47 protein-coding genes (2 of these 47 running past the window's edge) are annotated in these 56,759 nt (G+C 72.4%); 21 read left to right on the top strand and 26 right to left on the bottom strand.

Features of this window, described 5'->3' with window-relative positions:
- Positions 1-760, bottom strand: partial view of a hypothetical protein gene (locus ACWDX6_RS12675; protein WP_451484928.1) — the 5' portion only. It extends 35 nt beyond the left edge of the window; only the first 760 of its 795 coding nucleotides appear in the window; the start codon lies at positions 758-760; the stop codon falls past the left edge of the window.
- On the bottom strand, positions 757-1,341 hold the full coding sequence (locus tag ACWDX6_RS12670; protein ID WP_451484927.1) for a papain-like cysteine protease family protein: 585 nt from the start codon (positions 1,339-1,341) through the stop codon (positions 757-759). Before ACWDX6_RS12670 ends, ACWDX6_RS12675 begins: the two co-directional genes overlap by 4 nt.
- A gap of 238 nt (positions 1,342-1,579) precedes the next feature.
- Here ACWDX6_RS12670 and ACWDX6_RS12665 point away from each other — a divergent pair, with 238 nt between their 5' ends.
- Entirely contained in the window at positions 1,580-2,509 is a 930-nt protein-coding gene (locus ACWDX6_RS12665; protein ID WP_451484926.1) for a hypothetical protein, read from the top strand.
- Between the two features lie 102 nt (positions 2,510-2,611).
- Here the strand turns inward: ACWDX6_RS12665 and ACWDX6_RS12660 are convergent, their stop codons facing one another.
- A complete protein-coding gene (locus ACWDX6_RS12660; protein WP_451484925.1) occupies positions 2,612-3,037 on the bottom strand; it encodes a Rieske (2Fe-2S) protein in 426 nt (141 codons plus the stop codon).
- Positions 3,038-3,161: 124 nt separating this feature from the next.
- Here ACWDX6_RS12660 and ACWDX6_RS12655 point away from each other — a divergent pair, with 124 nt between their 5' ends.
- Positions 3,162-4,064: a carbohydrate kinase family protein gene (locus ACWDX6_RS12655; protein WP_451484924.1), complete on the top strand. Its 903-nt coding sequence runs from the start codon at positions 3,162-3,164 to the stop codon at positions 4,062-4,064.
- 146 nt (positions 4,065-4,210) lie between these two features.
- Here ACWDX6_RS12655 and uvrA read toward each other — a convergent pair whose 3' ends face one another.
- Positions 4,211-7,180, bottom strand: coding sequence for an excinuclease ABC subunit UvrA (gene uvrA, locus ACWDX6_RS12650; protein ID WP_451484923.1), 2,970 nt, complete (start codon positions 7,178-7,180; stop codon positions 4,211-4,213).
- A 188-nt stretch (positions 7,181-7,368) separates the two neighbouring features.
- Between uvrA and ACWDX6_RS12645 the strand changes: the two genes are divergently transcribed.
- From ACWDX6_RS12645 to ACWDX6_RS12635, 3 genes are all read left to right on the top strand, one after another.
- Positions 7,369-8,058, top strand: coding sequence for a maleylpyruvate isomerase family mycothiol-dependent enzyme (locus ACWDX6_RS12645; RefSeq protein ID WP_451484922.1), 690 nt, complete (start codon positions 7,369-7,371; stop codon positions 8,056-8,058).
- A gap of 35 nt (positions 8,059-8,093) precedes the next feature.
- Positions 8,094-8,750, top strand: a complete 657-nt coding sequence (locus tag ACWDX6_RS12640; protein ID WP_451484921.1) for an MBL fold metallo-hydrolase — start codon at positions 8,094-8,096, stop codon at positions 8,748-8,750.
- Between the two features lie 147 nt (positions 8,751-8,897).
- The gene (locus tag ACWDX6_RS12635; RefSeq protein ID WP_451484920.1) at positions 8,898-10,190 is read left to right on the top strand and encodes an MFS transporter; all 1,293 of its coding nucleotides are present in this window, start codon (positions 8,898-8,900) and stop codon (positions 10,188-10,190) included.
- 94 nt (positions 10,191-10,284) lie between these two features.
- On the opposite strand, the gene ACWDX6_RS12630 is transcribed toward ACWDX6_RS12635, so the two are convergent.
- The 5 genes from ACWDX6_RS12630 to ACWDX6_RS12610 form a co-directional block, all read right to left on the bottom strand.
- Positions 10,285-11,295 (bottom strand): TerC family protein, encoded by a 1,011-nt coding sequence (locus ACWDX6_RS12630; protein ID WP_451484919.1) that lies wholly within the window; start codon positions 11,293-11,295, stop codon positions 10,285-10,287.
- A gap of 242 nt (positions 11,296-11,537) precedes the next feature.
- Positions 11,538-13,418, bottom strand: a complete 1,881-nt coding sequence (locus ACWDX6_RS12625) for a TerD family protein (protein WP_451484918.1) — start codon at positions 13,416-13,418, stop codon at positions 11,538-11,540.
- A gap of 87 nt (positions 13,419-13,505) precedes the next feature.
- A complete protein-coding gene (locus ACWDX6_RS12620) occupies positions 13,506-14,084 on the bottom strand; it encodes a TerD family protein (protein WP_403289449.1) in 579 nt (192 codons plus the stop codon).
- Between the two features lie 152 nt (positions 14,085-14,236).
- On the bottom strand, positions 14,237-16,390 hold the full coding sequence (gene uvrB, locus ACWDX6_RS12615; RefSeq protein WP_451484917.1) for an excinuclease ABC subunit UvrB: 2,154 nt from the start codon (positions 16,388-16,390) through the stop codon (positions 14,237-14,239).
- Between the two features lie 74 nt (positions 16,391-16,464).
- On the bottom strand, positions 16,465-17,376 hold the full coding sequence (locus ACWDX6_RS12610; protein ID WP_451484916.1) for an MHYT domain-containing protein: 912 nt from the start codon (positions 17,374-17,376) through the stop codon (positions 16,465-16,467).
- A 181-nt stretch (positions 17,377-17,557) separates the two neighbouring features.
- Here ACWDX6_RS12610 and ACWDX6_RS12605 point away from each other — a divergent pair, with 181 nt between their 5' ends.
- Together ACWDX6_RS12605 and ACWDX6_RS12600 are read left to right on the top strand one after the other, a co-directional pair.
- Positions 17,558-18,091 carry a methylated-DNA--[protein]-cysteine S-methyltransferase gene (locus ACWDX6_RS12605; RefSeq protein WP_451484915.1) on the top strand — a complete coding sequence of 178 codons (534 nt, stop codon included), beginning with the start codon at positions 17,558-17,560 and terminating at the stop codon, positions 18,089-18,091.
- Between the two features lie 88 nt (positions 18,092-18,179).
- Positions 18,180-19,481: an MFS transporter gene (locus ACWDX6_RS12600; protein WP_451484914.1), complete on the top strand. Its 1,302-nt coding sequence runs from the start codon at positions 18,180-18,182 to the stop codon at positions 19,479-19,481.
- A gap of 30 nt (positions 19,482-19,511) precedes the next feature.
- Here ACWDX6_RS12600 and ACWDX6_RS12595 read toward each other — a convergent pair whose 3' ends face one another.
- The 4 genes from ACWDX6_RS12595 to ACWDX6_RS12580 all read right to left on the bottom strand — a co-directional run bounded on the left by ACWDX6_RS12595 (position 19,512) and on the right by ACWDX6_RS12580 (position 23,758).
- Positions 19,512-20,501 (bottom strand): TolB family protein, encoded by a 990-nt coding sequence (locus ACWDX6_RS12595; RefSeq protein ID WP_451484913.1) that lies wholly within the window; start codon positions 20,499-20,501, stop codon positions 19,512-19,514.
- Positions 20,498-21,787 (bottom strand): MFS transporter, encoded by a 1,290-nt coding sequence (locus ACWDX6_RS12590; protein WP_451484912.1) that lies wholly within the window; start codon positions 21,785-21,787, stop codon positions 20,498-20,500. The genes ACWDX6_RS12595 and ACWDX6_RS12590 overlap by 4 nt, the downstream gene beginning before the upstream one ends.
- The gene (locus ACWDX6_RS12585; protein ID WP_451484911.1) at positions 21,787-23,145 is read right to left on the bottom strand and encodes a discoidin domain-containing protein; all 1,359 of its coding nucleotides are present in this window, start codon (positions 23,143-23,145) and stop codon (positions 21,787-21,789) included. The genes ACWDX6_RS12590 and ACWDX6_RS12585 overlap by 1 nt, the downstream gene beginning before the upstream one ends.
- A 256-nt stretch (positions 23,146-23,401) precedes the next feature.
- Positions 23,402-23,758, bottom strand: coding sequence for a cupin domain-containing protein (locus ACWDX6_RS12580; RefSeq protein WP_451484910.1), 357 nt, complete (start codon positions 23,756-23,758; stop codon positions 23,402-23,404).
- 223 nt (positions 23,759-23,981) lie between these two features.
- Here ACWDX6_RS12580 and ACWDX6_RS12575 point away from each other — a divergent pair, with 223 nt between their 5' ends.
- From ACWDX6_RS12575 to ACWDX6_RS12560, 4 genes are read left to right on the top strand one after another with little or no spacing between them, the layout of a single operon-like run.
- Positions 23,982-24,827, top strand: a complete 846-nt coding sequence (locus ACWDX6_RS12575; RefSeq protein ID WP_451484909.1) for a hypothetical protein — start codon at positions 23,982-23,984, stop codon at positions 24,825-24,827.
- Positions 24,811-25,956 carry a hypothetical protein gene (locus ACWDX6_RS12570; RefSeq protein WP_451484908.1) on the top strand — a complete coding sequence of 382 codons (1,146 nt, stop codon included), beginning with the start codon at positions 24,811-24,813 and terminating at the stop codon, positions 25,954-25,956. Before ACWDX6_RS12575 ends, ACWDX6_RS12570 begins: the two co-directional genes overlap by 17 nt.
- A 49-nt stretch (positions 25,957-26,005) precedes the next feature.
- Positions 26,006-26,920 carry a pseudouridine-5'-phosphate glycosidase gene (locus ACWDX6_RS12565; RefSeq protein ID WP_451484907.1) on the top strand — a complete coding sequence of 305 codons (915 nt, stop codon included), beginning with the start codon at positions 26,006-26,008 and terminating at the stop codon, positions 26,918-26,920.
- Positions 26,917-27,813, top strand: a complete 897-nt coding sequence (locus ACWDX6_RS12560; protein WP_451484906.1) for a carbohydrate kinase family protein — start codon at positions 26,917-26,919, stop codon at positions 27,811-27,813. The genes ACWDX6_RS12565 and ACWDX6_RS12560 overlap by 4 nt, the downstream gene beginning before the upstream one ends.
- Here ACWDX6_RS12560 and ACWDX6_RS12555 read toward each other — a convergent pair.
- Both ACWDX6_RS12555 and ACWDX6_RS12550 read right to left on the bottom strand, forming a co-directional pair.
- The gene (locus ACWDX6_RS12555) at positions 27,794-28,435 is read right to left on the bottom strand and encodes a uridine kinase (protein WP_451484905.1); all 642 of its coding nucleotides are present in this window, start codon (positions 28,433-28,435) and stop codon (positions 27,794-27,796) included. The two genes, ACWDX6_RS12560 and ACWDX6_RS12555, sit on opposite strands and share 20 nt — an antisense overlap.
- A 97-nt stretch (positions 28,436-28,532) precedes the next feature.
- Positions 28,533-29,144 (bottom strand): winged helix-turn-helix transcriptional regulator, encoded by a 612-nt coding sequence (locus ACWDX6_RS12550; RefSeq protein WP_451484904.1) that lies wholly within the window; start codon positions 29,142-29,144, stop codon positions 28,533-28,535.
- An 84-nt stretch (positions 29,145-29,228) separates the two neighbouring features.
- Here ACWDX6_RS12550 and ACWDX6_RS12545 point away from each other — a divergent pair, with 84 nt between their 5' ends.
- Positions 29,229-30,440, top strand: a complete 1,212-nt coding sequence (locus ACWDX6_RS12545; protein ID WP_451484903.1) for a pyridoxal phosphate-dependent aminotransferase — start codon at positions 29,229-29,231, stop codon at positions 30,438-30,440.
- Positions 30,441-30,809: 369 nt separating this feature from the next.
- Here the strand turns inward: ACWDX6_RS12545 and ACWDX6_RS12540 are convergent, their stop codons facing one another.
- The gene (locus ACWDX6_RS12540; protein WP_451484902.1) at positions 30,810-31,544 is read right to left on the bottom strand and encodes a DUF7873 family protein; all 735 of its coding nucleotides are present in this window, start codon (positions 31,542-31,544) and stop codon (positions 30,810-30,812) included.
- An 80-nt stretch (positions 31,545-31,624) separates the two neighbouring features.
- On the opposite strand from ACWDX6_RS12540, the gene ACWDX6_RS12535 reads away from it, so the two are divergent.
- Positions 31,625-32,083, top strand: coding sequence for a hypothetical protein (locus ACWDX6_RS12535; RefSeq protein ID WP_451484901.1), 459 nt, complete (start codon positions 31,625-31,627; stop codon positions 32,081-32,083).
- Between the two features lie 12 nt (positions 32,084-32,095).
- Positions 32,096-32,755, top strand: coding sequence for a DUF2293 domain-containing protein (locus tag ACWDX6_RS12530; protein WP_451484900.1), 660 nt, complete (start codon positions 32,096-32,098; stop codon positions 32,753-32,755).
- A 15-nt stretch (positions 32,756-32,770) separates the two neighbouring features.
- On the opposite strand, the gene ACWDX6_RS12525 is transcribed toward ACWDX6_RS12530, so the two are convergent.
- The 3 genes from ACWDX6_RS12525 to ACWDX6_RS12515 form a co-directional block, all read right to left on the bottom strand.
- Entirely contained in the window at positions 32,771-33,559 is a 789-nt protein-coding gene (locus tag ACWDX6_RS12525) for a chaplin (protein WP_451484899.1), read from the bottom strand.
- Between the two features lie 179 nt (positions 33,560-33,738).
- A complete protein-coding gene (locus ACWDX6_RS12520; protein ID WP_451484898.1) occupies positions 33,739-35,028 on the bottom strand; it encodes an SWIM zinc finger family protein in 1,290 nt (429 codons plus the stop codon).
- Positions 35,025-37,889 carry a DEAD/DEAH box helicase gene (locus ACWDX6_RS12515; RefSeq protein ID WP_451484897.1) on the bottom strand — a complete coding sequence of 955 codons (2,865 nt, stop codon included), beginning with the start codon at positions 37,887-37,889 and terminating at the stop codon, positions 35,025-35,027. The genes ACWDX6_RS12520 and ACWDX6_RS12515 overlap by 4 nt, the downstream gene beginning before the upstream one ends.
- A gap of 196 nt (positions 37,890-38,085) precedes the next feature.
- Here ACWDX6_RS12515 and ACWDX6_RS12510 point away from each other — a divergent pair, with 196 nt between their 5' ends.
- A complete protein-coding gene (locus ACWDX6_RS12510; RefSeq protein ID WP_451484896.1) occupies positions 38,086-38,421 on the top strand; it encodes a hypothetical protein in 336 nt (111 codons plus the stop codon).
- A 63-nt stretch (positions 38,422-38,484) separates the two neighbouring features.
- Here ACWDX6_RS12510 and ACWDX6_RS12505 read toward each other — a convergent pair whose 3' ends face one another.
- Positions 38,485-39,579 (bottom strand): ADP-ribosylglycohydrolase family protein, encoded by a 1,095-nt coding sequence (locus ACWDX6_RS12505; protein WP_451484895.1) that lies wholly within the window; start codon positions 39,577-39,579, stop codon positions 38,485-38,487.
- A gap of 94 nt (positions 39,580-39,673) precedes the next feature.
- Here ACWDX6_RS12505 and ACWDX6_RS12500 point away from each other — a divergent pair, with 94 nt between their 5' ends.
- A complete protein-coding gene (locus tag ACWDX6_RS12500; RefSeq protein ID WP_451484894.1) occupies positions 39,674-39,943 on the top strand; it encodes a DUF6343 family protein in 270 nt (89 codons plus the stop codon).
- 66 nt (positions 39,944-40,009) lie between these two features.
- Here ACWDX6_RS12500 and ACWDX6_RS12495 read toward each other — a convergent pair whose 3' ends face one another.
- The 3 genes from ACWDX6_RS12495 to ACWDX6_RS12485 all read right to left on the bottom strand — a co-directional run bounded on the left by ACWDX6_RS12495 (position 40,010) and on the right by ACWDX6_RS12485 (position 42,221).
- Positions 40,010-40,378, bottom strand: coding sequence for a tetratricopeptide repeat protein (locus ACWDX6_RS12495; RefSeq protein WP_451484893.1), 369 nt, complete (start codon positions 40,376-40,378; stop codon positions 40,010-40,012).
- Between the two features lie 203 nt (positions 40,379-40,581).
- Positions 40,582-41,199: a dephospho-CoA kinase gene (gene coaE, locus ACWDX6_RS12490; protein ID WP_451484892.1), complete on the bottom strand. Its 618-nt coding sequence runs from the start codon at positions 41,197-41,199 to the stop codon at positions 40,582-40,584.
- A gap of 83 nt (positions 41,200-41,282) precedes the next feature.
- Positions 41,283-42,221, bottom strand: coding sequence for a PAC2 family protein (locus ACWDX6_RS12485; RefSeq protein ID WP_451484891.1), 939 nt, complete (start codon positions 42,219-42,221; stop codon positions 41,283-41,285).
- A 202-nt stretch (positions 42,222-42,423) separates the two neighbouring features.
- Here ACWDX6_RS12485 and ACWDX6_RS12480 point away from each other — a divergent pair, with 202 nt between their 5' ends.
- The gene (locus tag ACWDX6_RS12480; protein WP_451484890.1) at positions 42,424-43,377 is read left to right on the top strand and encodes a right-handed parallel beta-helix repeat-containing protein; all 954 of its coding nucleotides are present in this window, start codon (positions 42,424-42,426) and stop codon (positions 43,375-43,377) included.
- A 117-nt stretch (positions 43,378-43,494) separates the two neighbouring features.
- Here the strand turns inward: ACWDX6_RS12480 and rpsA are convergent, their stop codons facing one another.
- Positions 43,495-44,997, bottom strand: a complete 1,503-nt coding sequence (gene rpsA / locus ACWDX6_RS12475) for a 30S ribosomal protein S1 (protein ID WP_401431883.1) — start codon at positions 44,995-44,997, stop codon at positions 43,495-43,497.
- A 346-nt stretch (positions 44,998-45,343) separates the two neighbouring features.
- Between rpsA and ACWDX6_RS12470 the strand changes: the two genes are divergently transcribed.
- Entirely contained in the window at positions 45,344-46,171 is an 828-nt protein-coding gene (locus ACWDX6_RS12470; RefSeq protein ID WP_451484889.1) for a class I SAM-dependent methyltransferase, read from the top strand.
- Between the two features lie 148 nt (positions 46,172-46,319).
- Complete coding sequence (gene hrpB / locus ACWDX6_RS12465) at positions 46,320-48,887, top strand: ATP-dependent helicase HrpB (RefSeq protein WP_451484888.1); 2,568 nt, start codon at positions 46,320-46,322, stop codon at positions 48,885-48,887.
- Positions 48,888-49,116: 229 nt separating this feature from the next.
- Here hrpB and ACWDX6_RS12460 read toward each other — a convergent pair whose 3' ends face one another.
- On the bottom strand, positions 49,117-50,853 hold the full coding sequence (locus ACWDX6_RS12460; RefSeq protein ID WP_451484887.1) for a lytic transglycosylase domain-containing protein: 1,737 nt from the start codon (positions 50,851-50,853) through the stop codon (positions 49,117-49,119).
- 190 nt (positions 50,854-51,043) lie between these two features.
- On the opposite strand from ACWDX6_RS12460, the gene ACWDX6_RS12455 reads away from it, so the two are divergent.
- Positions 51,044-51,907 carry a DUF4184 family protein gene (locus tag ACWDX6_RS12455; protein ID WP_451484886.1) on the top strand — a complete coding sequence of 288 codons (864 nt, stop codon included), beginning with the start codon at positions 51,044-51,046 and terminating at the stop codon, positions 51,905-51,907.
- Between the two features lie 84 nt (positions 51,908-51,991).
- Here the strand turns inward: ACWDX6_RS12455 and polA are convergent, their stop codons facing one another.
- Positions 51,992-54,646, bottom strand: coding sequence for a DNA polymerase I (polA, locus tag ACWDX6_RS12450; protein ID WP_451484950.1), 2,655 nt, complete (start codon positions 54,644-54,646; stop codon positions 51,992-51,994).
- Positions 54,647-54,822: 176 nt separating this feature from the next.
- On the opposite strand from polA, the gene ACWDX6_RS12445 reads away from it, so the two are divergent.
- Positions 54,823-56,759: the 5' portion of an FdhF/YdeP family oxidoreductase gene (locus ACWDX6_RS12445; RefSeq protein ID WP_451484885.1), read on the top strand. 346 nt of this gene lie beyond the right edge of the window; the window shows 1,937 of its 2,283 coding nt (coding positions 1-1,937); the start codon lies at positions 54,823-54,825; its stop codon lies beyond the right edge, outside the window.

Genomic DNA, 56,759 nt, shown 5'->3' with positions numbered 1-56,759 from the left:
GACGGCGACGGGCCGCCGCTCCGAGGAGGCCCAGGACCAGTACGGCGCCCGCCCCGGCGGTGGCGGAGGCCGCCGTGACCAGGGGTTCCTGGGGCGCGGGGGCGGCGTGGGTGTCGTAGCCGCCTGCCGCGCCCTTGCGGGCGTAGCCGGAGCCGGGCAGCTTGTCGCCGTACGCCTCGGCGACCCGCTCGCGGTACGCGGCCAGGCTGGTCCCGTTCGTCCCGATCGCGCGGACCGCGTCCTCGTCCAGTGGGAGCACCTTCGTGCCCTTGTGGACGTACCAGGCGTCGATCTGCGGCTCGCGGAAGACGGTCCCGCCCGGCAGTGCCCGCGCCCCCTGCGCGGTGTAGCGGATCTCGTCGTCACCGGTGGCGATGTTCACCACCTGCCAGCCGCCCGCCCGGCGCACGGTCCACAGCGAGGCCGTTCGTCCGTCCGAGGAGACCGCCTTGCTGGCGTGGAACTCCGTCCGTGCCACCGGCGCGCCCGGCTTCCCGGCCACGAACTCCGGGGACAGCACCCGTACCGGCACCGAGGCTCCCTCGACGCGGGGGCGGGCGGCGGTACGGGCGACGGCGCCGTCGCGGGCGAAGAACCGGGAGAGCGTGTCGAGGGTCGCCGGCGCGGAGGCCGCCTTCTCGGGTGTGGCCGCCGTGGGCGGCGCGTCGGCGGCGGCGGCCGGGTCCGCGCCGAGGGCGACGAGGGCGGCGGCGGACAGGAGACCGGCGCTCACGGCACGTATGCGGCTCATCGTCGTCACGCCCCTATCCGGTACAGCGAGTGGGTCCAGGAGAAGGAGCTGTTGTCCACGTACCAGGCGTGCGAGGCCCAGTTGTAGCGGTTGCTGGAGGGCCAGGGATCGCCCCAGTAGACCCAGCTGTCGGCGTCGTCGTAGCCGTAGATCACATGCATGTGGCCGCCGCCGCTCGACCACTGGATCCGCGTCTCGATCGGGCGGTCGGCGTTGATCTCCGTCTGGACGGTGGAGTAGCGCAGCCAGCCGTTCACGTACGAGCCGGGGTTGACGCCCGCCCAGCGCAGTCCGGTCTGCACGTTGCCGAGGGTGGCCTGGTTGTTGGGGCAGTCGTAGCCCTGCTGGCGGTTGAAGGCGGCGTTGCAGAACTGGTTCTGCGAGTAGTTGCGCCCGAACCAGGTGGCGATGGTGTTGCCTCCTGCGGCCCAGCACCAGTTGCTCTTCTGCTGCGCCTGCATGGTGATGTTCAGTCGCTTGGCCGCGAGTGCCGACGCGTCGTCGGGGGCGGGTGCGGCGGAGGCGGTGGTGGGGATGAGGAAGAGTGCGGCGGCGGCGAGTGCCGCGAGGGAGAGCCTTCTTCTGCGCATCGCGTTCCTCCCGTGGCGGGGGGTGTGGGGATGTGGGGAGTCGGAGGAGCGCGTCCGGACGCTGGTGAGGAGCATCGGACGTTGTCGGGAGCGGGTCAACACGCTTCAATGCGGGGTGACGGCACGCTGTGAACGGTGCGACCCGAGTGTGAACGGGTGCCCCTGCGTCACCTGCGGTCCCCCCACCGGCGGAGCAGCGGTCCGCCCCACCGTCGTGAACGTTCACTGAGGAGTCCCCATGGGACACACCGAGGCGGATCTGGCGCAGTTGCTGCGCACCGGACCGTTCCATCTGGCGCTGCGCACGGCGCTCGCGGTGCGTGGTCTTCCGCTCCAGCGTGTCCAGCACCATCTCGCGCACCGCGGGATCAAGGTCGGGGTGACCAGCCTCAGTTACTGGCAGCAGGGTGCTCGCCGGCCGCAGCGGCCCGAGTCCATGAAGGCGGTCCGCGCCCTGGAGGAGGTGCTCCAGCTGCCGGGGAACTCCCTCGTCCGGCTGCTGGCCGAGGGCGCCGCCGCGCGCGGTGACGTCGAGCGGCCGGCGGCCCGTTCGTACCGCTCGCTGGTGGAGGTGTCGGGCGTGGTGGAGGAGCTGATCGCCGGTCTGGAGTCACCGGTGGACGGCGGGCTGCACACGGTCGGCCATCACGAGCGGGTGCGGATCGGTGCCGGGCGGGAGATGGTGGGGCGCGACTCTCAGCAGGTGGTGCGGGCCCACCGGGACGGGGTGGACCGCTATGTGGCCATCCACCACGGGGATCCGGGCTGCGATCCGTCCCGGGTGGAGGTGCGGGCGACGGAGAACTGCCGTACAGGCCGGGTGCGTTGGGACCGTGAGACGGGGGTGCTGGTCGCGGAGCTGCTGTTCGACGCGCGGCTGCGGGCCGGCGAGACGTATCTGTTCGGGTACGGCTTCGAGGACGGGACGGCCGGCGCGAGCGGTGAGTACGTCCGGGGGTTCACCTACGCGGGCGGGCAGTACGTGTTGCAGGTCCGGTTCGACGAGGCGGCGCTGCCCGTGCGCTGCCGGCGTTTCACGCAGACCTCGGCCGGTGCGCCGCGCGGCGGCCGCTCGCAGCTCACGCTGAGCGGGCGGCACCGCACGGTGCATCTGGTGGAGCAGGGGATACGGCCGGGGCTTCTGGGGATCGACTGGGACTGGGCGTGACACCGGGGGTACCACGGCCCGGGGGCCGGGCGGGGGCACGCGGTGAGGCCCTGGGACCCCGGTCACGCCTCGGAGCCCGGGTTCACGCCTCGGGGCCCGGGTTCACGCCTCGGGGCCCGCGATCAGTTTGCCGTTCTCGACCCGGACCGGGACCTCGGGGAGCGGGACGGTGGCCGGACCCTTGAGGGCCTTGCCGGTGGTCACGTCGAAGCGGCTGCCGTGGCAGGGGCAGTTGCCCTCGTTGTCCTCGATCTTGTCGAGGACGCAGCCGGCGTGGGTGCACTGGGCGCTGAACGCCTTGTAGCGGCCCTCGGCCGGGCAGCTCACCAGGACCCGCTGCTCGCGGTAGAGCTTGGCGCCGCCGACCGGCACCTCCTCGGGGGCGCCGAGGTCGACCGGGGCGGTCGGCGTGGGGACCTGGGCGTGGCCGAGCTTGGACTCGGTGGAGCAGGCGGCGACACCCAGCCCCGCGGCGCCGGCCAGGGCCGCGCCTTTCAGTACGGTGCGGCGGGGGGTCTGGCCGGGCATGAGGGCTCCACGGTGCGATCGGGGCATGAGGTGACCGAACCGACGATACCGGCGCGGTTCCGCGCGGTTTCGCGAGGCCCCTGCGGGGTGTGCCGGCCGCCGGGCATGGGTTACGTTCACGGGCGTGATCGTCGTCGCCGGTGAGTCCCTGATCGACCTGGTCCCGGAGGGGGCCGGCGCCGTACCGCCGTCCCCACTTGCCCCGCTGGTGCCGAGGCCGGGCGGCGGCCCGTACAACACGGCCGTGGCACTGGGCCGGCTCGGGGCGGACGTGGCCTTCTGCTCGCGGGTCTCCACGGACGCCTTCGGCGAGGCGCTGGTGGAGGGTCTGCGGGCGGCGGGTGTCTCGGACGCGCTCGTCCAGCGCGGGCCCGAGCCGACGACGCTGGCGGTCGCCTCGGTCGGTCCGGACGGTTCGGCGCGGTACGGCTTCTACGTCGAGGGCACGGCCGACCGTCTCTTCGCCCTTCCCGAGCGCCTTCCGGCGGGCGTGCGCGCGCTGGCCTTCGGGACGTGTTCCCTGGCCCTGGAGCCGGGCGCGAGCGCCTACGAGGCGCTGCTGCGGCGTGAGGCGGGGCGGGGAGCCTTCACGCTCCTGGACCCGAACATCCGGCCCGGTCTCATCCCCGACGCGGCGGGCTACCGGGAGCGCTTCGCGGGCTGGCTGCCGTACGTCTCGCTCCTGAAGCTCTCGGAGGAGGACGCGTCCTGGCTGGGCGGCACCCCGGCCGAGTGGCTCCGGCGGGGCCCTTCGGCGGTGGTTCTGACCCGGGGCGCCGCGGGCCTGACGGTGTTCAGCGCCGCCGGTGAGGTGTCGGTGCCCGCTGTCGGCGTACGGGTCGCGGACACGATCGGCGCCGGTGACACGGTGAACGCGGCGCTTCTGCACGGCCTGGCCGACCGCCCGGTGGACTCGCTGGACTCCGGCGCCTGGAAGGAGCTTCTGACGTACGCGGCGAGGGCGGCGGCGGTCACGTGCACCCGCGTGGGCGCGGAGCCGCCGTACGCCGCCGAACTGACCGCCTGACGCCGCCCCGTCGACCCACCGGAAGCCGCAACCGTCCGGCGGGGGAAGCGCCCGCAGCCCCAGCCCGTCCGGGGTGGAGCCCCGGTCCGGGGGGCGGGGTGGGGTGGGGGCAAGCCCGCCGCAGGCGCTCCTGCCCCCCGTCGCCGTCACGCCTTGCGCGCGCGAGCCACCGTCTTCTTGGCCGCCGCCTTCTTCGCCGGGGTCTTCGTCGCCGCCTTCTTCGCGGCCTTGGACGCGCCGCGCGCCGCCGGGATGGTGGCGTCGCTGATCCGGTCCGCGCCAAGGATCTCGCGGAGGAACTTGCCGGTGTGGCTCGCCGGGACCGACGCCACCTCCTCGGGCGTGCCCTCGGCGATCACCAGACCGCCGCCGCTGCCGCCCTCCGGGCCCATGTCGACGACCCAGTCCGCGGTCTTGATGACATCGAGGTTGTGCTCGATGACGATCACGGAGTTGCCCTTGTCGACCAGATTGGACAGGACCTTGATCAGCTTCGAGATGTCCTCGAAGTGCAGACCCGTGGTCGGCTCGTCCAGGACGTAGACCGTGCGGCCCGTCGAGCGCTTCTGCAGCTCGGAGGCGAGCTTGACGCGCTGTGCCTCACCGCCCGACAGCGTCGGCGCGGACTGGCCGAGGCGGACGTATCCGAGCCCGACCTCGTTGAGCGTGCGCAGATGACGGGCGATCGTCGGGACGGCCTCGAAGAAGTCCAGGGCCTCCTCGATCGGCATGTCCAGCACCTCGGCGATGGACTTGCCCTTGTAGTGGACCTCCAGGGTCTCCCGGTTGTACCGGGCGCCGTGGCAGACCTCGCACGGGACGTACACGTCCGGGAGGAAGTTCATCTCGATCTTGATGGTGCCGTCGCCGGAGCAGTTCTCGCAGCGGCCGCCCTTGACGTTGAAGGAGAACCGGCCAGGCAGATAGCCGCGGACCTTCGCCTCCATCGTCTCGGCGAACAGCCTGCGGACATGGTCGAAGACGCCGGTGTACGTCGCGGGGTTGGAGCGCGGGGTGCGGCCGATCGGCGACTGGTCGACATGGACGACCTTGTCGACGAGGTCGTCGCCCTCCACGCGCGTGTGCCGCCCGGGCACCGACTTGGCGCCGTTCAGCTCGCGCGCCAGGTGGGTGTAGAGGATGTCGTTGACCAGCGTCGACTTGCCGGAGCCGGAGACTCCGGTGACGGCCGTGAGCACACCCAGCGGGAAGGAGACGTCGATGTCCCGGAGGTTGTTCTCGCGGGCGCCGTGCACCGTGAGGCGGCGCGAGGGGTCCACGGGGCGGCGGATGTCCGGCGTGGCGATGGCCCTGCGGCCCGACAGGTACTGGCCGGTGATGGACTCCTCGTTGGCGAGCAGCTCGGCCAGGGAGCCGGAGTGGACCACCTTGCCGCCGTGCTCGCCGGCGCCGGGGCCGATGTCGACGACCCAGTCGGCGACCTTGATGGTGTCCTCGTCGTGCTCGACGACGATGAGGGTGTTGCCCATGTCGCGCAGCCGGACCAGGGTCTCGATCAGCCGGTGGTTGTCGCGCTGGTGCAGCCCGATGGACGGCTCGTCCAGGACGTACAGCACACCGACCAGGCCGGAGCCGATCTGCGTGGCCAGCCGGATGCGCTGGGCCTCGCCGCCGGAGAGCGTGCCGGCCGCGCGGTTGAGGGAGAGGTAGTCGAGGCCGACGTCGACGAGGAACCGCAGCCGTTCGTTGACCTCCTTCAGGACGCGCTCGGCGATCTTCTTGTCGCGGGCGTTCAGCCTGAGGCGGCCGAGGAACTCGGCGCACTCGCTGATCGACATCGAGGAGACCTCGGCGATGGACCGCTCCATGACCGTGACCGCGAGGACGATCGGCTTGAGGCGGGTGCCCTCGCAGGTGGGGCAGGGCACCTCGCGCATGTAGCCCTCGAAGCGCTCCCGGCTGGAGTCGCTCTCGGCCTCGCTGTGGCGCCGCTTGACGAAGGAGACGGCCCCCTCGAAGGCGGGGGTGGTGTACGCCCGCTCGCGCCCGTACCGGTTGCGGTAGCGGACCTCGACCTGGGTCTTGTGGCCGTACATCAGGGCCTTCTTGGCGCGCGCGGGCAGCCCGGCGTACGGGATGTCCGTGCGGAAGCCGAGCGCCTGGGCGAGCCCGCCGATGAGCCGGCCGAAGTACTCCTTGGTGTGGCCGTGCGACCAGGGGTGGATCGCGCCCTCGTCGAGGGACCGATCTTCGTCCGGGACGATCAGCTCCGGGTCGACCTCCATGCGGGTGCCGATGCCGGTGCAGTCCGGGCAGGCTCCGAAGGGCGAGTTGAAGGAGAAGGAGCGAGGCTCCAGCTCCTCGAAGGACAGGTCGTCGTACGGGCAGTACAGGTGCTCCGAGAACATCCGCTCGCGCTCGGGGTCGTCCTCGGCGAGGTCGACGAAGTCGAGCACGACCATGCCGCCGGAGAGCCCGAGCGCGGTCTCGACCGAGTCGGTGAGCCGGCGCTTGGCGCTGTCCTTGACGGTGAGGCGGTCGACGACCACCTCGATGGTGTGCTTCTCCTGCTTCTTCAGCGTCGGCGGTTCGCTGAGCTGCACGGTCACGCCGTCGACCCGCGCCCGGCTGTAGCCCTTGGTCTGGAGGTCGGCGAAGAGGTCGACGAACTCTCCCTTGCGCTCGCGCACGAGCGGGGAGAGGACCTGGAAGCGGCTGCCCTCGGGCAGCTCCAGGACCTTGTCGACGATGGCCTGCGGCGACTGCCGGGAGATCGGCCGGCGGCACTCGGGACAGTGCGGCTTGCCGATGCGCGCGAAGAGCAGGCGGAGGTAGTCGTAGACCTCCGTGATGGTGCCGACCGTGGAGCGCGGGTTGCGCGAGGTCGACTTCTGGTCGATGGAGACGGCGGGCGAGAGGCCCTCGATGAAGTCGACGTCCGGCTTGTCCATCTGGCCGAGGAACTGCCGGGCGTACGAGGAGAGCGACTCGACGTACCGGCGCTGGCCCTCGGCGAAGATCGTGTCGAAGGCGAGGGAGGACTTGCCCGACCCGGAGAGCCCGGTGAAGACGATGAGGGAGTCACGCGGGAGGTCGAGCGAGACGTTCTTGAGGTTGTGCTCGCGAGCGCCACGAACGATGAGACGGTCGGCCACGCCGGTCCGCACCTTTCTTGAGAGAGCGGAGGCACAGGAGTGCGGGTCGCAGATATGCCTGGATGTGTCTGAATGTCCAACAACCAAGGATGCCGGATGCTTCCACCGAGCCTATAGCACGCACATTCGATTTCGAGCCTCTCCCCGCCCGCTTCACCCGAACGAGTGGCGGCGCTAGGGTCGGCGCCATGATCGATCCTGTGCGTGACCTGGCCTCTGTACGTGAAGCGACCGACCGGCTGCTCGACGCTGCCGCCTCATGGGACAACGCGACGGTGACCCAGCCGTCACGGCTCCCCGGCTGGAGCCGCGGCCATCTCCTCGCCCACCTCGCCCGCAACGCCGACGCCCTGGTGAACGTCCTCCAGGGCCGGCCCATGTACGCCTCCGCCGAGGCGCGCGACGCCGACATCGAGCGCGACGCCGGCCGGCCCCTCGACGTCCAGCTCGACGACGTCCGGGCGACCGCCGAGCGCTTCGACGCCGTGGGACGCGAGCCCGCCGACTGGGACCGGGTCGTGGAGCTCCGCAACGGTGTCACCGACCGCGCGGCGCGGGTCCCCTTCCGCCGCTGGGTGGAGGTCGCCCTGCACCATGTCGACCTCGGGGTCGGCTACGAGCTGGAGGACCTGCCCGAGGACTTCGTCCTGCGGGAGATCGACTTCCTGGCGGAGCGGTTCGCGGGCCACAAGGACGTGCCGTCGACCGGCATTCGGGCCGAGGGGGGTCAGGTGTGGACGACGGGCGGCGGCGCGGAGGGCGGCCCGGTCGCCGTCTCGGGCCCCGCGCCCGAGGTACTCGGCTGGCTCGCCGGCCGCCGCGACGGCTCCGCCCTCAAGGTGGAGGGCGGCCCGCTTCCGCAGCTCCCGCCGTTGTGACCCCCGGTGTCGGTGCCCGGCGATAGTCTGAGCCCATGACGTACAGCGGAGTGGTGAAGGTCGGCGGACCGGCGGACGTACATGAGCTGTCGGACCTGATGATCTCCAAGGTCGCGGTCGGCCCGATGGACAACAACGCCTATCTGCTGCGCTGCCGGGCCACCGGCGAGCAGCTGCTGATCGACGCGGCCGACGACGCCCGTACGCTGCTGACGCTGATCGGTGACGACGGCATCGCCTCCGTCGTCACCACCCACCAGCACGGCGACCACTGGCAGGCGCTGGCCGAGGTGGTCGCCGCGACCGGCGCCCGGACGTACGCCGGGGCGTACGACGCCGACGGGATCCCGGTCCCGACCGACGTGCGGGTCGAGGACGGCGACACGATCCGGGTCGGCCGGGTCGAGCTGACCGCCCGCCATCTGGTCGGGCACACCCCCGGCTCGATCGCCCTGGTCTACGACGACCCGCACGGCCACCCGCACGTGTTCACCGGCGACTGCCTCTTCCCGGGCGGCGTAGGCAACACCTGGGACGACCCGGAGGCCTTCGCCGGCCTCCTCCGGGACGTCGAGACCAAGCTCTTCGCCGTACTGCCGGACGAGACCTGGGTCTACCCCGGCCACGGCAGGGACACCACCCTCGGCGACGAGCGGCCGCACCTCGCCGAGTGGCGCGAGCGCGGCTGGTAGCGGCTGCGCGGGGCCGCCGGAGGTGAGGCGCGCGGCATCGGGCCGCGCGCTTCCGCACACCCGTAACCCACTCGCGCGCCGCGTAGTTGGCGCGGCATGCACGACAGTCACTCCCCACCCCCTCCACGGCCGCCGTCCGCCCCGTCCATGGCGCGGCTCGCCGCCGCCTCGCTCGTCGGCACGGCCATCGAGTTCTTCGACTTCTTCGTCTACGGAACGGCCGCCGCGCTCGTCCTCGGCCCGCTGTTCTTCCCGACCTTCTCCCCCCTCGCCGGGACGCTGGCCGCCTTCGGCACCTTCGCCGTGGGCTTCGTCGCCCGCCCGCTCGGCTCCGCGCTCTTCGGCCACATCGGCGACCGCTACGGGCGGCGCCCGGTCATGTTCGCGTCGCTGGTGCTGACCGGCTGCGCCACGGTCGCGGTCGGCTGTGTCCCCTCGTACGCGACCCTCGGCATCACCGCTCCCGTCCTCCTGCTCGTCCTGCGCTTTCTGCAGGGACTGGGCCTGGGCGGCGAGTGGGGCGGGGCGGTGCTGCTGACGGCCGAGCACGCCCCGGAGCGGCGGCGCGCGCTGTGGGCGAGCTTTCCGCAGATCGGCCCGCCGGTGGGCTTTCTGCTGGCCAACGGTGTGATGCTGGCGCTCTCGGCCGGGCTGAGCGACGCGCAGTTCCGGGAATGGGGCTGGCGGGTGCCGTTCTGGGCGGCCGGGCTGCTCGCCGCGGGCGGCCTGCTGCTGCGCTCGTCGCTGGCGGAGACCCCTCAGTTCCAGGAGCTGGCCGCGTCGGGCCGACGGGCGAACGCGCCCCTGGCGGAGGTGGCACGCGGCCACTGGCGTCTGGTGCTGCTGACGGCGGGTGCGCTCGCGGTCGGGTACGCCGTCTTCTACACCGTCTCCACGTGGGCCCTCGCCTACGGCACCGAGCGGCTCGGGGTCGACCGGACCGTGATGCTGGTCTGCGTCATGGGGGCGGTGGCGATCAGCGGCGTGGTGACGCCGTTCGTCGCGCTGCTCGGCGACCGCTACGGCCGACGGCCGCTGTGCCTGGTGGGCTGCGCCGCCTCCGCGGTCTGGATGTTCCCCATGGTGGGGCTGCTGCACACCGCCCGGCCGGTGCCGATGTTCCTCGGGTTCACGGGCGCCCTGCTGGCGTTCATCACGATGTTCGCGGTGGTCGCCGCGTACCTTCCGGAGCTGTACGAGCCTCGGGTGCGGTGCACGGGCGCGGCGGTCGGCTACAACCTCGCCGGCGTGCTGGGCGGAGCCCTGACGCCGATCGTCGCGACGGCCGTCTCGGCCGGCGGCACGGGCGCGCCCTGGGGCGTGGCGGCCTACCTGACGGTGGTGGCGCTGGTGAGCCTGGGGTGCTTCGCCCTGCTTCCGGAGACGCTTCCGGCCCGGACCATGGCTCCGGAGAAGGCGCGGGTCCCAGAGGGGCTCTAGCCGGTCGGGACGGGTCCCGGAACGCGCCGCGGCCGGTGCGGGCGGTGGTGTGCCGCCCGCACCGGCCGCGGTGCGCTGTGTCCGAACGGGGCGGTCAGGCCCCGACGCTGTCCTTCTCGGTCTCGCCGGAATCCACCGACTTCGTGGACGCCGCGGCCTCGGCCGCCTCGCGCTCCGCCTGCTTCTTGGAGGCGATCAGGCTGGTGATCGTCGTGATGATCAGAACGCCGCAGATGACGGTGAGCGAGAACGGGATGGAGATCTCGGGGACGTGCACCCCGGACTCGTGCAGTGCGTGCAGCACCAGCTTCACGCCGATGAAGCCGAGGATCACCGACAGGCCGTAGCTGAGGTGGACCAGCTTCTTCAGCAGGCCGCCGATGAGGAAGTACAGCTGCCGCAGACCCATCAGGGCGAAGGCGTTGGCGGTGAAGACGATGTACGGGTCCTGGGTGAGGCCGAAGATCGCCGGGATCGAGTCGAGGGCGAAGAGCACGTCGGTGGTGCCGATGGCCAGCATGACGACCATCAGCGGGGTCAGCACCCGCTTGCCGTTCACCTTCAGGAAGAGCTTCGTGCCGTGGTACTTGTCGGCGACGCCGAACTTCTTCTCGATGGACTTGAGGAGACGGTTCTCCTCGAACTCGTCCTCCTCGTCGTGGGAGCGCGCCTCCTGGATGAGCTTCCAGGCGGTGTAGATCAGGAACGCGCCGAAGATGTAGAACACCCAGGAGAAGCTGGCGATGATCGCGGCGCCGGCGGCGATGAAGATCGCGCGCAGGACGAGGGCGATCAGCACACCGATGAGCAGCACGCGCTGCTGGAGGTGGGAGGGCACCGAGAACTTCGCCATGATCAGGACGAAGACGAAGAGGTTGTCGACACTGAGCGACTTCTCGGTGATGAAGCCGGCGAAGAACTCTCCGGACGCCTGGCTGTTGCCGAAGAACAGCAGCCCCAGGCCGAAGAGCACGGCGAGGACGATCCAGACGACCGTCCAGGTCCCGGCTTCCTTGATCGATACGTCGTGGGGCTTGCGCCCGATGAAGAAGTCGATAGCGATGAGGGCGGTCAGACCGAGAATGGTCAGCACCCACAGGCTCATTGAAACGTCCACTGCGCCTCCGGCGTCGTACGGCTACTGATCAGCGTCGTCGCTGCCGGAGGTCTCTTCCACCCGGGCCCCTTGGGGGCGACCGGGCCGACGCCCCGGGATCAGACCGCTCACGATCTGTCCGTATTGACGGGAACGCCGCACCAGGGGAGTACTCCCCTCCGCGCCGAGAAGATTACCCGAAGAACCAAGAGAAGGTAAAGCGAAGGATAAAGAAGCCTCAAACAGGCAGGTCAGCCCCATTGCCGACGGGCGTCGGCGACCTGCCTCAGGACCTGGCGCAGCACGTCGCCGCCGGGCGGAAGCCGGGGCGGCTCGTACGTCCAGGCATGGCCGACCCAGGGGTCGGCGAGGTGGTCGTCCACCACGGGGGTGAGCCGCAGCAGCGAGCGCCACAGCGGGTCGAGGACGGGGCCGTAGGCCGAGGCGTCCTCGCGGTCGGCGACCATCAGCAGATGGACTCCGACCGCCGGGCCCTCGTCCGCGAGATAGCGGAGCCGGGTGACCGCCCGGTCGTCGAAGCCGTGCGGGAAGTCGTGGACGATCAGCAACCGCTCGGCGGTGTCCATGCCGGGCGGCAGCGCGTCGGCGGCGTCGGCCCTGACCGCCATCTGGAGCAGGTCGACCCGCTCGGTGAGCTGCGCGAGGACGGCGTCGACCCCGGCGGGTCCGGCGGCCGGCGGTCCGGCGAGGACCCCCGCCTCGACGAGCGGCGCGAGGGAAGCGGAGCCTGAGCCCGCCGGGTCGATGACATGGACGGCGAACTCGCCGGACGGGTACACGGCGAGCAGCCGGGCGGCATGGGCGACGGCGGCGTCCATGGCGAGGCGGCGCAGCTCGGCCGCGTCGAGGAGGCCCGCGGTCTCGGAGCGGCCGCGCCCGCTGTCCACCCACAGGCCCCGCTCCAGGGGGAGCCGGACGAGCATGGGGATGCGCAGGTCGGGGCGCTCGGGGAGATGCAGGTCGCCGAGGCGGACGGCCGACGGAGCCTCCATCGGGACGCGGTAGGCGTGCCAGACGGGGTTGTCCCAGCGGGCGAAGGCGGCGGGCAGCGCGGGCTCGACGACCTGGGCCTCGGCGGCCAGCTGGGCGAGGTCCCGGTCCAGGGCCTCCTGGGCGCGGGCGGTGAGCTCGTCGTGCTTGGCGCGAGCCGCCTCGCGGGCGGCGTCCCCGGCGCCGCCGATCCGGCTCCGCGGGTCGGACAGGGCGCGGTCGAGCTCCTGGTCGAGACGGGACTCGGCGAAGTCGCAGGCGCTGCGGTACGCGGCGGTGGTGCGGGCCAGGTCCTCGAACATGCCCCACACCTGGTTGTAGAGCCGCTCCTCCATGGACCAGCCGGAGGCGTCGCCGGCGACGGGAACGGGGTACCCGGTGGGCGGGAGCGCGGGCCCCGGCTCCGGTGCGGGCTTCGGAGGCGCCTGACGGCGGGGGTGCGCGTAGTCGACGGGCCCGTCGCCGATGGGGGGCGGGGGTGCGTCCTGGTGGTCGGCGGCGACCGGGGCCGTGTGCCGGACGCGCTCCGTCTCCGGGACGCGCGGGGGCGGGGCGGAGACCGATCGGGCCAGGCCCCGGGCGACCGCGTCCAGGATCGAGGCGGCGAGTTCGGCGGGGCGCTCCATGCCCTGGTCGCCGAGCATGGCCGCGAGGCCGCCTTCGTACCCCTGGCCCATGGCGCGGACCTTCCAGGCGCCCTGTCGGCGGTACAGCTCCAGGGCGACGACGGCGGACTCACGGTCGAGGCCGGTGATCGTGTAGCTGGCGATCTCGGTGCCGTCGAGGCCGGTCACCGCGACGAAGGGCGCCGCGACGGCGCCGAAGCGGGCCGGGCCGCCGACGCCGACGGGCAGCGCCAGGAGGACCGAGACCAGGTGCACGCCGGCCGGAAGCGCTTCGAGGTCGAGGGCGAGGCGGTGCTCGGCGGCGGCCTGCTGCGAGACCTCCACGCCGGGCAGCGAGGGCGAGCCGGGGTGGGCGATCCACTCGGCCCCGCCCATCCTGCCCCGCTCGTCGCAGAGGGTGGCACCGGCGACGACCGGATGGCCGGCCGACACCCTGATCTCCAGTCGGGTGTCGGGCAGGGGGTGGTTCTGCCCCCGGACCAGCTCGGCCGTCATCGACTCTGTCCCCTCGGGTGTGCGGATAGGACAGCTCCCGGCGGCCTGCTGCCTCCGGGAGCTGTGGGTGCGCCTGCGGTGCCCCGCCTACAGATGCGGCAGGATCGCGGGCATGAGGTCCTGGAACGTACGGCCGTTGGCCGGGTTGCCCAGGGCCGTCATCTGCCAGCCGGAACCGGCGCGGTGCACCTTCGCCATGATCTGCGCGGTGTACTGGCCGCCGCCGTCCAGGGTGTAGCGCGCGAGCTCCTGGCCGTTGGTCTCGTCGACGATCCGGCAGAAGGCGTTCTGCACCTCCTGGAACGTCTGGCCGGTGAAGGAGTTCACCGTGAAGACGATCTGGTCGATGTGGACGGGGAGGCGCTCGAGGTCGACCAGGATCGACTCGTCGTCGCCGCCCTGGCCGGCGCCGCCGACCAGGTTGTCACCGGTATGGCGGACCGAGCCGTCGTCGCTCACCAGATGACGGAAGAAGACCACGTCCACCGGCTGCTTGTCGGCGAAGAGCACCGCGGAGGCGTCCAGGTCGACCTCCCGGGTGCGCGAGCCGAACAGGCCGCGGCGCGGCGCCGCCCGCCAGCCGAGCCCCATCCGTACCGACGTAAGGGACCCTCCGCCCTGCTTCTCCAGGCTGATGGCCTGCCCCTTGGTCATGTTGACCGTCACGCGCTGTCCCCTCTCGTCGCTGTCCCCGCGGCCGTCCTGCTGTGCGTGCGGTTGACCAGCACCCTACGCAGGGGCACTGACAGCGCAGCAGACGCGGTCCGGTTTTGTGTCGGTCCTGCAACACACCGGACCGCGCAGGGGCCCGCGTGCCGTCAGGCGAGTCCCGCCTCCCGCATCTGGCGCAACTCCTTCTTCAGCTCTCCTACTTCGTCCCGGAGCCGGGCGGCCACCTCGAACTGCAGCTCCGCCGCGGCGGCGCGCATCCGGTCGGTCATCTCCTCGATGATGGCGGCCAGTTCGGTGGCCGGGCGGTCGCCGAGCTGAACCGTCGAACCGGCCGCGCCCGCCTTGCCGGCCTTGCCCCTGGTCCTGCCCGTGGTGCCGTGCGCGGCGAGGGAGGGTACGGGGGCCTTGGCCCCCTTCCCGTCCTTGGTCTGGCGGTAGCCGGTGCCGAGCAGCTGCTCCGTGTCGACCTCCTCGCGGGCGATGGTGGCGACGATGTCGTTGATCTTCTTGCGGAGCGGCTGCGGGTCGATGCCGTGGGCGGTGTTGTACGCGATCTGCTTCTCGCGGCGCCGGTTCGTCTCGTCGATGGCCTTCTCCATCGCCGGCGTCATCGTGTCCGCGTACATGTGGACCTGGCCCGAGACGTTGCGCGCCGCGCGGCCGATGGTCTGGATCAGCGAGGTGCCGGAGCGCAGGAAGCCCTGCTTGTCGGCGTCGAGGATGGCGACCAGCGACACCTCGGGCAGGTCGAGGCCCTCACGGAGCAGGTTGATGCCGACCAGGACGTCGTACTCGCCGGAGCGCAGTTCGCGCAGCAGCTCGATACGGCGCAGGGTGTCGACGTCGCTGTGCAGATAGCGGACCTGGATGCCGAGTTCGAGGAAGTAGTCGGTGAGGTCCTCGGCCATCTTCTTGGTGAGGGTGGTGACGAGCACGCGCTCGTCCTTCTCGGTGCGCAGCCGGATCTCGTGGACCAGGTCGTCGATCTGGCCCTCGGTGGGCTTCACGACGACCTGGGGGTCCACCAGGCCGGTGGGGCGAATGATCTGTTCGACGAAGCCGTCCGAGCGGGACAGCTCGTACGTGCCGGGGGTCGCGGAGAGGTAGACCGTCTGACCGATCCGCTGCTGGAACTCCTCCCACTTCAGCGGGCGGTTGTCGAGCGCGGAGGGGAGCCGGAACCCGTGGTCGACCAGGGTCCGCTTGCGGGAGGCGTCGCCTTCGTACATCGCGCCGATCTGCGGGACGGTGACGTGCGACTCGTCGATGACGAGCAGGAAGTCCTCGGGGAAGTAGTCGAGGAGCGTGTTGGGGGCGGAGCCGGGCTCGCGGTCGTCGAAGTGCATGGAGTAGTTCTCGATGCCGGAGCAGGAGCCGATCTGGCGCATCATCTCGATGTCGTACGTCGTCCGCATGCGCAGTCGCTGGGACTCCAGCATCTTGCCCTGCTTGTCGAGTTCGGCGAGGCGGCTCTCGAGCTCGCGCTCGATGCCGTTGATCGCCTTCTCCATGCGCTCCGGGCCGGCCACATAGTGGCTGGCGGGGAAGACGTACAGCTCGCGGTCCTCGCTGATGATCTCGCCGGTGAGCGGGTGGAGCGTGGAGAGCGCCTCGATCTCGTCGCCGAACATCTCGATGCGGACGGCGAGCTCCTCATAGACCGGGAAGATCTCGATGGTGTCGCCGCGGACCCGGAAGGTGCCCCGGGTGAACGCGAGGTCGTTGCGGGTGTACTGGATGTCGACGAAGCGGCGCAGCAGCTGGTCGCGGTCGATCTCCTCGCCCACCTTGAGGGGGACCATGCGGTCCACGTACTCCTGGGGCGTTCCGAGGCCGTAGATGCAGGAGACGGAGGCCACCACGACGACGTCGCGGCGGGTGAGCAGCGAGTTCGTCGCGGAGTGGCGCAGCCGCTCGACCTCCTCGTTGATCGAGGAGTCCTTCTCGATGTAGGTGTCCGACTGCGGGACGTACGCCTCGGGCTGGTAGTAGTCGTAGTACGAGACGAAGTACTCGACGGCGTTGTTCGGCAGGAGCTCGCGGAACTCGTTCGCCAGCTGGGCGGCGAGGGTCTTGTTGGGCGCCATGACGAGCGTGGGGCGTTGCAGCTTCTCGATCATCCACGCGGTGGTCGCCGACTTGCCGGTGCCGGTGGCACCGAGCAGGACGACGTCCTTCTCGCCGGCGCGGACGCGCCGCTCGAGGTCGGCAATGGCCGTGGGCTGGTCGCCGCTGGGCTGGTAGGGGCTGACGACCTCGAAAGGCGCCACCGTACGTTCGATCTGGGAAACGGGCCGCATGCAACCACCGTACGACCCCCCACTGACAGTCGGGCGGTGAACGGTCGACGGGGCCGGCCGCGGGGATCTTCCGCTCACCACTCCCGCGAGTGGTGGGCGCCCCGGCGGGCTCCGCGGCGGGCTCCCCGGCGCGCCTGTCGGCCGGAGGGCGGCCGGGACGACCAGTTGGCGGGCTCGCCGTAGGCGGCGGGGCGGCGCGGCGCGGGCACACCGGGGCGGGGACCGCGCGGGGCCGCGGGCCGCTGCCAGTCGGGTTCGCCCATGACGAGCAGGGGGTCGAACATGACGACGACCGCGGCCAGGAGGAGGAAGACGGCGGGACCGATCAGCATCGGCAGCAGCGAGGTGGCGGGGTCGCCGGAGCCGGAGAGGGCGACCGTGTCGTGGAGGTGGACGTTGACCGCCGCCATGCCGGTGTAGTGCATACCACTGACGGCGAGGCCCATCACCATGCTGGCGCCGAGGCTGGCCAGAAATCCGTGCACCGAGACGGCGGCCCAGAGGGCGGCGGTGGCGGCCACGACCGCGATGACGACGGAGAGGGCGACGGTGGGGGTGTCGTACTCGATGCGCCCCTGGAGCCGCATTCCCGCCATGCCGAGGTAGTGCATCGTGGCGATGCCGAGGCCGGTGATCGTGCCGCCGGTGACCAGGGTGAGGGGGGCGGCGCCGCGGTAGCCGACGATGAAGACGCCGATGCCGACCATCAGGACGGCGACGCCCAGGCTGGCGAAGGTGAGGGGTTTGTCGTAGCTGACGGGCGCCTGCCGGACGGTGAAGCCCATCATGGCGATGAAGTGCATCGTCCAGATGCCGCTGCCGATCGAGGTGGCTCCCAGCGCCAGCCAGCCGGCCTTGAAGGTGTCCCGGTTGCGGAGCGATCTGGTGGTGCAGCGCAGCCCCAGGGCGCCGCCGAGGCAGGCCATGAGATAGGCGGCCACCGGCGTGACGAGGCCGTAACTGAATCCGTCGACCGTGCCCTGCATGAGCGTGTGTCCTCCACCCGTGGCGCAACGTCGTCCGAAAACAGTCGGTACCGCTGAGTAGTGCTGGGGCGAGATTATGGCGCGCGGGCGGCACGGCGACCATGAGGTCCGGGAATTGGCGGGGGTGAGACCGCGGTGAGACCGAGCCGTGATGTCAGTGGCGGGTCGTACCGTGAGCGGCATGGACTCCACGGTGGAATGGGCGGTGGTCGGCAGTGGCATCGGCCCGCTGTTGCTGGCCGCGACCGATCGCGGCCTGGTGAGCGTCGTCTTCCACGCCCGCGAGGCGGTGCGCGAGAGGGCGCTGGAGCGGCTGGCGGGGCAGCTCGGGGCGGAGCCGGTGGAGAGTGCAACGGGCCGGCTGGCCGAGCCGATACGGCAGCTCGCGGAGTACTTCTCCGGTGGGCGGCGGGAGTTCCGGGCCCCTCTGGACTGGGCGCTGACGACCGGGTTCCACCGGCAGGTGCTGCGCGAGCTGGCGGAGGGGGTGCCGTACGGGACGGTCGTGGGGTACGGCGAGCTCGCCCGGAGGGTCGGGCAGCCGGGCGCGGCGCAGGCGGTCGGGGCGGCGATGGGAGCCAATCCGCTTCCGGTGCTCGTGCCGTGCCATCGGGTGGTGGAGAGCGACGGCGGTCTCGGCGGGTTCGGCGGTGGTCTGGAGACGAAGCGGACGCTGCTGGCCCTGGAGGGCGTACTGCCGCAGCCGCTGTTCTGAGCGGCCGGGGAGCCCGGACGAGGCGCGTCCCCCTCGGGTGTCCGGTGGTGGCGTTCCCCTCCCGCGAGGCGGCTGGCACACTCGCGTAATGACCCGGACGCCCGACGCCCCTGACACGCCCGATACCGCCCCTGTCGGCGGTATGTCCGCCTCCGTCACGGCCGCCGGACTGCCGGCGGTGCGCCGACGGATCCAGGCGGTCCTGATCGCCAGCCAGATACTCGGCGGGCTGGGCATCGCCATCGGCGTCTCGCTCGCCGCCGTGCTGGCCAAGGAGGTCAGCGGCACGGAGGCCCTGTCGGGACTCGCGTCGACCGCGTCGGTGGCCGGTCCGGCCCTGCTCGCCATGCCGCTGGCCGCGCTGATGGCCTCGCGGGGACGCCGCTCCGGGCTCGTGCTCGCCTATCTGGTGGCGGTGCTGGGCGCCGGGATCGTCGTCCTGGGTGCGGTCGTGGGCAACTTCCCGCTGCTCCTGGTGGGTCTGGTCGGCTTCGGCGCCGGGTCCTCGGCCAACCTGGCGGCCCGCTTCGCCGCCGCCGACCTCGCGGAACCGGACCGCCGGGGCCGCGCCATCTCCACGGTGGTGTGGGCGACGACGATCGGAGCCGTCCTCGGCCCGAACGTCGCGGCGCCGGCCGGCGAGAGCGTCGCGGGCCTCGGCATTCCGGCGACGGCGGGGCCGTTCGTCTGGGCGGCCGGGGTGTTCCTGATCGCCGCCGCCATGGTGGCCCTGCTGCTGCGCCCCGACCCGCTGCTCACCGCCCGCGCCCTGGCCGGTCCCGAGGAGAGCGAGGAGGCCGGCGCCCGATCCCTCAGGGCGGGGATGCGGGCCGTCCGGGCATCGTCGCGGGCCCGCCTCGCCCTGGTCACCGTGGCCGCCTCGCACACCGCCATGGTCTCGATCATGTCGATGACGCCGGTGGCGCTGAGCCACCACGGCGCGGGCCTCCAGCTGATCGGTCTGGTGATCAGCGTCCACATCGCCGGCATGTACGCCTTCTCACCGGTGATGGGCTGGCTCTCGGACCGGCTGGGCCGGCTCTCCGTGATCGGCCTGGCGGTCGGTCTGCTCTCGGCGGCCGCGCTCCTGGCGGGCACCGCGGGGGCGAGCCACGCCCGGACCACGGCGGGTCTGTTCCTGCTGGGACTCGGCTGGTCCGCGGGCCTGGTGTCGGGTTCGGCGCTGCTGACGGACTCGGTCCCCCGGGCGGCCAGGGCGGCGGTCCAGGGCCTCTCGGACTTCACCATGAACACGGCGGCGGGCGTCGGTGGCCTGACGGCGGGTCTGATCGTCGCCCAGGCCGGCTACGGCTGGCTCAACGCGGTGGGCGCGTGCCTGCTGCTGCCGATGGCGGCGCTGGCGGTACGGGGATCGGTACGGCGCGCCTGACGGATCCCACGCGGGGCGGCACCAGCGGGGTCAGCGCGGCAGCGCCGGGGACGTCGCGCCGGACAGCAGCAGGCGCGGCGCGCCCGTGCCGTCGGCGGGAACGGTCCATACGGCCCCCTCGTGCCCGTAGGCAAGGGTGGCGTCGTCGGTCCAGACCGCCTGGTCGTCGATGCTCCGCCGCTCAGCGACCGGGTGTTCGCGCAGGGTGCGCAGGTCGAGGACGTACAGCCGCCATGGGGCCTCGGGGTCGGCGGAGACCTTCTTCTTGAAGGCGATCCGGGTGTCGTCCGGTGACAGCGACGGGCATTCGACGTTCTCCCGCAGGGCCCTGGCCGACCAGGTCCGCAGGTCGCCCTCGACGAGATGGGTACGGCCCTTCGTGGCGACGGTGGCGTAGAAGCGGTTGTCGTCGCGGGCGAAGGAGACGCCCCAGTAGTTGACGTCAGGGGCGTGGTAGCGGCGGCCGTCGAGGGTGAGCGGGATCTGTTCCATGTTCTTGACCAGATAGCCGGTGCGCAGGTCGAGGAGTGCGGTCCTGGTCGAGAAGGCGGAGGTGGCGTACGAGTCGCCGGTGGCGAACATGGTCCAGGAGAGCATGCGTCCCGAGGCGGAGACCCGGGCCCGGTTGGGGATGCCGGGCAGCGCGATCCGGCGCAGTTCGCGCAGCCGCCGGTCGAGCACGAGGGCGTACGAGCGGGGCGGGACCCCGGGCCGCCGCTGGAGGCAGAGAGCGGTGCCGCCGGCGGCGTGGAACCGGTCGCACGCGGGTCCGCCGAGCAGCCGGGAGTCGGGGGCGGAGGCCGGGTCGTGGCGGGCGACGCGGCCCGTGGCGGTGTCGCGGACGTACAGCCGTCCCCGGGGGCCGTCGAGACCGAAGGCCGGGGCGGCCCCGGACGCCTCCACGCGCGCGGAGGTCCGTTCGGCGGCCCGGAGGGTGTAGACGGTGGCTCCGCAGGCGAGCAGGAGGACGGCGACGACGAGTGCCCGGATGCGACGCGCGCGGGGAGGAGAGCCGTTCATGTGGGGGGCCTTTCGGAGGACGGGGGCCTTTCGGACGGAAGGGTGTCGGGCAGCAGGGTGTCGGACAGCAGGCACCGGGCGCCCGCGACTGCCGCCACCAGCCCGGCGACGGCGAGGAGGAGAGCCGTGGACGGCCCCCACACCGTCCAGGCGGCCCCGAAGCCTGCCGCGGCGAGCAGGCGGGCCAGCGCCTGGACGGTCTGGACGAGGGCGAGCCCGGACGCCCTTCGCCCGGCCGGGAGCAGCGGGCCGGCCAGCGCCATCAGGACCCCGTCCGTGGCGGCGTAGAAGACCCCGAGCAGGCCGAGGACGAGCCCCAGCACGACCAGGTCGGGGCCGGGGGCGAGGAGGAGGACGTAGGCGAGGAGCAGGGCGCCGTGCCCGTACAGGAAGGGGCGGCGGCGCCCGATCCGGTCGGCGAGCCGGCCGGCCGGGACGGCCAGCAGCAGATAGGCCGCCGCGGCGCCCAGCGGCAGGAACGGGAACCAGGTGACGGCCAGGTCGAGCCGCCGCTGGAGCAGCAGGTAGACGAACGCGTCCCCGACGGTGACGGCGCCGAGCAGCGCGGTGGCGCCGAGGACTCTCCGGTAGCGCGCGGAGCGCAGCGGCGCGAGCAGCACGGCCGCGCGCGGCCGTGGGCTCCGGCTCGTGCGGCCGGCCGCCGGCCCGTCGGGGACGAGGACCACGAGGAGCAGCACTCCGGCGACGCCCGTGCAGAAGCTGACGACGAAGACGGCGTCGTACGCGTCCGCCGTCGCCCAGAGCAGCGCGAACGCGGCGAGCGGGCCGAGGAGGGCGCCGGTCGTGTCCATCGCCCTGTGGACCCCGAAGGCGCGGCCCAGGCCGTCGGGCGGGCTGCTGAGGGTGATCAGCGCGTCGCGGGGTGCGGTACGGATTCCCTTGCCGAGCCGGTCGCCGGCGAGCGCGGCCGCGATCCAGCCCGTGGCGCCGCCCGCGAGGAGCAGTCCGAGGCGGGAGCAGGCGGAGAGCGCGTACCCGATCCCGGCGACCCGCTTGTGGCGCCCTCCCCGGTCGGCCGCGTGACCGCCGACGAGCCGGACGAGCGCGGTGGCGCCGTTGAAGAGGCCGTCGAGCAGGCCGAACTGGAGCGGGGAGAGGCCGAGCCCGACCACGAGATAGAGCGGCAGGACGGCCGTCACCATCTCCGAGGAGATGTCGGTGACGAGGCTGACCGCGCCCAGCGCGAGAACGGTGCCGGAGACGCGCCGGCGCTCCCCTGGAGGGGGCGGCGGCGCGTCCGGGCGACCGGTGGTCGCCAGGTACATCAGTGGCAGGTGTAGGTCGGAGCGGAGTCCTTGACCTGGCCGTCGGTGCCGACGTACTGCCAGGTGTAGGTCGTGTCGGTGAGGTCCAGCTTCAGTACGCCGTACGTTCCGCTGATCCGCTTCTGGCTGTGGGGCTGGACCGTCTCGATCGGGTAGGGCTCGGCGCCGCCCATGCCGCCGACGATCTCCACGATGCCGTCGGGGGTGGCCCGCCCAGAGGGGTCCTGGGGGACGAACCGTTCGTAGTGGTGGTCGTGTCCGTTGAGGACGAGGTCGGCCTTCGCCCCGTACAGGATCTGCCAGACGGGCTTGGAGACGGGGTCGTTGCCGTGGCCGCCGGAGGAGTACAGCGGGTGGTGGAAGTAGGCGGCGACACAGCGCTTGGTGTTGCGGGCGAGATCGTCCTTGAGCCACCGGATCTGCGCGGAGTCGTCGAAGGAGTTGGAGTCGAGGGCGATGAAGTGCCAGTTGCCCTCGTCGTAGCTGTAGTACGGCTTGCCCTGCGGGTAGGCGACGGCGCCGAAGTACGCCTTGTAGCCGGCGAGCGGGCCGGCCGGGTCGTAGGTCTCGTGGTTGCCGGGCACCGGGCGTGTCTTCGCCTTGAACGCGCCCCAGGTCTTGTCGTAGTAGGCGCGGAAGTCGGAGAGCAGGGCGTCGTCGTACTGGTTGTCGCCCATCGTCAGATAGAACTTCGGGTTGATCCGTTGTGCCTGGGCCGCGGTCCTCGGGTGGGCGCAGGAGCTGCTGGAGGCGGTGCACTGGGCGGCGATGTCACCGGCCGCGACGACCGTGAAGGCGCCGGAGGGAGGGGGTCCCGTGACGGTGCCGTACACCTCTACTTCGTAGAGGGAGTAGCCGTACGACGTACCGCGCGCGGTGCCGTGGACGCGCAGATGGCGGCCCTTGCCGGTGAGACCGGTCCAGTCGTCGGTGCCGCCGTCGCCGGCGGTCTCGGTGGCGAGCCGGGTCCAGGTGGCGCCGTCGGCGGAGATCTCGACGCGGTACGCCGTGGCGTAGGCGGCCTCCCAGGAGAGGCGGACGCGCGAGACCGTTGCGGCCGCGCCCAGGTCGACCCCGATCCACTGGGGGTCGGAGCCTTCGGCGCTGGCCCACCGGGTGGAGGGGTCGCCGTCGAAGGCCTTGCCCGCGGGGAAGGCGGAGTTCTCGACGGACGAGGAGGTGGCGGGCTTGCCACGGGAGATCAGCGGGTCGGCGGCGGCGCCGGCGTGCCCGGGGGAGGCGAGCAGCAGTCCGCCGACGAGGAGGAGCACGGCGGCGAGGAGGAGGGGCGGGGTGAGGTGGGGGACGCGGGTGAGGGGGGTGGTGCGGCGTGGTGGGGCGGAGGCGTACAGGCGCATACCTGGGCTCCCTGGCCTTGAGGGACGGCGAGAGCTGGACACCGGTGCGGTACACCGCCCCCTGCCCGGGAAGGTCCGTGGGCGCGCGGGACATGGGCAGGGCGACGGCGTACGGCGGCCGGGTCAGAGCTCTCGCTGAGCGCGTCACGCCCACAGGGTTCGGGCGCCGCGCCAAGCCGCTGAGCGGGAGCGTATCTGATAGGAAACCTTCCTACCATCCTCTCGGCGGGGCTTCCTCCGCCGCGAGCCCCCCGCCTCAGAGGCTGATGTGGTACGCCTTGCGCAGCGTCTCGTGGACGGTCCAGGTGGTCCGGTCGCCCTCGCGCAGCACACAGGCGTCACCGGGCCCGATCTCCAGCGTCTCGCCGCCCTCGACGGCGACCGTGGCGCGTCCGCTGACGACGACGAAGAGCTCGTCGGCCTCGGTGTCGGTCACCACGCCCGGCGTGATCTGCCAGATGCCGCGCACCTGCTTGCCGTCGGCCGACTCCCACAGGACCTTGCCCGTCACCTCGGGCGTGCCCGAGACGACCTGGGCGGGGTCGAGCGGCTCCGGCTCCAGCTCCGCGTCGGGGATGTGCACGGCGAAGGAGGGGCGGTCATGTGTCGTCATGGGCGGTGACTGTAGCGGGGGGGCCGGCCTCGCCCCGCCGTCGGGACCGGTGAAAACGGGGGGACCGCGCCACGGAACCGATCGATGTCACCGCTGGTCCGGGGCGGCGCCTTTGGTCGGCCCAATGTTGGTCGCGGGCAATGCGGCGAGAGCACTGACAGCATGACGTGAGCAGCGTCAAACTCACCGTGAACCCCTCCCCCACCTCCGACAGGAGAGTGCGATGCCGTCGTCAGCCTCCCTTCCCCGCACGCTCGCCCTGACCGCCGCCGCCCTGTTGGCGGCCGCCGCCGTCGCCCCTTCGGCGCACGCGGCGCCGCACGCCGCCGAACTCGCACCGGACGCCCCCGGCGCCTCCTACAAGGCGGCGCACGACACCCTCGGTCCGCAGCACCTCACTCCGGCCCAGCGCAGACTCGGCGCCGCCAAGCAGGCGGAGGCGGCGAGATCCTACGAAGAAGCCCGGCTCCAGGGCGCGCTCGCCGGATACAAGCTGTCCGGCGGTCTGCACCAGTCGCAGAAGACCTCCTACTGGTGCGGCCCGGCCACCCTCGTGATCGCCCAGTCCGCCCGGGACGAGGTCGCGGGCCGGTCCCAGCAGGACGCGGCCACCCTCCTCAAGACGAACACCAACGGCACGGCCTGGTACGGCATCAACATCAACGTCCCCGGTCCGACGGGCTACCCGATGGCCGACGCGCTCAACCACCGCCTCCCCGGCGCCGGATACGTACCCAAGGCGCTGCCCTACACGCCGACCGCCACCGACAAGGCGAACTTCAGACAGCACATCACCCACAACACCGACAACGACTTCGCCATCGCGGGCAACGCCTGGGAGGTACCGGGCGGTCCCCATCTCGTCGGCCACCCCAACATCGAGATCTTCCACTGGGTCGCGATCGACGGCTACAACACCGACACCGCCGCCGCGCAGGTCAACTACCTGGACCCGGTGGGCGGCGTGAGCACGAGCGTGATCTCCTGGGCGGGCTCCGTCCCCAAGTCGGCGCACATCTCGTCCGACACCCTCACCACCATCATGGGCGGCCGTGGGTACGTCTGGTAGGACCCTCCCGGCCTCCCTGGCCGTGCTGCTGACGGGCATCCTGCTGGCAGGGTGCTCGTCGGCCCGGCCCGGCCCCGGCCCGACGCCCGACCGCGCCCGGACGCCCTCCCCCACCGCTCGGCCGAGCGCCCTGACCACCGCCTGCGAGGTACCGCTGCCCGCTGTCTGGCGCTCCGCCTTCGACGCGGGAGAGCTGCGCGCGCCGGACGGCGAACGGGCCGTCCTCACCGACGCCGGGCCCGGCTGGACCGCCGTCCAGCTCACCGGCGGCGGACAGCGGCGCGCCGCTCTGGTGCGGACGGGCTCGGCGCCCCGCACCCTGCTCGACCTCGCCGATTCCGTCGAACACCAGCTCCTCGCAGCCGACTTCGACGGCCGCCGGTGGGCCGCGTTCGCCGTCCTCGAAGGCCGGACACTGGACAGCCCGTGGAGCCTGTACCTCTGGGACGCCGGTACAGGGAAGGCGAAGCGCCTCGCGCGCGCCGACCGTCCGGGTCCCCTCCCCCGGCCGGTCGTCCGCGACGGCACGGTCCACTGGGCGCAAGGCGTGGGCGGCGGAAAGGCGACCGTCTACGCGGCTCCGGCCGCGGGCGGAACCCCCCGCGCCCTGCGCACGGGGGTGATGGACACGCCGTTCGCCGCCGGAGAGCTGCTGGTGTGGCGCGAATCCGCCGGCTCCGGCACGCGGCTGACCGCCGTGTCCCCGAAGGACGGGCGGACGGTCCCGCTGCCCGCTCCCCTCGCCGCGCTCCGGAACATCCGGTCCGTCGTCTCCGACGGCCGGACCTGGGCCTGGGTCGCGGGTGAGTCCGAGCCCCGGCTCATGGTGTGGCGTACGGGAGACGCACGACCGACGGCGGCCGTCACCACACCACCGGCCGTCGACGGCATGGACCAGCTCCGGATCAGCGGCCGACTGGTCACCTGGCGCACACCGGAGACCTCCTACGCCCTGGACCTCGGCTCCGGCTCGTACGCGCGGATCACCCCCGCGTACGGATACGCGCAGGCCGGCGGCGGGGCGCTGGCGCTCGCGTACAGCGTCGGCAACCCCAAGGCGAGCGGCTCGCGGGCGGTGGTCCAGGTGGTGGACACGGGCCGGCTGCCGGCGCTGCCGCGCTGTGGCTGAAGATCGCCACGGAGGTTTGACCGGCCCGCCGTCGCGCCAGAGATGGGACATGTCCACACAGGTGTCCGAAGAGGTACGGGAGGCGCTCCACGAGGGCCGTCCCGTGGTCGCGCTCGAATCCACGATCATCGCCCACGGCCTGCCGCGCCCCCGCAATCTCGCCGTGGCACGGGAGTTGGAGGATCTGGTACGGCAGGGCGGCGCCGTGCCCGCCACCATCGCCGTGATCGACGGGGTGGCCCATGTCGGCCTGGACGACGACCGGTTGACCCGGATCGCGGAGGACCCGGCGGTCCGGAAGCTCGGGCACCGCGATCTGGCGCCCGCGCTGGCGACCGGGGCGACCGGGGCGACGACCGTCTCCGGGACCGCCTGGCTGGCGCACTCCGCCGGCATACGGGTCTTCGCGACCGGCGGGCTCGGCGGCGTCCACCGGGAGTGGAGCGAGAGCCAGGACGAGTCGGCCGACCTGCGGCTGCTCTCTCGGGTCGGGGTCACGGTCGTCTGCGCGGGCGTGAAGTCGATCCTCGACGTCCCGGCGACGCTGCAGCGCCTGGAGACCCTGGGTGTACCGGTCGTCGGGTACGGCACGGAACACTTCCCCGGCTTCTATCTGGCCTCCTCCGGCGAGCCGGTGGACTGGACGCTGCGGACGCCCGAGGAGGTGGCCGGAGTGATACGCGCCCAGGACGAGCTCGGTGAGCCGTCCGCCGCGCTGATCGTGGCCAACCCGGTGCCCCTGGCGGACCAGCTGGACCCCGGGCTGCACGACCGGGTCCTCGCCCAGGGCCTCGCCGCGGCGCGGGAGAAGGGGGTCACGGGGCAGGCGGTGACACCGTTCCTGCTCGAATACCTGACGGTGCACACGGACGGCGCGTCCCTGGAGGCCAACCTCGCGGCGGTGCGCGGCAACGTCCGGCTCGCGGCGCGGATCGCGACCGCGTACGCAGTAGCGGGCGCATGAGGGGCCTGCTGGTCGTCGGTGACGTGGTCACCGACGTCGTCGCCCGGCACCGGAGTCCGCTCGCGCCCGCGACCGACACGGCGGCCGAGATCCGCACGCTGCCGGGCGGTGCGGGCGCCAACGTCGCCTGCTGGGCGGCGCGTTCGGGCTGCGCTGACGTGCGGCTGCTGGGCCGGGTGGGGACCGACGCGGCCGACTGGCACGAGGGCGCGCTGCGGGCGGCAGGCGTGCGCCCGCTGCTGGTCAGGGACGCCGAGGCCGCCACGGCCACGGTGATAGCGCTGGTCGACGCGGACGCCGAGCGCACGTTCCTGACGGACAGCGGCGCCGCGTTGCGCCTGTCCCCGGCCGACTGGTCGCCCGCCTTCCTCGACGGGGTCGCCCGTCTTCATCTGTCCGGGTACCTCTTCTTCGCCGCGGCGAGCCGCGCGACGGCACGGCGGGCACTCATGGACGCGCGCGAGGCGGGGATCCCCGTGAGCGTGGACCCGGCCTCCGCGGGGTTCCTGGCCGGGCTGGGCGCGGACCGTTTCCTGGCGGAGGCCGAGGGTGCGCAGGTGCTGTTCCCCAACGCCGACGAGGCCCGGCTGCTGACCGGGCACGCCGGACCGGCCGAGGCCGCGGCGGCGCTGAGCCGGATCTTCCCGCTGGTGGTGGTCACCGTGGGCGGGAAGGGCGCCGTGGTGGCCGAGTCCGGGACGGTGACGGCCGAGGTCGCGGCGCCTGCCGTCCGGGCGGTGGACTCCACGGGCGCGGGCGACGCCTTCACCGGGGCTTTCCTGGCGGCCCGGCTGGCGGGCGCGGACGCGCCCGAGGCGGCGGAGTCCGGCTGCCGGGCGGGCGCGGAGGCGGTGGCGTCGGTGGGCGGCCGGCCTATGACGGCCGGCCCCTGAGCCCCGTCCAGGCCGGGTGGCGGGGGTCGTCGGCGCGGACGACGACGTCGGCGGCTTCGGAGGGGCCGACCTCGTGCTCGTACCGTTCGAAGGCGGGCAGCGTCCAGGGCTCCTCGGTGCGGCGGGCGAGGGCGGCCGGGGAGAGCCGCAGGTGCACGGTCAGGTCGAAGGGGAACCAGTGCCCGAGCAGGAACGGGCCGTGCAGCAGCAGCACCCCGCCGGGTGGCAGGGTGACGTACGGGCTGCGGGTCGCCCGGTCCGTGACGGGGTCCCAGAGGTCGGGCAGCACGCGCCCGCTGCCGCCGGCCTCCAGCGGCCCGAAGACCTCGCGCCAGAGCGCGCCCGTGTCGAACCAGCCGCTGTAGTAGGCGTCGGGGTCGCGTTTCCCGTACTCGTACCGCAGAGACGCGGGCCGTAGGAACCCGCCGGTCCCCACCACCAGTACGGCCCGGCCGCGCAGCCGCAGGGCGGCCCCGATCCGCCCGGCGGTCTCCCCGGTGGGGGCCGTGGGCGCGCCGTCGATGGCGACCTTGAGCCAGTCGCCGCCGCCGGGGGCCGTTCCGTCGAGGTGCGCGGCCAGGGTGTCGGCCAGTCGCTCCCAGGTGATCGCTTGGAATCGCACAGACGTCATAGTGACGGTTCGGCCGGGCCGGGGAGGCGGTGCGGCACCGGGAAACGCTCGGCGAGGATCTCTGTCCCGCCGGTTGCCGGGTCCGGTCTCACGGGACGCGGAGGGTCTCGTCGAGTTCGGCCCGGCCCGCCGCGACCGCCTCCGCGAGTGTCAGCTCTCCGCTCGCCAGGGCCCGGCAGGTGGCCGTGTCCGTCCGCAGGAAGGCGTCGGCCGCCTCCGCCGGCCCGTCGCCGTACGCGGCGGTGCCGTCGCTCCCGATCCGCACATGGAACTCTCCCTCGTCGAGCGTCACCTGGGTGATGCCCGGGCCCCGCTCCTCCAGCGCGCGCAGCAGGGGGATCGCGGACCAGTGCGCCCGTACGGCGTCGGTCGGCCGCGGTTCACCGAGGACGGGCGCTCCCCACTCCGCCAGGGCGCGCAGGACGGGCAGCAACGCCGTGCCCCGGCCGGTGAGTTCGTACACGTACGCCGAGGCGGGCGGTGGCAGCCTGCGGCGCGTGACGAGGTCGGCGGCCTCCATCTCCTTGAGGCGACCGGCCAGCATGTCCGTGCTGACGCCGGGAAGATCGGCGTGCAGGTCGGTGTAACGGCGCGGCCCCGCGAGGAGTTCACGGACGATCAGCAGCGTCCAGCGGTCGCCGACGGCATCGAGGGCGCGGGCGGCGGCGCAGTACTGGTCATAGCTTCGGCGACGTGGCATGCGACGCAGTCTAGACAAGTTGTTGGACTTTCCAAGCTCGAACTTGGTAAAACCAAGCATCAAGTCCTTCTGGGAGGTCGTCGCATGGAGTTCCGGCAGTCGAGCAAGCTGAGCGAGGTCTGCTACGAGATTCGCGGCCCGGTGATCGAGCACGCCAACGCCCTGGAGGAGGCCGGTCACAGCGTCCTGCGCCTCAACACCGGCAACCCGGCGCTCTTCGGCTTCGAGGCCCCCGAGGAGATCGTCCAGGACATGATCCGGATGCTCCCGAAGGCCCATGGGTACACCGACTCGCGCGGTGTCCTCTCCGCCCGGCGCGCCGTCGCCCAGCGCTACCAGGCCCTGGGCCTTCCCGACGTCGACGTGGACGACGTCTTCCTCGGCAACGGCGTCTCCGAGCTGGTCTCCATGGCCGTCCAGGCGCTCCTGGAGGACGGCGACGAGGTCCTGGTCCCCGCGCCCGACTACCCCCTGTGGACGGCGGTGACCACCCTCGCGGGCGGCAAGGCGGTGCACTACCTCTGCGACGAGTCGGCCGACTGGTACCCGGACCTCGACGACATGGCCGCGAAGATCACCGACCGGACCAGGGCGGTCGTGATCATCAATCCCAACAACCCCACCGGAGCGGTGTATCCGCGGGAGATCGTCGAGGGCATCCTCGACCTCGCCCGCCGTCACCAGCTGATGGTCTTCGCCGACGAGATCTACGACCAGATCGTCTACGACGACGCCGTCCACCACACCGCCGCCGCCCTCGCCCCCGACCTCGTCGTCCTCACCTTCTCCGGCCTCTCCAAGACGTACCGGGTCGCGGGCTTCCGCTCCGGCTGGCTGGTCGTCACCGGTCCCAAGCAGCACGCGAGGAGCTATCTGGAGGGGCTGACGATGCTGGCCTCCATGCGCCTGTGCCCCAACGCCCCCGCGCAGTACGCCATCCAGGCCGCGCTCGGTGGCCGGCAGTCGATCCACGAGCTGACCGCCCCGGGCGGCAGGCTGCGCGAACAGCGCGACAGGGCGTGGGAGAAGCTCAACGAGATCCCCGGCGTCTCCTGTGTGAAGCCGAAGGGCGCGCTCTACGCCTTCCCGCGCCTCGACCCCGCCGTGCACAAGATCCACGACGACGAGAAGTTCGTCCTCGACCTGCTGCTGCGGGAGAAGATCCAGGTGGTGCAGGGCACCGGCTTCAACTGGCCGCGCCCGGACCACTTCCGCATCCTGACCCTGCCGTACGCCGACGATCTCGACGCGGCGATCAGCCGCATCGGCCGCTTCCTGGGCGGCTACCGCCAGTGAGAGCGGCCCGGAAACGGGAGCGGGCCCGAGGGCGTAGCCTGCCCCCGGGCCCTGTCGATGCCGCTCACATCACACGCCGGCACGCTTGAGGACCCGGGTCAGTCGTCATTGCGCCGCGTCCTGCCATTGGACCACCGCCGATCGAAGCTCGGCGGACCAGATTCGAACTGGCATTTCGACGCACCAGGGCCCGGGCCCGGTCGATCCGGCGATGAGCGGCGAATGCTGAGTCTGGAGCAATAGTCTGAGTTTGAACGCGACCCCCGTCAGAAGGGCCGCGGATTCACGACAAGCTTCAGCTTCAGCTTTGCGCTCCTCGCGCGCCCCGGCCGTGTTCCGTGGTGGCCGGGGAGTCCGTGTACGTCCCGGCTACCCGAAGAGGTAACCGAAGACGGCGTCGCCGACCCGCTGGTCGGTGACCTCCCCGCTGTTCGCCTCCTCACGGGCGAACTTCACCGCCTGCTGGAGCTTCTCCACCCGCTCCAGGAGTTCGTTCACCCGCCGCGCCGGCAGGGCGCCGGAGAACTTCACCGTCGTCCAGTAACCGACCGGGACGTCCTCGTAGTACACCTCGACCTGCGCCGGGTGCTTCTCCGTCGCCTCCGCCTTCACATGGTTGCGCGGCACCTTCTTCGTCCGGACCGTGCGGACGACCTCGGTCTTCCACGCGTCGGTCGACGGGTCCAGGGTCCAGGACTCGGCGGCGTCCAGGACGGGCAGCTTGCGCACGAAGGCGTTGATGTCCGTCAGCTGCTTCTCCAGGAAGAGGAGGTACGCGACGGGCACCTGGCCCACCAGGACACGCCCGTCGACCGTGATGTCGGCGCGTGCCTCGCAGTTGGCCCAGTCCTTGGTGGCGGTCACATCGAACAGCCGGGTCAGCGCCCGCGCGGTGTCGCGCAGCACGTCCTCGGCCTTCACCTGCACCAGCGTGGACTCGGGCGGAAGCTGCTCGCCCTCCTCGTCCTTCGGCTGGTACGTACGGGAGATGCCGGCGAGCAGCGCGGGCTTCTGCAGCCCGTGGTGCGCCGCGGTCAGGTCCTGGTGCGCGCGGGACTTGACGCCCTTCTCCACTGCGATGATCTGATTGAGTTTCGTTGCCACGTGACGGACCCTAGCCGGGGACCGGGCGATGAATCGAACTGTTTTCTGGGCCACTTGAGACGCATGAGGAGCTGCCGGTCATGGGAACGGCCCTGATCGCCGTGGCGGGGACCCTGCTCGGTGTGATCGCGACGCACTGGTTCCAGGGCCGGGCCGCCGAGCGCACGGCGGGCCTCGCCCGTGCCGAGCAGCTGCGCCAGGAGCGGATCGCGACCTACAGTGCCTTCGCCGGTGCCGTCGTCGACTACCGTCGCAGCCAGCACGACCGGTGGTTCCGGGCGGCGCGGCATCCCGGCTCGGAGGAGGCGGAGGAAGCGCGCTACGCCTCGTACCACCAGCGCACCGCCGCCCTCCAGGCCCTCTTCCGGGTCCAGTTGGTCTGTGACGACCCGGCCACCCGCCGACTGGCCGAGTCGGCGCTCGAGGTGACCAACTGCCTGCACGAGGCGGTCGACGAGGAGGACCGCGCCCGGCGCTCGCGGGAGGCGAAGGAGGCGCTCGATCTGTTCATCGCCTCCGCCGCGCCCGGAGTGCACTGAGGGAGGCCCGCCATGGACCTCGTCGCGCCCGTCGTCGTCGAGCCGCTCCGGCGCCGGCGCTGTTCGGAGTGCCACCAGGGGCCGCTGGAGCGGATGGTGGTGGAGTTCCACTCCCCCGTCTGCCTCGACTGCGCCGACCTCGGCCATCTCGTCTTCCTGCGCCGCGGTGACACGGCGCTCACCCGCCGGGCGCGGGAGGGCAGTTCGCTGTGGGCGGTGGTGGTACGGCACAACCGGCGCCGCACCCGGTACGAACGTCAGGGGCTGCTGGTCGAGGAGGCCGCGCTGGTCCGGGCGGAGGAGGCGTGCCTGGCGGACGCGGAGGCACGGGCGCGCCGGCGGGCCAGGGACGCGGCGCGGCGGGCGGAGCGGGACGCGCGGGTCACGGCGGAGCTGGAGGCCGAGATCCTGCGGCTGTTCCCGTCCTGCCCGGTGGAGCGGGCCGCGGAGATCGCGGCCCACGCCTCGGAGAAGGGCAGCGGACGCGTAGGGCGGACGGCGGCCGGGCGGGCCCTCGACCGCGGTGCGGTCACCGCCGCGGTGCGGGCGTCCGTACGGCATGTCGACACCGAGTACGACACGCTGCTCATGCGGGGCGTTCCCCGCCACCAGGCCCGGACGAGGGTCGCACCGGCCATCGAGGCGGTGCTCCGGGCCTGGCGCCGGACGTGAGGGTCCTGGCGGACCTCAGATCTCGCCGCCCGCGCGGCGGGAGCGGCGGTACAGCAGCGCACCGCCGAGCAGCGCCGCGGCGCTCGCCGGGACGGCGTAGCCGATCAGGTCCGCGCCCGTGTCGGCCAGCGAGACGGAGCTGGTCTGCGGACCGGCCGCCGGAGCCGGCTCGTCGGTGTCGGTGTCGGTTTCGGTGTCGGTGCTCGGGGCGGGCAGGGTCGTGGCCGGCTTGGGCTCCTCGCCGGGGCCCTCGGGCGTGCCGGGGCCGTTGACCGAGGTGTTGCCGAAGGCGGGGTTGCCGATGCCCACGACGTTGACGGAGTTGCCGCTGACGTTCACCGGGAGGTCGATCGGCAGCTGGATGCCGTTGCCGGAGATGATCCCGGACGAGCCGTGCGTGACTCCCTCGGCCGTGGCGCCGCCGCCGCTGTTGCTGGAGCCGCCCTGGGAAGAACCGCCCTGGGAGGGGCCGCCGCCACCCTCGCGGTCGCGCGGGGTACCCGGCAGGTCCTTGTGCCTGCCGTCGCCACCGCGCTGGGAGCCGTATCCGTCGGACGAGCCCGACCGGTTCTCACAGCGGTTGCCGAACGCCGGGTTGAGCAGTCCGACGACGTTGATCGTGTTCCCGCACACGTTGACCGGGACGTGCACGGGCAGCTGAACGGTGTTGCCCGAGATCGCGCCCGACGACCCGACCGCGGCGCCCTCTGCACCGGAGCCGGCGTGCGCGGCGCCCGCCGAGAGCGCGAGCGCGCCACCCGTGACCATCAATGTGGCCAGACCACTTCGGCGCATGTGCCTCATGGCTTCCTGCCTTCCGGAGGTTTTCACGGGCACTCGCCCGTACCGCAATTAACGCGATTCAGACCCGCCCGGATCAGGCCTCTGGCTTGTTTCACTCGTTTGAGTGGGTTTGAGGCTCGCAATATGACCTCACGCGCTGCGACGGAGGCCGCGGAACGGCCTTCCGTCCGGTCTCTCTGTCACCGCCCCAGCAGATCGGTGAGCGCGCCGACGGGATCGGCGTCAGGGGTGCCGCGAGGCCACCAGTCCTCCCGGTCGGCGTCCGACTCGTATCCGTACCAGAGGCCGTCCCGCCCCAGGCGGAGCTGGAGGGAGCGGGTCGACAGCCGGTTGCGCCAGGGGCGGAAGGCGGGGTAGTCCGCGGCGAGCAGGGCCGGGCGGGCCCGGTCGAAGGGGCCGGCGGGCGGGTCCCAGGGCTCTTCCAGGACCGTGAGACCGGCGAGACCGCCCTGGCGCCAGGCGGCGACGGCGCGCGCAAGATCCGTCGGGGTGCGGTCGAGGGCGTACGCCAGGTCGCGGTAGAGCGCGCGGGTCGACGCGGTGAGGCCGGAGCCGGGGTGCGCGGCGGCCAGCCGGACGGCGTCCTGCCAGGGGGTGAGGGCGGCGACCGGGTCGTGCCCCGTGGTCAGGAAGGCGTGCGCTCGGGCCGCGGCCTCCGAGGCGAGCAGATCGAGGGCGAGGGGGTCGGGGGCGGCCGGGTCGGGCGGGTGGACCGGAGGGCGGCCGGGGTGGGCGGGGACCGGAAGCGGCGGGGGCAGCGGCACCATCGGTCTGGGCGCGGCGCCGTCGGCGGTGGAGCCGAGGACGGCGCGCGCCGGGACCGACGCCAGGACGGGCGGGGCGGCGCCGGTCTCGGCGGCGGAACGGGCGGCGTTGCGGCGGGTGAGCGCGGCGAGGAGCTCCTGTTCACCGCGTCCGCGCATCAGGAAGAGGACGAAGGGGTCCTCGTCGAGGAGCCGCGCGGACTGGTAGCAGAGGGCGGCGGCGTGCTTGCAGGGGTAGCCGTCGTCGGGGCAGGAGCAGTCGGGGATCAGGTCACCGGGCGCGGGCAGCAGTCCGGTGACGGCTTCGAGGGCGTGCGGGACGTCCTTGTCGAGCAGGGCGGCGATGTGGTCCGGCCGGGCGGCCGCCTCGTCGAGGAAGCGCTCCCAGTCGTCGTCCCCGAGGGTGCGGAGCCGGATCTCCGTGCGGTACGGCCGGGGGCGGGTGCCGTGGACGTAGGCCACGACCCGGCCCGGGGTGACCGTGATCGCGTCGACGTGGCCGCGTCCCGCGTACGCCTTGCCGCGGGCCAGGCGCGCCGGGTCGAGCGCGGTGTCCTCCAGTGCCTCCACCCAGGCGTTGCCCCACCAGGTGGCGGCGAACCGCCCGTCCGGCGCCTCACGCGGCGCGAGCTGGGGGAACGTACGGCGACGGTCGTCGTGGCGAGGGAGGCCGGGGCGGGCGCCGGACGGCCGGCGGGGGCTCATGACGGCCTCCTCAGCGATACGAGGTCCGCCAGTTCGCGGTCGGTCAGTTCGGTCAGCGCCGCCTCGCCGGAGCCGAGGACGGCGTCGGCGAGGGCCTGCTTGGCGCGGAGCATGTCGGCGATGCGGTCCTCCACCGTGCCCTCGGCGATGAGCCGGTGGACCTGGACGGGCTGGGTCTGGCCGATGCGGTACGCGCGGTCGGTGGCCTGCTCCTCGACCGCCGGGTTCCACCAGCGGTCGTAGTGCACGACATGACCGGCCCGGGTCAGGTTGAGTCCGGTGCCCGCGGCCTTCAGCGAGAGGAGGAAGACGGGCACCTCACCGGCCTGGAAGCGGTCCACCATCCGCTCCCGTTCGGCGACCGGCGTGCCGCCGTGCAGCAGTTGGGCCGGGATCGCCCGGGCGGCCAGATGGTCGGCGAGGAGCCGCGCCATGGAGACGTACTGGGTGAAGACGAGGACGGAGCCGTTCTCGGCGAGGATCGTGTCGAGGAGTTCGTCGAGCAGGGCGAGCTTGCCCGACCGGCCCGCGAGGCGGGCCGTGCCGCCGCCCTTCGCGGTCTGTTCCTTGAGGTACTGGGCGGGGTGGTTGCAGATCTGCTTGAGCGAGGTCAGGAGCTTCATGACAAGCCCGCGGCGCGCGATGCCCTCGGCGCCCTCGATGTGAGCCATGGTCTCCCGCACCACCGCCTCGTAGAGCGAGGCCTGTTCGCGGGTGAGGGGCACGGGGTGGTCGGACTCCGTCTTGGGCGGCAGTTCGGGGACGATGCCCGGGTCGGACTTGCGGCGGCGCAGCAGGAACGGCCTGACCAGCCGGGCGAGCCGCTCGACCGCCTCGTCGTTCTCGATCTCCTCGCTGTTCTCCACAGCGCGGGCGTGGCGGGAGCGGAACGCCTTGAGGGGGCCGAGGAGCCCGGGGGTGGTCCAGTCGAGGAGGGCCCACAGCTCGGAGAGGTTGTTCTCCACGGGGGTGCCGGTGAGCGCGACCCTCGCCGGTGCCGGGATGGCGCGCAGCGCCTTGGCGGTCGCGGAGAACGGGTTCTTGACGTGCTGGGCCTCGTCGGCGACGACCATCCCCCATTCCTGTTCGGCCAGCTGGGAGGCGCTGGTGCGCAGGGTGCCGTACGTGGTGAGGACGATCCCGCCGGTGCCGGAGCCGCCGTCGGCACCGTCCAGGGTGCGGTCGGGGCCGTGGAAGCGGCGTACGGGGACGCCGGGGGCGAACCGCTGGACCTCCCGCTGCCAGTTGCCGAGCAGGGAGGCGGGACAGACCACGAGGGTGGGCGCGCGGCGAGCGCGCTTCAGATGCAGGGCGATGAGGGTGACGGTCTTGCCGAGGCCCATGTCGTCGGCGAGGCAGCCGCCGAGGCCGAGCGAGGTCATCAGGTCCAGCCAGGCGAGGCCGCGCAGCTGGTAGTCGCGGAGGGTGGCGTCGAGGCCGGGGGGCGGTTCGACGGCCTCGGGGCCGGCGAGGAGCCGGTCCCTCAGGGTCGCGAGCGCCCCGACGGGCACGGCCCGGACGGTCTCGCCGTCGACCTCCGCGCTGCCGGTGAGGGCGACGGCGAGCGCGTCGACGGGTTCCAGCAGGCCGAGCTCGCGTTTGCGGGCCTTGCGGACCAGGTCGGGGTCGATGACCACCCACTGGTCGCGCAGGCGCACGATGGGCCGGTGCGACTCGGCGAGGGTGTCCATCTCGCGTTCGGTGAGCGGGTCGCCGTCGAGGGCGAGCTGCCAGTTGAAGCGGAGGAGCTCCTCGCTGTCGAAGAACGCCGTGCCGTCGGTGGCGGAGCCGGGCGCGGAGAGCGCGGGCCGGACGACGGCGGAGGCGCTGAGCGAGCGGGCCAGTTCGCGTGGCCAGTGGACGGCGACGCCCGCGTCGGCGAGCCGCGCGGCGGCGGGTCCGAGCAGCTCGTACAGCTCGTCCTCGGTCAGCGCCAGGACGTCGGGCACATCGCGCTCGAGGAGCCGGCCGAGCGGCGGCCATACGCGGGCCGCCCTGCGGAGGGCGAGGAGCGCGTCGATCCGGGCGCGCGGCCCGAAGTGCTCGTCGCCGTCACCCGCCCACAGGGCGGCGGCGTCGATGACGAGGGTGGGGTCGGCGAGGCTGTGGACCTGGAGGAGGGCCGCGGCCGCCTGCCGCTCGTCGCCGCCCTCGTCGGCGATGTCGAAGAGTTCGTACCCCGCGAGGTCGAGCCGGAGCGAGACGCGGACCCCGGCGTCCATGCCGGCCGCGGCCTCGGCCGCCCAGGCACGCGCGCGGGGCAGGTGCTGCGGTTCGCGGGCGGCGAAGGGCGCGCCCACCGCGCAGGCCGCGGCGGGGGTGCGGGGCAGGGTGTCGGCGACCGCGTCGAGGAAGGCGCGCACCAGCGCCTCCGGCTCGGGCAGCCGGAGCGGGCCGCCGCCGGGCACGGGCACGGCGTGCGCCTCGTACGGCATGGCGGCGGCGACGGCCCGGAGGTGGGCGATGTCGTCGGCGTCCAGCGGCCCGGCCCGCCAGGCGTCGAGGTCGTCGGCGGTCAGTCCGGGCAGCAGCCGGCCGCGCGCCGTCAGATGCAGGGCGTGCAGGGCGGCGGCGCCCCAGCAGGCGGAGGCCGGGTGGGCGCCCGGATGGTGGCGCGCCGCCACGAGGTGGGGCAGGGCGTCGGCGACGGAGAGGACCACCGCGCGCACGGTGCGGCCGCGCACCCCGGCGCCGTGCCGGCGCACGACCGTCAGCTCCTCCACCGAGGACGCGCCCGCCTCCTCCGCGGGCGGGCCGTCGGGCAGCGCGCCCCCGTCCGGCGCCCAGAAGGCGACGCGCCCCTCGCGGGGCAGGGCGGCCGGCAGGAAGACGGCGGCGCGGCTGTACAGGGCGTGGGTCACGGCACCGCTCACCTTCCCGTTCCGACGGATCCCGACTGGACCTCCGACCTTACGGGTGGGGTCTGACAACGGCCCTCACACCGCTTCGCCCGGGCGGCCCAGCAGCGGGTGACAGCCCCTCCGGCAGGCGGCAGGGTGGCGAGGAACAGGGCCGCGACAGGTTCAGCGGCCTTCGCCCGACAGACGAGGATCCGCCATGTCCGTTCACCGGCGTCTCGGCACCGCCTCCGGGGCCGCGCTCCTGACCCTCGCCGTCGCGGGCTGCTCCGGCCTGGACCGCACCGCGGCGGGCACGATCAGGTACGAGACGCCGGACGAGGTCGAGGTGACCGTGACGAGCCCGTCGGTCAAGGGCTGCCACGTGCTCGCGCAGGACGGCGCGACGAAGATCGAGAACCTGACGGCGGTCGACCTCATCGTGTACCCGACGCCCGACTGCACGGGCGAGGACAGCTCCTATGTCCCCGCCAGGTCGGGCGACACCATCGTTCCCGGCAGCCCTCCCTGGCGCAGCTACAGCGTCGTCCACTAGACGACCGCGTCGGCCGGCTCTCGTCGGGCAGTGCCGAGGAGCGGGGGCCGTTCCACTCCCGCGTCAGCAGGCGGGATACCGCTCGAACGGGTGAACGGGCACTCCGGGCCTGAGTTCGCGGTGCTCGACCTGCAACGACAGATCGTCGGCCAGCTCGGTGATGACGGCCCGCCCCTCCGTCATCATCAGCCACTCCAGCGGCAGTTGCGCGTCCCCGTGCAGGGCGCCCAGGAGGTTGCCGCAGACGGCGCCGGTCGAGTCGCTGTCTCCCGAGTGGTTGACGGAGAGCAACAGGGCCTGCGCCACGGAGTGGGTGCGGACGAGCACGCAGTACACGGCGATGGCCAGGGTCTCCTCGGCGACCCAGCCCGCGCCCAGGGTCTCCACCCGCTCGGGTCCGGGCCGCCCGGCACCGGCCAGGTCGACCGCCGCCCGCAGCGCGGCCGTCGTCTCCTCGTGGCCGGGTCGGCGCCGCAGCAGCTCCATCGACCGCAGGACGGCGCCCTCCGCCGACTCCCCTTCGAGCAGATACGCCACGATCGCGGCGAACGCACCGGAAGCCAGGGCCGCGGTGGGGTGCCCATGGGTGATCTGGGCGCACGCGGCGGCCAGTTCGAAGGCACTGTCGGCGGTCTCACCGATCAGCCCGAAGGGGGCCGAGCGCATGACCGTGCCGCACCCCTTCGACTGGGGGTTGACCGGCCCGGTGCCGATCTGCCCGTAGCGCGGGGGCACATGTCCGGCCGCGACGCCGGTGAGGCACGCGTTGCCCGGTGCCCGTCGCGCGTACAGCCAGGGCTGGGTGCGCAGCCAGCCCGTACGGACGGTGTCCGTACCACCGCGGGCGGGCGGAGCGGGGTGGTTCTGGGTGTCGAGCCAGCGCCGGTACGCCTGCTGGACGCAGGCGGTCTGAGCGCCGTCGCCCTCGCTGACGGACCGCGCGCGGGCGCGGATGAGCCCTTCCGCGGTGAAAAGGGTCATCTGGGTGTCGTCGGTGACCCGTCCGATCACCCCGTCCGTGTCCGGCACCATGTCGGCGAGCCCGTACTCGCCGTGGGTCCGCCGGATCGCCTCCAGGGAGAGGAACTCGACGGGGTTGCCCAGAGCGTCCCCGATGGCCCCGCCCAGCAGGCAGCCCCGTACCCGGGAGCGGCGCACAGCCGCCTCCCACCCTGTTCGTCCGTTCACATCTCCCCCTCACGGGTACACCTTCAGTAGGCGCTCGGGCCCCTCGCCGGGAAAGGCGACGGTCATGCGTACTGGAAGTGAGCCGACGACCGCACGCAGTCCCCTGCGCATGCGGTTCTGGCTGAGTATATGGGGGCTGATCTGGGCGGTCTTCGGTACGACGGCGTTCGCCCTGGCCGGTAGGCCGGGGTGGGCCGCCGCCTGCGGGGTGCTGTTCCTGGTCGTTCTCGTCGACATGGCGATGGTCGTGCGTCGTCTCCGTCAAGGCCCGCACTGGCAGCCTGGGCGGGACGTTCCCCCGTACGAACCGGACCACGGCGGCCCGCGCCGCTGACCCGTCCGGTCGCCGGGAAGACCGTCGGCGGGAAGACCGTCGGCGGGAAGACCGTGGGCGGAGCCCTCAGTCCTCGGTGCCGAAACGGGCCGCCTCGATGTACTCCGGCTTCGGGTCGAGCGCGGCCGCGAGCCGGAAGTGGCGGGTGGCCTGGTCGGGGCGCCCGGAGCGCTGGAAGGTGCGGGCGAGCGCGAAGTGGGCGAAGGCGTTGTCGGGCTCCCGTTCGAGGACCAGTTCGAACTCGAGCTCGGCGGGTCGCAGTTGGGCGGCGGCGAAGAAGGCGCGGGCGCGCAGCAGCCGTGCCGCGGTGTTCTCGGGGTGGGCGGCGATCACCGAGTCGAGCAGCTTCACGGCACCTCGCGGGTCCCGCGCGGCGAGCAAATGCTCGGCGGCGCGAAAGTCGATGACGTGGGTTTCCGGGTTCCTCTCGGCCACGGTGACATCCTTCCCCTTGCTCCGGCGGTTCAACATGGGGCGCGGCAGCGGTATTCCGTACGGAATGACGATCCGACCACCGTGCCCCCGCGATCCTCTACCCACGCGGGCCGTGGCCGATCGACCGCGGTGACGCCTCTTCGCGGTGCGGCGCGGCCCGACCGGACTCGCTCCGGCTTGGGCCGGGCTCGGTCGGGCCCGGCTCAGGGGGCTTGGCGGTCGTCCGCCGCGGCCCGGCGCGTCAGCTCCGTCCAGACCTTCCTCACCTGCGGTTCGAGCGCCTCCAACGGCCCGTCGTTGTCGATGACGAGATCCGCGACGGCGCGCCGCTGCGCGCGCGTGGCCTGGGCCGCCATCCGGGCGCGTGCCTCCGGCTCGGCCATGCCACGCAGCCGTACCAGCCGGTCGAGCTGTGTCTCCGGGGACGCGTCCACGACCACGACCAGGTCGTAGAGCGGGGCGAGCCCGTTCTCGGTGAGCAACGGCACGTCGTGGACGACCACGTCGTCCGGCCCGGCCTCGCTCTCCAGCTCGGCGGAGCGGGCACCGACCAGCGGGTGCACGATGGCGTTGAGGGTGGCCAGCCGGTCGGCGTCGGCGAAGACGATCGAGCCGAGCTTCGGCCGGTCGAGCGTGCCCTCGTCGGTCAGGATGTCCGCACCGAACGCCTCCACGACGGCCGCGAGCCCGGGAGTGCCGGGCTCGACGACCTCGCGGGCGATCCTGTCGGCGTCGATCAGCACGGCTCCGTACGAGACGAGCAGCCGCGACACTTCACTCTTGCCGGCGCCGATACCGCCGGTCAGGCCCACCTTCAGCATGAGCGGCAGCTTAGGGCCCCCGCCCGCGCGACGCCCTCGGGGGTTGTGCGTCGCTCGGGGGGTTACGCGTCGCCTTCGGGGGGTTACGCGTCGCCCTCGCGCTCGGCGAGGAAGCGCTCGAACTCACGGCCGAGCTCGTCCGCCGACGGCAGGTCGACGGGCTCGGCGACCAGGCTGCCCCGCGTCTCGGCGCCCGCCATGGCGTCGTACTGGTGCTCAAGGCCCTGGACCAGCGCCACCAGCTCCTCGTCACCCTCACGGATCTGGCGGTCGATCTCGGTCTGCGTGCGCCGCGCCTCCGTGCGCAGCGCGTGGGCGATACCGGGCAGGACGAGACCCGTGGCGGCGGTGATGGCCTCCAGGACGGTCAGGGCGGCGTCCGGGTAGGAGGCCCGGGCGACATAGTGCGGAACGTGCGCCGCGACACCGAGGGTGTCATGGCCCCACTCCGAGAGCCGGTACTCGACGAGCGCTTCGGCGCTGCCGGGCACCTGCGCCTCGTCGAAGGGGCTGCGGTGGCCCGGCATGAGGTCGGTGCGGCTGCCGTGCGGCGTGAGCCCGACGGGACGGGTGTGCGGCACTCCCATGGGGATGCCGTGGAAGTTCACCGCGAGCCGTACCCCCAGGCGCTCGACGATCTGGCGGATCGCCGCGGCGAAGCGCTCCCACTCGACGTCCGGCTCGGGGCCGGAGAGCAGCAGGAAGGGCGCGCCGGTCGCGTCCTGCACGAGGCGGACCTCGATGGCGGGAGTCTCGTACGCGGTCCAGCGGTCGCGCCGGAAGGTGAGGAGCGGTCGGCGGGCGCGGTAGTCCACGAGCCGGTCATGGTCGAAGCGGGCCACCAGCTGGTGCGGCAGAGTGTCGAGCAGGCGGTCGACGATCTGCTCGCCGGCCTCACCCGCGTCGATGTATCCGTCGAAGTGGTAGAGCATGACCAGCCCGGCCGACTCCTGCGCCAGCGCCAGGTCCACCACGGCCAGGCCCTTCTGGTCCCATTCGTACAAATCCTGGGGATCAAGCACGGTTACCGCTCCTCCTCGCGTTCCTCAGGGGGAACGTCGCCGATGGGCCGGCCATTCCCCGCAGGTGATCCTTCTTCCGCACCCACTGGTCCAGACCTTGACATGCTCATGGGCCCTCCCTACCGTCACGGGCAGCACCGCGTTCAGCCTGTCGTTCGCCGTACATGTACGAGAACCCTCGCTTCTACGGGAAGGCACCCCCATGCACCCCCGAACGCCGCTCCTGTCCCTGCTTCCGTTGACGGCCCTCCTCGCCGTGCCGCTCGCCGCGACACCGGCCGCCGCGGCCACCATCGAGGTGTCGACCGCCGCCCAGCTCAAGACGGCGCTCACCAACGTCCGGCCCGGCGACACGATCCACCTCGCCGACGGGACGTACACCGGGAACTTCAAGGCCACCACCCCGGGCACCTCATCCGCCCGGATCACCCTCACCGGCTCCTCGCGCGCGGTGCTCACCGCCGGCGGCGGCTACGGCCTGCACCTCAACGGCGCCTCGTACTGGACGGTCAAAGGCGTCACCGTGACCGGCGGGCAGAAGGGGATCATGACTGACACGGCGAACGGCGTGGTGATCGACGGGGTCACCGTGCACGGCCTGGACATGGAGGGCGTGCATTTCCGCAACTCCAGCAGGAACGGTGTCATCAAGAACTCGCGGATCTACGACACCGGCAACGACGGGCGCGGTATGGGCGAGGGGGTCTACGTCGGGAGCGCCAACACCCTCTCCGACAAGAGCGACAACGCGCAGATCCTGAACAACACGATCGGGCCGGACGTCGGCGGGGAGGCGGTCGACATCAAGGAGGGCACCACCGGCGCGAGGATCGTCGGGAACACCTTCGACGGGCGCGGTCTCACCGGCGCCAACTTCGACGACTCCTGGGTGGACGTCAAGGGCAACAACGTGCTGGTGGAGAACAACACCGGCCGCAACACCACCGACAACGGTTTCGAGACCCACAGCCAGCAAAACGGCTGGGGCTGCGGGACGGTCTTCCGTGGCAATCGGTCGGATCTGACGGGCGCGTCGGGCGCCAAGCGGCTGGCGATCTACGTCACCAACCAGAGCGACAGCTGCAGGACGACGGTGTACGGCTCGAACACGGTCACCGGCGGAAGGGGGCTGACGAACATCGCCGTCACCCCCTGAGCGGCCGGCCGTGAACCGTCCCGCCCTGAGCCGTCGTCCTCCGAACGACGCAAGGCCCGCTCCCCCGAGGGGGGAGCGGGCCTTGTCGCTTCAGCCTGTCAGCTGGTGGTCAGAGCGTCAGCTCTGGCCGCCGGCCAGCTTCTCGCGCAGGGCGGCCAGGGCCTCGTCCGACGCCAGGGCGCCGGAGTTGTCGTCCGACTCCGAGGAGTAGGAGCCACCCGAGACGCCCGCCGGGGCACCGGCCGGAGCGGCGGTGCCACCCTCGGCAGCGGCGGCCTCGTCGGCCTCGCGGGACTTGATGACCTGAGCCTGGTGCTGCTCGAAGCGCTGCTGCGCCTCGGCGTACTGGGTCTCCCAGGCCTCGCGCTGGGTCTCGTAGCCCTCGAGCCAGTCGTTGGTCTCGGGGTCGAAGCCCTCGGGGTAGATGTAGTTGCCCTGGTCGTCGTAGGACGCGGCCATGCCGTACAGGGTCGGGTCGAACTCGACCGAGGCCGGGTCGGCACCGAAGGACTCGTTGGCCTGCTTCAGCGAGAGGCTGATGCGACGACGCTCGAGGTCGATGTCGATGACCTTGACGAAGATCTCGTCGTTGACCTGGACGACCTGCTCCGGGATCTCCACGTGGCGCTCGGCCAGCTCGGAGATGTGGACCAGACCCTCGATGCCCTCGTCCACGCGGACGAACGCACCGAACGGAACCAGCTTGGTGACCTTGCCGGGAACGACCTGGCCGATCTGGTGCGTCCGGGCGAACTGCTGCCACGGGTCCTCCTGCGTCGCCTTCAGCGACAGGGAGACACGCTCGCGGTCCATGTCCACGTCGAGAACCTCGACGGTGACCTCCTGGCCGACCTCGACAACCTCGGAGGGGTGGTCGATGTGCTTCCAGGACAGCTCGGAGACGTGCACGAGGCCGTCGACGCCACCCAGGTCCACGAAGGCACCGAAGTTGACGATCGAGGACACGACGCCGGAGCGGACCTGACCCTTCTGGAGGGTCGTGAGGAACGTCTGGCGGACCTCGGACTGGGTCTGCTCGAGCCAGGCACGGCGGGACAGGACCACGTTGTTGCGGTTCTTGTCCAGCTCGATGATCTTCGCCTCGAGCTCCTTGCCCACGTAGGGCTGGAGGTCGCGAACACGGCGCATCTCGACCAGGGAGGCCGGGAGGAAGCCGCGGAGGCCGATGTCGAGGATGAGACCACCCTTGACGACCTCGATGACGGTACCGGTGACGATGCCGTCCTCTTCCTTGATCTTCTCGATCGTGCCCCAGGCGCGCTCGTACTGGGCCCGCTTCTTCGAGAGGATCAGGCGGCCTTCCTTGTCCTCCTTCTGGAGGACCAGGGCCTCGATCTCGTCGCCGACCTTGACGACCTCGTTCGGGTCGACATCGTGCTTGATCGAGAGCTCGCGGCTCGGGATGACACCTTCGGTCTTGTAACCGATGTCGAGCAGGACCTCGTCCCGGTCGACCTTCACGATGACGCCGTCGACGATGTCGCCGTCGTTGAAGTACTTGATCGTCTCGTCGATCGCGGCGAGGAAGGCTTCCTCGTTACCGATGTCGTTGACCGCAACCTGCGGGGTGGTGGCGGTGGTCTCGGTGCTGCTCGTCATGTGGGAAAGGGCTCCGGTTACGGACAGAAAGTCGTAGGTACTGCTACGCCGTGAGCCCGTATCGCACCAAGAAGCCGGACAGCCAATGAAGCGCCGTCCCGCGCGAACGGGGGGCGCCTCGAAAACCGAGGGGACATACAACAGGTACGAGCGCGGCCTGCTCCGTCTGAGGCGCGCAGGCCCGCAGCGCAACCTTTAGCATACGGGGGCGGCCGGACAGGGTCAATGCGCGAAGCGCGCACCCGGGGCAGATCGCCGCATAACCGGCACAACTCAAGTCACCCCACGCCTCCGGGCCACAGGGGCCGCGCAGCCGCGCTGTGCGCAAACTACATCGACGGGCGAGATGAACCAAGAGTACGGACCGGCAGACGAGGGCGGGCTGGAGCCCGCGGCGACCCGTCGTGACGCCGGGGACGCGGAGAGCAGCCGGGCGAGTCGCGGGTGGTGGGACCGGAACGCCGACGAGTACCAGAGCGACCACGGAGCGTTCCTCGGGGACGACCGGTTCGTCTGGGGTCCCGAAGGGCTCGACGAGGCCGACGCCGGACTGCTGGGTCCGGCCGGCTCGCTGAGTGGCCTGGACGTCCTGGAGATCGGGGCGGGGGCGGCGCAGTGCTCCCGCTGGCTCGCCCGGCAGGGCGCCAGGCCGGTCGCGCTGGACCTCTCGCACCGCCAGCTCCAGCACGCGCTGCGGATCGGCGATGACGTTCCGCTGGTCGAGGCGGACGCGGGAGCGCTGCCCTTCCGGGACGGCTCCTTCGACCTGGCCTGCTCGGCCTACGGCGCGGTGCCATTCGTGGCCGACCCGGTGCGGGTCTTCCGTGAGGTGCGCCGGGTACTGCGGCCCGGTGGCCGGTGGGTCTTCTCGGTGACGCATCCGATCCGCTGGGCGTTCCCGGACGAGCCGGGCCCCGAGGGCCTGTCGGTCGCTGCGTCCTACTTCGACCGCACTCCCTATGTCGAGCAGGACGAGGAGGGGCGGGCGGTGTACGTCGAGCACCACCGGACGATCGGGGACCGGGTCCGGGACGTGGTGGCCGGCGGTTTCCGGCTGGTGGACCTGGTGGAGCCCGAGTGGCCCGCCTGGAACGACCAGGAGTGGGGTGGCTGGTCACCGCTGCGGGGCAACCTGATCCCGGGGACGGCGATCTTCGTCTGCGTCCGCGACTAGGCGGCCGCGCGCGAGACCGGTCACGAGGTCGGTCACAAGATCGGTCACCAGGTCGATCACGAGACCGGTCACGAGGCTGGTCATATGAACGCACCGGCCCTGTGGACAGCGGGCGTCGTCGGTGGCGGCGACGTACGAGACTGAGTGCGTGATCCGAAACGACGCACTCGACCGTCTACCCGTCCGCCATGCCGTCCCCGAGCTGCTGAGCACGCTCGACGAGCGGGGCACGGCCGTGTTGTACGCGCCTCCCGGCACCGGCAAGACGACGCTGGTGCCGCTGGCGCTCGCGGGGCTCATAGGGGACGGGCCGCGGCGGCGGGTGCTGGTGGCCGAGCCGCGCAGGATGGCGGTGCGGGCGGCGGCGCGGCGGATGGCGTGGCTGCTGGGCCAGGAGGTCGGCGAGGCCGTCGGCTTCTCGGTCCGCGGCGAGCGGCGGGCCGGACCCGCGACGCGGGTCGAGGTGGTCACGACCGGCGTCCTGCTCCAGCGCCTCCAGCGCGACCAGGAGCTCTCCGGCGTGGACGTGGTGCTGCTCGACGAGTGCCACGAGCGGCATCTGGACGCGGACACGGCGATGGCGTTCCTCGTGGACGTACGGGCGACGCTGCGGCCGGAGCTGAAGCTGATCGCCGCCTCGGCGACCAGCGACGCGGAGGCGTGGGCGGAGCTCCTCACGGTCCTGGACGGTTCGGGCCCGGCGCCGATCGTGCGGGCGATGGGCGAGGGACACGGCTGCCGTGTCCTGTTCGCCCCACCGCCGGCCGGGATCCGGCCGGCGCACGGCACGTGGGTGGATCCGGCCCTGCTGCGGCACGTGGCGGCGATGGTGCGGCTGGCGCTGGAGCGGCACGACGGAGACGTCCTCTGCTTCCTTCCCGGTACGGGAGAGATCGCGCGCACGGCCGGAATGCTGGACGGGGTGGACGCTGAGGTCCTCCAGCTGCACGGCCGGGCCCCGGCCTCCGTGCAGGACGCGGTGCTGCGCGGGACGGAGCCGGGCGGGAGCCGCAGGGTGGTCCTGGCGACGGCCGTGGCGGAGTCGAGCCTGACGGTGCCGGGGGTGCGGATCGTGGTGGACTCGGGGCTGGCCCGGGAGCCGCGGATGGACCACGCGCGGGGCCTCGGCTCGCTGGCGACGGTGCCGGTGTCGGTCGCCGGAGCCACCCAGCGCCTGGGCCGGGCGGGGCGGGAGGCGTTCGGGACGGTGTACCGCTGCTGGGCGGAGGCGGACGACGGGCGCCGGGCGAGGTTCCCGTCCCCGGAGATAAGGATCGCGGATCTGGCCTCGTTCGCCCTGCGCACGGCCTGCTGGGGCGATCCCTCCGCGGCCGGGCTCGCACTGCTGGACGCCCCGCCCGCCGGCGCGATGGCGGCGGCCCGTTCCGTACTCACGGCGATCGGCGCGGTGGACGAGGACGGCGGGGCTACGGAGCGTGGGGTTCGGATGTCCCGGCTCGGCGTGCATCCCCGATTGGCCCGTGCGCTGCTCGACGGCGCGCCCTCGGTGGGCGCCCGGCGGGCGGCCGAGGTGGTGGCGCTGCTGGGCGAGGAGCCGCCGCGGGAGTACGGCGACGACCTGGCGGCGGCCTGGCGCTCGGCGCGGCGGGGCGGCGACGGGTACGGGGCGCGATGGAGGACGGAGGCTCGGCGCCTGGAGCGGTCGATCGCCGAGGCGGGGACCGCCCCGCGCGGCTCGGGGGCCGGCGCGGCGGCGGGTGCTCCGGTCGCCGGGGACGACGCCGCCGCCGGGCTGGTGACCGCCCTGGCCTTTCCTGAGCGGGTGGCCCGGGCGCGTCCGGGCGGGGGGTTCCTGATGGTGTCGGGCACGGGTGCCTCGCTCGCGGAGGGTTCCGCTCTGCGCTCGGCCCCCTGGCTGGCCGTCGCCGTGGCGGACCGGACGGCGCAGAACGCGACGGCGCGGGTGCGGCTGGCGGCCGTGGTGGACGAGGACGTGGCGCGTGCCGCGGCCGGGCATCTGCTGACCGCCGGGGAGGAGGTCCGCTGGGAGGACGGGGACGTGGTCGCCCGCTCCGTGTCGCGCCTGGGCGCAGTGGAGCTGGCGGTGCGCCCGCTCCGGGAGGAGGCCGACGCCGGTCTCGTCCGTGAGGCGCTGCTCGACGGGCTGCGGCGTGAGGGCCTGGGGCTGCTGCGGTGGGGCCGCGAGGCGGAGGAGCTGCGGCGGCGGCTCGGTTTTCTCCACCGGGTCCTGGGCGAGCCGTGGCCCGACGTCTCGGAGCAGGTGCTGCTCGACCGGGCGATGGAGTGGCTGGAGCCGGAGCTGTCCCGTGCGCGGCGGCAGTCCGACCTCGGCCGGATCGACGCCGGTCAGGCGCTCCAGCGGCTGCTGCCCTGGGCGACGGGCGAGGCGGCCAGGCTCGACGAGCTGGCGCCGGAGCGGATCGAGGTGCCCAGCGGCTCGCGGATACGCGTCGACTACGGCGGCGAGCAGCCGGTCCTGGCGGTCAAGTTGCAGGAGATGTTCGGGCTCGCCGAGACGCCACGGGTCGCCGGGACGCCGGTCCTGGTCCATCTCCTCTCCCCCGCCGGCCGTCCGGCGGCCGTCACGACCGATCTGGCCTCGTTCTGGCGGGAGGGCTATCGGTCGGTGCGGGCGGAGCTGCGCGGCCGCTACCCCCGGCATCCGTGGCCGGAGGACCCCGGGGCGGCCCCACCGACCCGGCACACCAGCGCACGGATCAGACGGGAGCGGTGACTTCACATGACCCGTTGCCCTTGAGGGTCTGGATGATCTATGGCGGCGACGAGGGCGCGCATGGTGGGCCTCCCGGTGCTCGATCTGATGCGGCGTCAGGGAGGGGACACCGTAGCAACGCGGCGTGAGATGAGAACACGTCGCACTCGGAACGCAGAATGCCGCTCCTCCGTCCACGGCTGGACGGAGGAGCGGCAGGGAAGTCGCGCGGGGGACGCCCCCGTAGGGGTCAGGAGGTGGAGCTGGGGGTGGGATTCGGGGAGGCGTCCGGCGATGTCGTCGGGGACGGGCTGGGCGCGGGGGCCGGCGCGGTGACCTTGAGTTCGACGATCAGGGTGCCGCCGCCGGGCGCGGTCAGCCGGAGGAGGAAGGTTCCCGCCTCGCCGTCCGCGTAGATGTCCGGCAGGGTGAGCAGGCCGTTCTCGTCGGTCTTCAGACCGGTGAGCGTCCGCAGCGGGTCACCGTTGGCGTCCTTGAAGTACGGACCCTTCGTGGCCGCCTGGGAGTCCTGTGCCGAGGTGACCATGGTGGCAGTGAGGGCGACCGAGGAGGCGGCGGCGCCGTCGTGGGTGGCCTTCACCAGCACCCGGTCGGCGAACCGTTCGCCGGTGGTGGCCGTCAGCTCCTTGGCGTCGCCGCGGACCAGGGTGTCGGCCTGTCGGGCGGTGACGGAGGCGCGGAACTCGACGGGCGCCATGCTGCGGCCCACCACGGTGGCCCGCACGGTGAAGGTGCCCAGCTGTTCGCCCGCCCGGAGGAGCGGCGTGACGACCTTGCCCGTGGAGCCCGTGGTGAGGGTGACGCTCTTGGCCACGCCGCCGAAGTTCGCGCCGGTGGTCCCGATGATCTCGAAGCGGACGCTGATTCCGGCGACGGGCTTGCCCGCCGAGTCGAGGGCCGCGACCGTCGGGCGTCCGGCGAAGACGCCGCCAGCGGTCGCCGCCAGCGTGCCCGTGCCGGCGTCCTTGATGCGTACCACGCGCACCGACGCGGGCGGGGTGGGCGGCGGAGTGGTCGGCGACGTACCGGGGTTGGTCGGCTTCGGCTTGGGCTTGGCCGGCGGCGTCGACGGGGAGGGCGACGGGCTGGTGGGCTTCGTCCGCGCCGGCGAGGTGCTGCCACGGGAGGTGTCGCTGCGGTCGACCGGCAGCACGCCCGTGCCGTCCGGGACCTGGTGGGTGCCGCGCTTGTAGTACTCGAACCAGGAGAGCACCGTGTTCAGGTACTCGGTCGAGCGGTTGTAGCTGAGGATCGCCCGGTCGAGATCGGCCTTGACCGCGAGGTCGCGGTTGTTGGCGCAGAGGTAGAGACCGGCGGCCTGGGCGGCGTCGTAGATGTTGTTGGGGTCCTTGCGGCCGTCGCCGTTGGCGTCCTGACCCCAGGTGGCCCAGGTGGAGGGGATGAACTGCATCGGGCCGACCGCGCGGTCGTGCGTCGTGTCGCCGTCGAACGCGCCGTCGTCGGTGTCCGAGATGTTGGCGAAACCGACACCGTTGAGCACCGGGCCGAGGATCGGCGAGGAGGTGGTGCCGTTGGCGTCGACCCGGCCGCCGCGCGCCTGACCGGACTCGACCTTGCCTATGCCCGCGAGCAGCTGCCACGGCAGGTGGCAGCCGGGGTCGCTGGAACGTATGGACTGCTCCGCGCGCTTGTAGGCGGCGAGGACGGTCGCGGGGATGCCCGCCTCCGCGGGACCGGTGACGATCGGCAGGTCGACGGAAGTGCCGGGCTTGTTGGGGGTGTTGAGCGGCGGAAGGTCGGTGTAGTACGGGGACTGGCCGGTGGCCGAGTCCTCCGGCGGCGTGGTGGAGTCACCGGCGCCGATCGACTGGTCGCCGCTCGCGTTGTCGGCGGGGGGCGGTGTCATGCCCGGAGCCTGCGAAGCGGCCAGCGCCGCGACCGCCGCGGCCACCACGGCACCGCTCGTGGCCCCCCTGCGCAGCCGACGGCCGAATTGCGCTGCCATACGTACGTTCCCTCCCCCTCGAGTGCACTCGCGCTCCCCGCGCGTGGACTCAGGCGACCCTATGACAACTGCGCGCTCCGGCACACCGGCGCCTGACCGGGTTTCACGCTTTCGTCACCACTTGGCCGCCCGGGATCCGACGAACATCACTCCCGCGTACTGTTGCGTGACCGCACAAGGGGGGCCTCCGATGCCGTTCACACTCAGTCATGCCGCCGCCGTCCTGCCGGGGATGCGGAGAGACGGCACCGCACGGGGGCCGCTGGTCGCGTCGGCGCTCGTGGCGGGGTCGTTCTCTCCCGACATGACCTATTTCGCGGCGACGGCGGTCCCGGACGCGATGTTCTTCGGGGACGTCACGCACGCGCCGGTGGGGATCGTGACGGTCGATGTCCTCATCACCGCGCTGCTGGTGGCGCTCTGGCTGACGGTGCGTGAGCCCCTCGTGGCCCTGCTGCCGGCCGGCCGTCAGGCGCGGGTGTACGCCTTCCTGCGCGGGCGCCCCTGGCGGGAGCGCCGGCCGGCGGCGCTGGCGGCGTGGTTCTGTCTCTCCGCGGTGCTGGGGGCGACGACCCATGTGGTCTGGGACGCCTTCACCCACCTCGACCGCTGGGGCACGCGCGCGCTTCCGTTCCTCGGCGAGATCGTGGCCGGCTTCCCCGTCTATCTCTACGCGCAGTACGGCGGTTCGGCGCTGGCCCTGGGGCTGCTGGTGTGGTTCACGGTGCGGGGGCTGCGCGCGGCGCCCGGAGGGGCGGCGCTGCCGCCGGGCTTCCCGGTGCTCGACCGGCGGGTGCGGTGGCTGGCTGCCGGGCTGATCGGGGGGTGCGTCCTGGCGGGCATCGTGCACCGGTGCCTGCGCTGGTACGCGTACTGGGGCCGGATCGAGACGCCGTTGGACATCATTCCGACCGCCTGTTTCGGGGCCGGCGCGGGCCTCGCCCTCGGTCTGGTGCTGTACGGGGCGGTGGTACGGCTGCGCGGGACGCCGGTGACACCCGGCCCGGGGGCCCCGGACCGTGAGCCGGTGCGCTCCCGTCGGGGCTCTCGCTGATGTCTTGGGCCGGGGTGTAGCCGGCGGGGCAGACAGACGGCCGACGGAGGGCGCCCGGCGCGCGCTTCGTCGGCCGTCCGGTCGTCAGTGCGCCGCCGACTCCCAGTCCGGACCGACGCCCACCGAGACGTCGAGCGGGGCGCGGAGGGAGACCGCCGAGGACATCTCCTGACGCACCAGGGTCTCGACCCGCTCCCGCTCTCCGGGGGCCAGCTCGACCACGATTTCGTCGTGGACCTGGAGGAGGATGCGGGAGGAGAGGCCGGCCTTCGTCAGGGCGCGGTCCACGTTCAGCATGGCGACCTTCACGATGTCCGCCGCGGTGCCCTGGATCGGGGCGTTCAGCGCCATCCGCTCGGCGGCCTCGCGGCGCTGGCGGTTGTCGCTGTTCAGGTCCGGGAGATAGCGGCGGCGGCCCAGCATCGTCTCGGTGTACCCGGTCGCCCGGGCCTCGTCGACGACCCGGCGCAGATAGTCCCGTACCCCGCCGAAGCGCTCGAAGTAGGTGTCCATCAGGGCGCGGGCCTCGCCCGCCTCGATGTTCAGCTGCTGCGAGAGGCCGAAGGCGGACAGGCCGTACGCCAGGCCGTAGGACATGGCCTTGATCTTGCGCCGCATCTCCGCGTCGACGGCGGACCGCTCGACGCCGAAGACCTGCGAGGCGACCGTCGTGTGCAGGTCCTCGCCGGAGGTGAACGCCTCGATGAGGCCCTCGTCCTCGGAGAGGTGGGCCATCACCCGCAGTTCGATCTGGCTGTAGTCGGCGGTCATCAGGGCCTCGAAGCCCTCGCCCACGACGAAGCCGTGGCGGATGGCCCGGCCCTCGTCGGTGCGGACCGGCACGTTCTGCAGGTTCGGGTCGGTGGAGGAGAGGCGTCCGGTCGCGGCGACGGTCTGGCTGAAGGTGGTGTGGATCCGGCCGTCGGCGGCGATCGTCTTGATCAGGCCCTCGACCGTGGAGCGCAGCCGGGCCTGCTCACGGTGGCGCAGCATGATCACCGGCAGTTCGTGCTCGGTCTGCGCGGCCAGCCAGGCCAGCGCGTCCGCGTCCGTGGTGTAACCGGTCTTGGTCTTCTTGGTCTTCGGGAGGTTCAGCTCGCCGAAGAAGACCTCCTGGAGCTGCTTGGGCGAGCCGAGGTTGAACTCGTGGCCGACGGAGGCGTGGGCCTCCTTCACGGCCTGCTGGACCGCGCCCGCGAACTGCTGCTCCATGGCCTCCAGATGGGCACGGTCGGCGGCGATGCCGTGCCGCTCCATCCGGGCGAGGAGCAGGGACGTGGGCAGTTCGACATCGTGCAGCAGATCGGTCGCGCCGACTTCGCCGAGCCGGTCGCCGAACGCCTCACCGAGGTCCAGGACCGCGCGGGCCTGCGCCATGAGCGCGTCGGCCTCGGCGTGCTCGTCCGTACCGAAGGCGAGCTGCCCGTCGGCGGTGGCCGGGGCCAGCTCGCGGTGGAGGTACTCGACGGAGAGCGCGTCCAGGGCGAAGGAGCGACGCCCCGGCTTGACCAGATAGGCGGCGAGGGCGGTGTCCATCGTGATGCCCTCGATGTGCCAGCCGTGCTCGGGGAAGACCCGCAGGGACTCCTTGGCGTTGTGCATCACCTTCGGCCGGGCAGGGTCGGCGAGCCAGGCGGCGAAGGCACGCTCGTCGGTCTCGTCGAGCCGGGTCGTGTCGAACCAGGCCGCCTTGCCGTCGGCCGCCGCGAGCGCGACCTCGCTGACATTGCCGACGCCCAGGGCCCAGGTGGCGACGGTGGCGACACCGAGCGGCTGCCCGCCGTGCTGCTCCAGCCAGAAGGCAAGCTCGCCCGAGCCGAGGACCGTGCCGTCCAGCTCGAGACCCGCCTCGGGGGCCGGGGCCTCTTCCTCCTGCGCGCCGGGGTCGACCGCGAGCAGGCGCTCCCGCAGGCTCGGATTGCGGATCTCCAGGACCTCCAGGAAGCCCTTGAGGGCGGTCCTGTCGTACGGGGCGCGCTCCAGCTCCGCGACGCCGCGGGGCAGCTCGACGTCCCTCACCAGCTCGGTGAGGTGGCGGTTCATCTTGACCGATTCCAGGTGGTCGCGCAGGGCCTGGCCGACCTTGCCCTTGACCTCGTCGGCGCGCTCGACGAGCTCCGCGAACGACCCGAACTGGTTGATCCACTTCGTGGCGGTCTTCTCGCCCACCCCGGGGATGCCGGGGAGGTTGTCGGACGGGTCGCCCCGCAGGGCGGCGAAGTCGGGGTATTGCGACGGGGTCAGGCCGTACTTCTCCTGGACCTTCTCCGGGGTGAAGCGGGTCAGCTCGGAGACGCCCTTGGTGGGGTACAGCACGGTCACGTGGTCTGTGACCAGCTGGAAGGAGTCGCGGTCGCCCGTCACGATCAGGACGTCGAAGCCGGCCGCCTCGGCCTGGGTGGCGAGCGTGGCGATCACGTCGTCGGCCTCGAAGCCGTCCACCGCGAACCGCACCGCGTTCATGGTGTCGAGCAGCTCGCCGATCAGCTCGACCTGCCCCTTGAACTCGTCCGGGGTCTTGGAGCGGTTCGCCTTGTACTCGGGGAAGTCGGCCGAGCGCCAGGTCTTGCGGGACACGTCGAACGCGACCGCGAAGTGCGTGGGCGCCTCGTCGCGCAGCGTGTTCGCCAGCATCGACGCGAAGCCGTAGATCGCGTTCGTCGTCTGTCCGCTCGCGGTGGTGAAGTTCTCCGCGGGCAGCGCGAAGAACGCCCGGTACGCGAGGGAGTGCCCGTCCATGAGGAGCAGACGGGGACGGTTGTCTTCGGTCTTCTTCGATGCTGTCTCGGCCACGCACACGATCCTGCCACGGACCGCTGACAATCCCGTCCACACCTGGTCCGCTCCCCCGCTGTCGGAGGTCCGTGACAGGATCGAAGACGTACGCAGCAGAGTTCCGCTCAAGGGAGAGCGCGATGGTCAGCAAGCCGCCCGCAGGCGACCCGGTCCAGGACGCGCCGCAGGTCGCGCCGCCCCAGCACGCGGCCGCGGGGCTGCCCGCCGTCGCCCACACCCTCAAGATGGCCCAGGCGCAGATGGGTGTGCGGCGCACGGCCCGGACCCTCCTCAAGGTCAACCAGAAGGACGGTTTCGACTGCCCGGGCTGCGCCTGGCCGGAGGGCGACAAGCGGCACGTGGCGGAGTTCTGCGAGAACGGGGCGAAGGCGGTCGCCGAGGAGGCGACGCTGCGCCGGGTGACACCCGACTTCTTCGCCGCCCACCCGGTGGCCGACCTGGCCACCCGCAGCGGTTACTGGCTGGGCCAGCAGGGCCGCATCACGCAGCCGATGTATCTGCCGGAGGGCGGGGACCGGTACGAGGCGGTGCCCTGGGAGCGGGCCTTCGCGATCATCGCCGAGGAGCTCCGGGCGCTGTCCTCCCCCGACGAAGCGCTCTTCTACACCTCGGGGCGCACCAGCAACGAGGCCGCGTTCCTGCTGCAGCTGTTCGCCCGGGAGTTCGGTACGAACAATCTGCCGGACTGCTCCAACATGTGCCACGAGTCGTCCGGTTCGGCGCTGAACGAGACCATCGGGATCGGCAAGGGCAGTGTCTCGCTGGAGGATCTGCACCAGGCGGACCTGATCGTCGTCGCCGGGCAGAATCCGGGGACGAACCACCCGCGGATGCTCTCCGCCCTGGAGAAGGCCAAGGCCGCGGGCGCCCGGATCATCTCGGTCAACCCGCTGCCCGAGGCCGGCCTGGAGAAGTTCAAGAACCCGCAGACGCCGCAGGGCATGCTCAAGGGCGCCGTGCTCACCGATCTCTTCCTCCAGATCCGGATCGGCGGCGACCAGGCCCTCTTCCGGCTCCTCAACAAGCTGATCATCGAGACGGAGGGCGCGGTCGACGAGGAGTTCGTCCGCGAGCACACGCACGGGTACGAGGAGTTCACCGCCGCCGCCCGCGCCGCCGACTGGGACGAGACGCTCGCCGCGACCGGCCTGACCCGGGGCGAGATCGAGCGGGCCCTGGAGATGGTGCTCGCCTCGGAGCGGACCATCGTCTGCTGGGCGATGGGGCTCACCCAGCACAAGCACTCCGTGCCGACCATCCGCGAGGTGGTCAACCTCCTCCTGCTGCGCGGCGCCATCGGCCGCCCGGGCGCCGGGGTCTGTCCGGTCCGCGGCCACTCCAACGTGCAGGGCGACCGCACGATGGGCATCTTCGAACGCCCCGCGCCCGCGTTCCTCGACGCCCTGGACAAGGAGTTCGGGATCGTCTCGCCGCGCCACCACGGCTACGACGTGGTCCGCTCCATCCAGGCGCTGCGCGACGGCGAGGCGAAGGTCTTCTTCGCGATGGGCGGCAATTTCGTCGGGGCCACGCCGGACACGGAGGTCACCGAGGCGGCGATGCGCCGGGCCCGGCTCACGGTGCACGTCTCGACGAAGCTGAACCGCTCGCACGCGGTCACCGGCACGCGCGCGCTCATCCTGCCGACACTCGGGCGTACCGACAAGGACGTGCAGAAGAGCGGAAAGCAGTTCGTGACGGTGGAGGACTCGATGGGGCTCGTGCACGCCTCGCGGGGCAATCTGCCGCCGGCGAGTCCGCATCTGCTCTCCGAGCCGGCGATCGTCGCCCGGATGGCGCGGGCGGTGCTCGGCGCCGCCTCGGCGACGCCCTGGGAGGAGTTCGAGAAGGACTACGCCACGATCCGGGACCGCATCGCGCGCGTGGTGCCCGGCTTCGAGGACTTCAACGACCGGCTCGCGGCGAACCCCGGAGGCTTCGCCCTGCCGCACGGTCCGCGCGACGAGCGCCGCTTCCCCACGGCCACCGGCAAGGCCAACTTCACCGCCGCGCCCGTCGAGTATCCGAGGGTTCCCGAGGGCCGGCTGCTGCTGCA

This window comes from Streptomyces sp. NPDC003027, from assembly GCF_053591435.1.
This window is presented reverse-complemented; position numbering and strand designations above follow the sequence as displayed.

Bases quoted from the DNA above. Each gene is read 5' to 3' on its own strand.
- ACWDX6_RS12670 (WP_451484927.1), bottom strand. From the start codon at position 1,341: ATGCGCAGAAGAAGGCTCTCCCTCGCGGCACTCGCCGCCGCCGCACTC.
- ACWDX6_RS12665 (WP_451484926.1), top strand. From the start codon at position 1,580: ATGGGACACACCGAGGCGGATCTGGCGCAGTTGCTGCGCACCGGACCG.
- ACWDX6_RS12660 (WP_451484925.1), bottom strand. From the start codon at position 3,037: ATGCCCGGCCAGACCCCCCGCCGCACCGTACTGAAAGGCGCGGCCCTG.
- ACWDX6_RS12645 (WP_451484922.1), top strand. From the start codon at position 7,369: ATGATCGATCCTGTGCGTGACCTGGCCTCTGTACGTGAAGCGACCGAC.
- ACWDX6_RS12640 (WP_451484921.1), top strand. From the start codon at position 8,094: ATGACGTACAGCGGAGTGGTGAAGGTCGGCGGACCGGCGGACGTACAT.
- ACWDX6_RS12635 (WP_451484920.1), top strand. From the start codon at position 8,898: ATGGCGCGGCTCGCCGCCGCCTCGCTCGTCGGCACGGCCATCGAGTTC.
- ACWDX6_RS12630 (WP_451484919.1), bottom strand. From the start codon at position 11,295: ATGAGCCTGTGGGTGCTGACCATTCTCGGTCTGACCGCCCTCATCGCT.
- ACWDX6_RS12625 (WP_451484918.1), bottom strand. From the start codon at position 13,418: ATGACGGCCGAGCTGGTCCGGGGGCAGAACCACCCCCTGCCCGACACC.
- uvrB (WP_451484917.1), bottom strand. From the start codon at position 16,390: ATGCGGCCCGTTTCCCAGATCGAACGTACGGTGGCGCCTTTCGAGGTC.
- ACWDX6_RS12610 (WP_451484916.1), bottom strand. From the start codon at position 17,376: ATGCAGGGCACGGTCGACGGATTCAGTTACGGCCTCGTCACGCCGGTG.
- ACWDX6_RS12605 (WP_451484915.1), top strand. From the start codon at position 17,558: ATGGACTCCACGGTGGAATGGGCGGTGGTCGGCAGTGGCATCGGCCCG.
- ACWDX6_RS12600 (WP_451484914.1), top strand. From the start codon at position 18,180: ATGACCCGGACGCCCGACGCCCCTGACACGCCCGATACCGCCCCTGTC.
- ACWDX6_RS12595 (WP_451484913.1), bottom strand. From the start codon at position 20,501: ATGAACGGCTCTCCTCCCCGCGCGCGTCGCATCCGGGCACTCGTCGTC.
- ACWDX6_RS12590 (WP_451484912.1), bottom strand. From the start codon at position 21,787: ATGTACCTGGCGACCACCGGTCGCCCGGACGCGCCGCCGCCCCCTCCA.
- ACWDX6_RS12585 (WP_451484911.1), bottom strand. From the start codon at position 23,145: ATGCGCCTGTACGCCTCCGCCCCACCACGCCGCACCACCCCCCTCACC.
- ACWDX6_RS12580 (WP_451484910.1), bottom strand. From the start codon at position 23,758: ATGACGACACATGACCGCCCCTCCTTCGCCGTGCACATCCCCGACGCG.
- ACWDX6_RS12575 (WP_451484909.1), top strand. From the start codon at position 23,982: ATGCCGTCGTCAGCCTCCCTTCCCCGCACGCTCGCCCTGACCGCCGCC.
- ACWDX6_RS12565 (WP_451484907.1), top strand. From the start codon at position 26,006: ATGTCCACACAGGTGTCCGAAGAGGTACGGGAGGCGCTCCACGAGGGC.
- ACWDX6_RS12560 (WP_451484906.1), top strand. From the start codon at position 26,917: ATGAGGGGCCTGCTGGTCGTCGGTGACGTGGTCACCGACGTCGTCGCC.
- ACWDX6_RS12550 (WP_451484904.1), bottom strand. From the start codon at position 29,144: ATGCCACGTCGCCGAAGCTATGACCAGTACTGCGCCGCCGCCCGCGCC.
- ACWDX6_RS12545 (WP_451484903.1), top strand. From the start codon at position 29,229: ATGGAGTTCCGGCAGTCGAGCAAGCTGAGCGAGGTCTGCTACGAGATT.
- ACWDX6_RS12535 (WP_451484901.1), top strand. From the start codon at position 31,625: ATGGGAACGGCCCTGATCGCCGTGGCGGGGACCCTGCTCGGTGTGATC.
- ACWDX6_RS12530 (WP_451484900.1), top strand. From the start codon at position 32,096: ATGGACCTCGTCGCGCCCGTCGTCGTCGAGCCGCTCCGGCGCCGGCGC.
- ACWDX6_RS12525 (WP_451484899.1), bottom strand. From the start codon at position 33,559: ATGAGGCACATGCGCCGAAGTGGTCTGGCCACATTGATGGTCACGGGT.
- ACWDX6_RS12520 (WP_451484898.1), bottom strand. From the start codon at position 35,028: ATGAGCCCCCGCCGGCCGTCCGGCGCCCGCCCCGGCCTCCCTCGCCAC.
- ACWDX6_RS12510 (WP_451484896.1), top strand. From the start codon at position 38,086: ATGTCCGTTCACCGGCGTCTCGGCACCGCCTCCGGGGCCGCGCTCCTG.
- ACWDX6_RS12500 (WP_451484894.1), top strand. From the start codon at position 39,674: ATGCGTACTGGAAGTGAGCCGACGACCGCACGCAGTCCCCTGCGCATG.
- coaE (WP_451484892.1), bottom strand. From the start codon at position 41,199: ATGCTGAAGGTGGGCCTGACCGGCGGTATCGGCGCCGGCAAGAGTGAA.
- ACWDX6_RS12480 (WP_451484890.1), top strand. From the start codon at position 42,424: ATGCACCCCCGAACGCCGCTCCTGTCCCTGCTTCCGTTGACGGCCCTC.
- rpsA (WP_401431883.1), bottom strand. From the start codon at position 44,997: ATGACGAGCAGCACCGAGACCACCGCCACCACCCCGCAGGTTGCGGTC.
- ACWDX6_RS12470 (WP_451484889.1), top strand. From the start codon at position 45,344: ATGAACCAAGAGTACGGACCGGCAGACGAGGGCGGGCTGGAGCCCGCG.
- ACWDX6_RS12460 (WP_451484887.1), bottom strand. From the start codon at position 50,853: ATGGCAGCGCAATTCGGCCGTCGGCTGCGCAGGGGGGCCACGAGCGGT.
- ACWDX6_RS12455 (WP_451484886.1), top strand. From the start codon at position 51,044: ATGCCGTTCACACTCAGTCATGCCGCCGCCGTCCTGCCGGGGATGCGG.
- polA (WP_451484950.1), bottom strand. From the start codon at position 54,646: ATGGACGGGCACTCCCTCGCGTACCGGGCGTTCTTCGCGCTGCCCGCG.